Annotated in this window: 44 protein-coding genes; 12 read left to right on the forward strand and 32 right to left on the reverse strand. The window is 68.0% G+C overall.

Annotated features, from left to right (window positions below; genetic code table 11):
* Positions 1 to 1,182: 1,182 nt before the first annotated feature.
* The 7 genes from ACWF4Z_RS35720 to hemL are packed head-to-tail and all read right to left on the reverse strand — an operon-like array spanning position 1,183 to position 7,325.
* Complete coding sequence (locus ACWF4Z_RS35720; protein ID WP_452247645.1) at positions 1,183 to 1,434, reverse strand: DUF4229 domain-containing protein; 252 nt, start codon at positions 1,432 to 1,434, stop codon at positions 1,183 to 1,185.
* Position 1,435: 1 nt separating this feature from the next.
* Entirely contained in the window at positions 1,436 to 2,422 is a 987-nt protein-coding gene (ccsB, locus tag ACWF4Z_RS35725; RefSeq protein WP_452247646.1) for a c-type cytochrome biogenesis protein CcsB, read from the reverse strand.
* On the reverse strand, positions 2,419 to 4,026 hold the full coding sequence (gene resB / locus ACWF4Z_RS35730) for a cytochrome c biogenesis protein ResB (RefSeq protein ID WP_452247647.1): 1,608 nt from the start codon (positions 4,024 to 4,026) through the stop codon (positions 2,419 to 2,421). Before resB ends, ccsB begins: the two co-directional genes overlap by 4 nt.
* A gap of 1 nt (position 4,027) precedes the next feature.
* Positions 4,028 to 4,771 (reverse strand): cytochrome c biogenesis CcdA family protein, encoded by a 744-nt coding sequence (locus ACWF4Z_RS35735; protein WP_452247648.1) that lies wholly within the window; start codon positions 4,769 to 4,771, stop codon positions 4,028 to 4,030.
* 4 nt (positions 4,772 to 4,775) lie between these two features.
* Positions 4,776 to 5,339 carry a TlpA family protein disulfide reductase gene (locus tag ACWF4Z_RS35740; protein WP_452247649.1) on the reverse strand — a complete coding sequence of 188 codons (564 nt, stop codon included), beginning with the start codon at positions 5,337 to 5,339 and terminating at the stop codon, positions 4,776 to 4,778.
* Positions 5,339 to 5,962, reverse strand: coding sequence for a histidine phosphatase family protein (locus ACWF4Z_RS35745; protein ID WP_452247687.1), 624 nt, complete (start codon positions 5,960 to 5,962; stop codon positions 5,339 to 5,341). The genes ACWF4Z_RS35740 and ACWF4Z_RS35745 overlap by 1 nt, the downstream gene beginning before the upstream one ends.
* Before the next feature lie 37 nt (positions 5,963 to 5,999).
* Positions 6,000 to 7,325 (reverse strand): glutamate-1-semialdehyde 2,1-aminomutase, encoded by a 1,326-nt coding sequence (gene hemL, locus ACWF4Z_RS35750; RefSeq protein ID WP_452247650.1) that lies wholly within the window; start codon positions 7,323 to 7,325, stop codon positions 6,000 to 6,002.
* Between the two features lie 264 nt (positions 7,326 to 7,589).
* Here hemL and ACWF4Z_RS35755 point away from each other — a divergent pair, with 264 nt between their 5' ends.
* A complete protein-coding gene (locus ACWF4Z_RS35755; RefSeq protein WP_452247651.1) occupies positions 7,590 to 8,960 on the forward strand; it encodes a lytic transglycosylase domain-containing protein in 1,371 nt (456 codons plus the stop codon).
* Between the two features lie 102 nt (positions 8,961 to 9,062).
* Here the strand turns inward: ACWF4Z_RS35755 and ACWF4Z_RS35760 are convergent, their stop codons facing one another.
* From ACWF4Z_RS35760 to ACWF4Z_RS35770, 3 genes are all read right to left on the reverse strand, one after another.
* Positions 9,063 to 12,659: a S8 family serine peptidase gene (locus tag ACWF4Z_RS35760; RefSeq protein WP_452247652.1), complete on the reverse strand. Its 3,597-nt coding sequence runs from the start codon at positions 12,657 to 12,659 to the stop codon at positions 9,063 to 9,065.
* A 166-nt stretch (positions 12,660 to 12,825) separates the two neighbouring features.
* A complete protein-coding gene (locus ACWF4Z_RS35765) occupies positions 12,826 to 13,788 on the reverse strand; it encodes a TIGR03560 family F420-dependent LLM class oxidoreductase (protein ID WP_452247653.1) in 963 nt (320 codons plus the stop codon).
* A 131-nt stretch (positions 13,789 to 13,919) separates the two neighbouring features.
* The gene (locus ACWF4Z_RS35770) at positions 13,920 to 15,776 is read right to left on the reverse strand and encodes a S8 family serine peptidase (RefSeq protein WP_452247654.1); all 1,857 of its coding nucleotides are present in this window, start codon (positions 15,774 to 15,776) and stop codon (positions 13,920 to 13,922) included.
* Between the two features lie 317 nt (positions 15,777 to 16,093).
* Here ACWF4Z_RS35770 and ACWF4Z_RS35775 point away from each other — a divergent pair, with 317 nt between their 5' ends.
* Positions 16,094 to 19,228: a glycoside hydrolase family 3 N-terminal domain-containing protein gene (locus ACWF4Z_RS35775; RefSeq protein WP_452247655.1), complete on the forward strand. Its 3,135-nt coding sequence runs from the start codon at positions 16,094 to 16,096 to the stop codon at positions 19,226 to 19,228.
* 32 nt (positions 19,229 to 19,260) lie between these two features.
* Here ACWF4Z_RS35775 and ACWF4Z_RS35780 read toward each other — a convergent pair whose 3' ends face one another.
* Both ACWF4Z_RS35780 and ACWF4Z_RS35785 read right to left on the reverse strand, forming a co-directional pair.
* Positions 19,261 to 20,187: a GlxA family transcriptional regulator gene (locus ACWF4Z_RS35780; protein ID WP_452247656.1), complete on the reverse strand. Its 927-nt coding sequence runs from the start codon at positions 20,185 to 20,187 to the stop codon at positions 19,261 to 19,263.
* Positions 20,188 to 20,194: 7 nt separating this feature from the next.
* Entirely contained in the window at positions 20,195 to 20,794 is a 600-nt protein-coding gene (locus tag ACWF4Z_RS35785; RefSeq protein ID WP_452247657.1) for an isochorismatase family protein, read from the reverse strand.
* 225 nt (positions 20,795 to 21,019) lie between these two features.
* Between ACWF4Z_RS35785 and ACWF4Z_RS35790 the strand changes: the two genes are divergently transcribed.
* Positions 21,020 to 22,243: an aldose epimerase family protein gene (locus ACWF4Z_RS35790; RefSeq protein ID WP_452247658.1), complete on the forward strand. Its 1,224-nt coding sequence runs from the start codon at positions 21,020 to 21,022 to the stop codon at positions 22,241 to 22,243.
* A 176-nt stretch (positions 22,244 to 22,419) separates the two neighbouring features.
* Here ACWF4Z_RS35790 and ACWF4Z_RS35795 read toward each other — a convergent pair whose 3' ends face one another.
* Positions 22,420 to 23,013, reverse strand: coding sequence for a TetR/AcrR family transcriptional regulator (locus tag ACWF4Z_RS35795; RefSeq protein ID WP_452247659.1), 594 nt, complete (start codon positions 23,011 to 23,013; stop codon positions 22,420 to 22,422).
* A 104-nt stretch (positions 23,014 to 23,117) separates the two neighbouring features.
* On the opposite strand from ACWF4Z_RS35795, the gene ACWF4Z_RS35800 reads away from it, so the two are divergent.
* Positions 23,118 to 23,900, forward strand: coding sequence for an SDR family NAD(P)-dependent oxidoreductase (locus ACWF4Z_RS35800; protein WP_452247660.1), 783 nt, complete (start codon positions 23,118 to 23,120; stop codon positions 23,898 to 23,900).
* A 146-nt stretch (positions 23,901 to 24,046) separates the two neighbouring features.
* Here the strand turns inward: ACWF4Z_RS35800 and ACWF4Z_RS35805 are convergent, their stop codons facing one another.
* Positions 24,047 to 25,468 (reverse strand): ATP-binding protein, encoded by a 1,422-nt coding sequence (locus tag ACWF4Z_RS35805; protein ID WP_452247661.1) that lies wholly within the window; start codon positions 25,466 to 25,468, stop codon positions 24,047 to 24,049.
* A 370-nt stretch (positions 25,469 to 25,838) separates the two neighbouring features.
* On the opposite strand from ACWF4Z_RS35805, the gene ACWF4Z_RS35810 reads away from it, so the two are divergent.
* On the forward strand, positions 25,839 to 27,287 hold the full coding sequence (locus tag ACWF4Z_RS35810; RefSeq protein WP_452247662.1) for a hypothetical protein: 1,449 nt from the start codon (positions 25,839 to 25,841) through the stop codon (positions 27,285 to 27,287).
* Positions 27,288 to 27,394: 107 nt separating this feature from the next.
* On the opposite strand, the gene ACWF4Z_RS35815 is transcribed toward ACWF4Z_RS35810, so the two are convergent.
* Positions 27,395 to 28,603 (reverse strand): cytochrome P450, encoded by a 1,209-nt coding sequence (locus ACWF4Z_RS35815; RefSeq protein WP_452247663.1) that lies wholly within the window; start codon positions 28,601 to 28,603, stop codon positions 27,395 to 27,397.
* Positions 28,604 to 28,643: 40 nt separating this feature from the next.
* A complete protein-coding gene (locus ACWF4Z_RS35820) occupies positions 28,644 to 29,768 on the reverse strand; it encodes a Gfo/Idh/MocA family protein (protein ID WP_452247664.1) in 1,125 nt (374 codons plus the stop codon).
* 256 nt (positions 29,769 to 30,024) lie between these two features.
* Here ACWF4Z_RS35820 and ACWF4Z_RS35825 point away from each other — a divergent pair, with 256 nt between their 5' ends.
* Together ACWF4Z_RS35825 and ACWF4Z_RS35830 are read left to right on the forward strand one after the other, a co-directional pair.
* Positions 30,025 to 31,047 (forward strand): LacI family DNA-binding transcriptional regulator, encoded by a 1,023-nt coding sequence (locus ACWF4Z_RS35825; RefSeq protein WP_452247665.1) that lies wholly within the window; start codon positions 30,025 to 30,027, stop codon positions 31,045 to 31,047.
* Positions 31,048 to 32,643 (forward strand): FAD-dependent oxidoreductase, encoded by a 1,596-nt coding sequence (locus tag ACWF4Z_RS35830; RefSeq protein WP_452247666.1) that lies wholly within the window; start codon positions 31,048 to 31,050, stop codon positions 32,641 to 32,643.
* Between the two features lie 6 nt (positions 32,644 to 32,649).
* On the opposite strand, the gene ACWF4Z_RS35835 is transcribed toward ACWF4Z_RS35830, so the two are convergent.
* The 6 genes from ACWF4Z_RS35835 to ACWF4Z_RS35860 are packed head-to-tail and all read right to left on the reverse strand — an operon-like array spanning position 32,650 to position 41,411.
* Positions 32,650 to 34,722: a hypothetical protein gene (locus ACWF4Z_RS35835; RefSeq protein WP_452247667.1), complete on the reverse strand. Its 2,073-nt coding sequence runs from the start codon at positions 34,720 to 34,722 to the stop codon at positions 32,650 to 32,652.
* A gap of 25 nt (positions 34,723 to 34,747) precedes the next feature.
* Positions 34,748 to 35,629 (reverse strand): carbohydrate ABC transporter permease, encoded by an 882-nt coding sequence (locus tag ACWF4Z_RS35840; protein ID WP_452247668.1) that lies wholly within the window; start codon positions 35,627 to 35,629, stop codon positions 34,748 to 34,750.
* The gene (locus ACWF4Z_RS35845) at positions 35,623 to 36,633 is read right to left on the reverse strand and encodes an ABC transporter permease (RefSeq protein WP_452247669.1); all 1,011 of its coding nucleotides are present in this window, start codon (positions 36,631 to 36,633) and stop codon (positions 35,623 to 35,625) included. The genes ACWF4Z_RS35840 and ACWF4Z_RS35845 overlap by 7 nt, the downstream gene beginning before the upstream one ends.
* The gene (locus ACWF4Z_RS35850) at positions 36,630 to 38,222 is read right to left on the reverse strand and encodes an extracellular solute-binding protein (protein ID WP_452247670.1); all 1,593 of its coding nucleotides are present in this window, start codon (positions 38,220 to 38,222) and stop codon (positions 36,630 to 36,632) included. The genes ACWF4Z_RS35845 and ACWF4Z_RS35850 overlap by 4 nt, the downstream gene beginning before the upstream one ends.
* Before the next feature lie 16 nt (positions 38,223 to 38,238).
* Positions 38,239 to 39,759 carry an FAD-dependent oxidoreductase gene (locus tag ACWF4Z_RS35855; protein WP_452247671.1) on the reverse strand — a complete coding sequence of 507 codons (1,521 nt, stop codon included), beginning with the start codon at positions 39,757 to 39,759 and terminating at the stop codon, positions 38,239 to 38,241.
* Entirely contained in the window at positions 39,759 to 41,411 is a 1,653-nt protein-coding gene (locus ACWF4Z_RS35860) for an FAD-dependent oxidoreductase (RefSeq protein WP_452247672.1), read from the reverse strand. Before ACWF4Z_RS35860 ends, ACWF4Z_RS35855 begins: the two co-directional genes overlap by 1 nt.
* Before the next feature lie 165 nt (positions 41,412 to 41,576).
* On the opposite strand from ACWF4Z_RS35860, the gene ACWF4Z_RS35865 reads away from it, so the two are divergent.
* Genes ACWF4Z_RS35865 through ACWF4Z_RS35875 form a run of 3 tightly spaced genes read left to right on the forward strand, consistent with a single transcriptional unit; the run spans position 41,577 to position 44,702 of the window.
* Entirely contained in the window at positions 41,577 to 43,130 is a 1,554-nt protein-coding gene (locus ACWF4Z_RS35865; RefSeq protein ID WP_452247673.1) for an FAD-dependent oxidoreductase, read from the forward strand.
* Positions 43,127 to 44,173, forward strand: coding sequence for a LacI family DNA-binding transcriptional regulator (locus ACWF4Z_RS35870; RefSeq protein WP_452247674.1), 1,047 nt, complete (start codon positions 43,127 to 43,129; stop codon positions 44,171 to 44,173). Before ACWF4Z_RS35865 ends, ACWF4Z_RS35870 begins: the two co-directional genes overlap by 4 nt.
* 4 nt (positions 44,174 to 44,177) lie before the next feature.
* Positions 44,178 to 44,702, forward strand: coding sequence for a dihydrofolate reductase family protein (locus ACWF4Z_RS35875; RefSeq protein ID WP_452247675.1), 525 nt, complete (start codon positions 44,178 to 44,180; stop codon positions 44,700 to 44,702).
* Positions 44,703 to 44,713: 11 nt separating this feature from the next.
* Here ACWF4Z_RS35875 and ACWF4Z_RS35880 read toward each other — a convergent pair whose 3' ends face one another.
* The 10 genes from ACWF4Z_RS35880 to ACWF4Z_RS35925 form a co-directional block, all read right to left on the reverse strand.
* Positions 44,714 to 45,490, reverse strand: a complete 777-nt coding sequence (locus tag ACWF4Z_RS35880) for a methyltransferase domain-containing protein (RefSeq protein ID WP_452247676.1) — start codon at positions 45,488 to 45,490, stop codon at positions 44,714 to 44,716.
* A 77-nt stretch (positions 45,491 to 45,567) separates the two neighbouring features.
* A complete protein-coding gene (locus ACWF4Z_RS35885; protein WP_452247677.1) occupies positions 45,568 to 45,840 on the reverse strand; it encodes a hypothetical protein in 273 nt (90 codons plus the stop codon).
* Positions 45,841 to 46,004: 164 nt separating this feature from the next.
* On the reverse strand, positions 46,005 to 46,580 hold the full coding sequence (locus tag ACWF4Z_RS35890) for a GAF domain-containing protein (protein WP_452247678.1): 576 nt from the start codon (positions 46,578 to 46,580) through the stop codon (positions 46,005 to 46,007).
* Positions 46,581 to 46,719: 139 nt separating this feature from the next.
* Positions 46,720 to 47,703, reverse strand: a complete 984-nt coding sequence (gene hemB, locus ACWF4Z_RS35895; protein WP_452247679.1) for a porphobilinogen synthase — start codon at positions 47,701 to 47,703, stop codon at positions 46,720 to 46,722.
* Between the two features lies 1 nt (position 47,704).
* Complete coding sequence (locus ACWF4Z_RS35900) at positions 47,705 to 49,483, reverse strand: uroporphyrinogen-III synthase (protein WP_452247680.1); 1,779 nt, start codon at positions 49,481 to 49,483, stop codon at positions 47,705 to 47,707.
* Positions 49,480 to 50,361: a hydroxymethylbilane synthase gene (hemC, locus tag ACWF4Z_RS35905; protein ID WP_452247681.1), complete on the reverse strand. Its 882-nt coding sequence runs from the start codon at positions 50,359 to 50,361 to the stop codon at positions 49,480 to 49,482. Before hemC ends, ACWF4Z_RS35900 begins: the two co-directional genes overlap by 4 nt.
* The gene (locus tag ACWF4Z_RS35910) at positions 50,358 to 51,641 is read right to left on the reverse strand and encodes a glutamyl-tRNA reductase (RefSeq protein WP_452247682.1); all 1,284 of its coding nucleotides are present in this window, start codon (positions 51,639 to 51,641) and stop codon (positions 50,358 to 50,360) included. The genes hemC and ACWF4Z_RS35910 overlap by 4 nt, the downstream gene beginning before the upstream one ends.
* Complete coding sequence (locus ACWF4Z_RS35915; protein ID WP_452247683.1) at positions 51,638 to 52,393, reverse strand: redox-sensing transcriptional repressor Rex; 756 nt, start codon at positions 52,391 to 52,393, stop codon at positions 51,638 to 51,640. The genes ACWF4Z_RS35910 and ACWF4Z_RS35915 overlap by 4 nt, the downstream gene beginning before the upstream one ends.
* A gap of 143 nt (positions 52,394 to 52,536) precedes the next feature.
* Positions 52,537 to 52,773 carry a glutaredoxin family protein gene (locus ACWF4Z_RS35920; protein WP_452247684.1) on the reverse strand — a complete coding sequence of 79 codons (237 nt, stop codon included), beginning with the start codon at positions 52,771 to 52,773 and terminating at the stop codon, positions 52,537 to 52,539.
* Positions 52,770 to 54,218 (reverse strand): class I adenylate-forming enzyme family protein, encoded by a 1,449-nt coding sequence (locus ACWF4Z_RS35925; RefSeq protein WP_452247685.1) that lies wholly within the window; start codon positions 54,216 to 54,218, stop codon positions 52,770 to 52,772. Before ACWF4Z_RS35925 ends, ACWF4Z_RS35920 begins: the two co-directional genes overlap by 4 nt.
* Positions 54,219 to 54,611: 393 nt before the next feature.
* On the opposite strand from ACWF4Z_RS35925, the gene ACWF4Z_RS35930 reads away from it, so the two are divergent.
* Together ACWF4Z_RS35930 and ACWF4Z_RS35935 are read left to right on the forward strand one after the other, a co-directional pair.
* A complete protein-coding gene (locus tag ACWF4Z_RS35930) occupies positions 54,612 to 55,154 on the forward strand; it encodes a sigma-70 family RNA polymerase sigma factor (protein ID WP_363683870.1) in 543 nt (180 codons plus the stop codon).
* A gap of 208 nt (positions 55,155 to 55,362) precedes the next feature.
* Entirely contained in the window at positions 55,363 to 56,466 is a 1,104-nt protein-coding gene (locus ACWF4Z_RS35935) for a DUF5667 domain-containing protein (RefSeq protein ID WP_452247686.1), read from the forward strand.
* The last annotated feature ends 328 nt before the right edge of the window (positions 56,467 to 56,794 follow it).

The following is a 56,794-nucleotide window of genomic DNA, read 5'->3' on the forward strand; positions in this document are numbered from 1 at the left end:
AGTCGCGGCGGCGTGCCTCAAGGGCGCCTTCGGCGTCGCTGCGCGATCTTCGACCCTTGACCCACACCACCGCGACCAGGGAAATCGGCAGCTATCCCGGAGCCTCTGCCCCGAGTGGTCGCACGTCGGATGTGATCACGGGGGCGGAATCTGGTGAGGCCTTCGGGTCCGGGGGGTGGATATGGTGAGGCTGCCGGGTCGGTCTGGTGGCGCCACGATGTGATCACAGCAGTGGACCGTGGTGAGGCTGACGCTCGGGGTCGGTGTCGGATGCGGTGATCACGGCCGAGGATATCCCCGCGAGTTGCGGGTTCTCTGCTGGTACTAGAGCCGAGAACCCAACACTCACGGGGATATCGCCTCGTGTTAGGTCGGTTCAGAGGTGGGTCGTGGTGGGTGGCGGTCCGGGACGCCGCCGGCCAAACCTCGGGCCGGTCGGCCAACGACGTGGCGGGGCTGCCCCGCCCGGGCGGTCTCAATCTCGTGGGTTCTCCCATGAGTTTGTCCGTTCCCCCACCGGGATCTCACCGAAGAACCGGCCATTTCATGGGAGAACCCTCGAGATGGTCGCCGGGAGGCCGGGTGGATCTCGGGATGTGGCCGGGTTTGTCCGGGTGGCGGGATTGGCCGTGCGGGGTGGAGGTTGGGTTAGATTCTGTGCCCGATACGGGAAGAGATCCTCCCCGCCCCGGCTGTTGCGGGCCGGTGGGTCTGGATCTGCCAGTGCACCGGCCGCTGCGCCAGATCGCACCGAACCAGACCAGCCCGGATCCACGCCGACCGACCGGGTCCACTTCACTTGGCTCACAACTCCCCGCGGGATCCGCGTAGCTGCGTCCTTCCCTGGTCGCGGCGGTGTGGGTCAAGGGTCGAAGATCGCGCAGCGACGCCGAAGGCGCCCTTGACGCACACCACCGCGACCAGCACCATCACGCAGCGGAGACCGCGAACCACAGTCCCTCCGAAGGCCCCGACACCACAGCCCCTCCGCGCACACCACCCGAGCCGCGGATCCGGGATCCGCGCACCCGCTGAAGGCGGCAACAGACAGCCGCCGCGGAGCGGTGTCCGCAGTGGGCACACCATCACATCTCTTGCGCCGACCACATCGGCGGGACGACACGGATCCGCGCCCCCGCCGAAGGCGGCAACAGACAGCCGCCGCGAAGCGGTGTCCGCAGGTTAGTCGTCGTCTTCGGCGCTGCGGGCTTGCTGGATGCGTTGGCTCATGCGGTCGGCTCGGTGCTCGATCTTCAGGGCCAGCCGGTCGCGGGCGGCGCGCAGGACGTAGATCGACAGGATCGACGAGATGATCAGCGCGAGGAGCGCGATCGGCCAGATCGACAGCGTGGTGTGCAGCACGAGCCAGAGCACGCCGAGGCAGATCGCGAACAGGACGGCCCGCAGGCCCGTGTAGATCCCGAACTCCTTCATGTCACACCCCGGCGTAGGAGTGCAGACCGGAGACCAGCAGGTTCACTCCGACGAAGTTGAAGATGAAGACGAACCAGCCGACGATCGCGATCGTCGCGGCCCGGCGACCCCTCCAGCCCGCGGTCGCGCGGGCGTGCAGGTAGGCGGCGTACACCACCCAGGTCACCAGCGACCAGACCTCCTTGGGGTCCCAGCCCCAGTACCGGCCCCAGGCGTACTCGGCCCAGATCGGGCCGGCCACGAGGACGCCGAACGTCCAGAGTGGGAACGCGAACGCCAGGACCTTGTACGCCGTCCCGTCCATCGCCTCAGCACTCGGCAACCGGCGCAGCGACGCGGACATCGTGCCTCCGGCCAGCACCTTGCGCTCGGCGCGGGACTTGACCAGGTAGAGCACCGACACCAGCCCGCCGACGGTGAACGCGCCACCGGAGATCGCGGCCGAGGAGACGTGGATGACCAGCCAGTACGAGTGCAGCGCCGGGACGAGCGGTCCGGCCGGCGTGTAGAGCGCGAGCGTCGCGAGACCCAGTACGGCGGAGATCACGAGCGTGACGCCGAGTCCGAGCCACTGCAGCTTGTACCGCTGCACGAAGATCAGGTACACGATCGCGACCGCCAGCGAGGCCGTGATCGAGAACTCGTACATGTTCCCCCACGGCACGCGGCCCGCGGCCAGGCCACGGGTCACCACACCACCCAGGTGGAACACGAACGCGAGCCAGGTCAGCAACAAGCCGATCCGGCTGGCCGCGTCCATCCGCTCGGTCGACTCAGGCGCCGCGGGCACAACTGCCGCCGGAACAACCTCGGTCACCGGTGTGCCGTCGGAGGCAACCAGAGCCGCCTCCTTCACCGCGGCGGTCTTCGCCACCGCGGAACGGCCAAGCGCCCACTCCATCGCGTGCGAGACCATCGCCAGCGCATAGATCACGGTGGCGGTCGGAACCAGCAGATTGGAGACATGTGCATAGGTCTCCGGACTCATGATGTCTCCGATCGATCTGGTTTGAGTGCCTTACCGATTGCCTGGATCTCGTCGCCGAGTCCGCGCTCGGGCCCGCGGTCCAGCCCCGCGACCTCGACCACGGTACGCCCGTCCTCGGTGCGGACCCGCACCCAGGTACGGCGCGGATGCACGAACAGCGAGCCCATCAGTCCGAGGATGGCCAGCAGGATGCCGCCCAGCGCGAGATTCGTGCCGGGCGTGTGGCTGATCTGCAGCTTCACCCAGCGGCTGTATCCGTTGAACGTGATCGACCCGGCGTTGTTCGGCAGGGTGGCGCTCTGCCCGGGCTGGAGCTGGCGACGCCACTTGTCGCCCTTCTCCTCGAACTGGGTCAGCTTCGACTTGTCCAGCTGGTAGACCGATTCCGGCTTCCCGGTCTCGGGTTGCGGCCGGCCGTAGAACCCGGTGATCACGAGCGCCGGGTTGAGGTCGTCGGGGAAGATCGAGACCGGGCCGCGGGAGTCGATCACCGCGGTCGGCAGGAAGAAGCCCTCGAACCCGAGCGTCTGCGGCCGCGCGTCCGGCGCCTTGATCACGCCGAACGACGAGAAGTTGCTGTCCTGCGGCAGGAACGGCGCCGGCCCGGAGAACGCCACGTTTCCCTGGCCGTCCTTGACGGTCACCCGCGGTGCGTACCCGTGGCCGAGCAGGTAAACGCTGCTGCCGTCGAGCTTCAGCGGGTGGTTCACCTCGAGCAGGTACGACTTCTCGGGCGCGTCCGGCGTCTCCTGGTATTGCAGCTGCGCCTTGAACTCGCGCGCCGCGCCCTTCTGCGGACCGTCCTCCTGGAACTTCACCTCGAAGTCCTTCACCGTCAATGAGAACGGCGGGAGATCCTCGTCGCCACTGAACGCGCGCCCCGGCGAGAAGTCGTCGTACTGCGCGACCGTGTTGGAGAAACCGTTGCCCACGACAACCAAGACGGTCCCGCGGTACCCGAACAGCGCGCCCCAGGCGACCCCGATCAGCGCCAGGATCAACGAGAAGTGGAAGAGCAGGTTGCCGGCCTCGCGCAGGTAACCACGCTCGGCGCCGAGTGCTCCGTCGTACGACTCGATCCGGAACCGCCGGCGCTTCAGCTCGCGGGTCGCGGCGGCGAGCACCTCGTCGGGCGAGCCCGTGGCCTCGAAACGCTCGTACCCGGGCAGGCGGTTGAGGTTGCGCGGTGGCTTCGGCGGGCGCGCGCGGAGCGCCTTCAGGTAAACGCCGAGCCGCGGTACGACGCAGCCGATCAGCGAGATGAACAGCAGCAGGTAGATCGCCGAGAACCACGGCGACTTGTAGACGGCGAAGAGTCCGAGCTTGTCGTAGACAGGGCCGAGTTTGGGGTGCGCGGTGAGGAAGTCCGACACCTTGATCGGGTCGATCGCGGTCTGCGGGACCAGCGACCCCGGCACCGCGCCGAGCGCGAGCAGGAACAGCAGAACCAGCGCGGTCTTCATCGAGGTCAGCTGCCGCCAGGTCCAGCGGGCCCAACCGACCACCCCCAACGGAGGCGGTCCGGACCCGTCGCCCGGCCCGGAGGAGGCGCCGATGCGATCCTTCATCTCGGCCTTGGTCTTCTCGGCCTTGAGTTCGGTCACGTCACACCGCCGATCCGAAGTTGGCGACCCATTGCCTGAGGTCGGCGGTCATCGAGTCCCACACTCCTGTCAGCAGCAGTAGACCCACCGCGATCATCAGTACGCCGCCGATCCGGATCACCAGCAGCTGGTGCCGCCGTACCCATGCCACCGCGGACAGCATCCGCCGGAACGCGAGGGCCGCGACGATGAACGGAATCCCCAGCCCGAGGCTGAACACCAGCGCCAGCGCCGCACCTCGCGCGGTGCTGCCCTCGGTCGTGGCCAACGTCATCACGGTCCCGAGCGTCGGCCCGATGCACGGCGTCCAACCGAATCCGAACAGTACGCCGAGCAACGGCGCCGCCGCGATTCCGACCGCCGGCACCCTGTGCACCCGCAGGTCCTTCTGCAGGAAACCGAACCCACCAAGAAAAACGAGACCCAGTACGACGGTCAGCCCGCCGAGCACCCGGGTGATGGCGGTCTGGTGATCGATCAGCAGGTCACCGGCCTTGCCGAACACCACTCCGGTCAGGATGAACACCGCGGAGAATCCGGCCACGAACAACGCCGTACCGGCGAGCATCCGGCCACGCTTGGCCGATCCGAGCTCAGCAGCGGACAGCCCGGTGACGTACGAAAGATAGCCAGGGAGAAGCGGTACGACGCACGGCGAGAAGAACGAGATCGCACCGGCCAGCACCGCGATCGGCAGTGCTACCAGCATCGAACCCGTCATCGACGAAGCGAACCACTGACCCATCAGCTCAACCGGCGTCCTTCACCATGCCGAGCAAGGTTTCCTTCGTCGTCTCGCCGACGACCCGCGCGGCGACCTTGCCGTTCTTGTCGATCACCAGCGTGGTCGGGATCGCCTTCGGCGAGATCTGACCGCGGAACCGCAGCAGCGCCTTGCCGGCCGGGTCGTAGAGACTCGGGAACGGTACGCCGAACTCCTGCACGAACTTCTTCGCCGGCGCCTTGTCCAGGTCACGCGTGTTCAGGCCGATGAACTGCACCGACGGCCCGAGCTCCTTCGCCGCGGCGATCAGGTCCGGCGCCTCCTTGCGGCAGGGCGGGCACCACGAGCCCCAGACGTTCAGTACGACGACCTTGCCGAGCTGGTCGGACAGCGACCACGTCTTGTCGTCGAGCGTCGTACCGGTCAACTCCGGCGCCGCCTTGCGGTCAGCGGGCGCGAACACGGACACATTGCCCGTACCGCTCACGAATCCCGCCTGCCCTTGCCGATTCTCGGACGCCTGCTGACCGGAGGAACAAGCAGTCAGCCCGAGCACCAAGCAAGCGCCGACCGCCGCCGCACGCCGCATCACGCACCCCCGACAAACTTCTTAGGATTCTTGACCGGCAGTAGGTCCTTTGCAGGTTCTGAATAGCCCACCGAAACGATCGACTCGCCGTGGAAGGTGAACGAGGTCAGGCTGGCCAGGCTGCACTGGCGCTTGCGCGGATCGTGCGGCAGCCGCCGGCCCTCGATCGCGGACCGGACGATCCAGATCGGCAGCTGGTGCGAGACGATCAGCGCCTCGTGCCCGGCGGCCTTCTGGCGCGCGGTCTCGATCGCGTCCCGCATCCGGCGGACGATCTGCTGGTACGGCTCACCCCAGGACGGCTTGATCGGATTCCGCAGCAGCCACCAGGCGCTCGGGTTGCGCAGCGCGCCGTCGCCGACGCCGAACTTCTTGCCCTCGAACAGGTTCGCGGCCTCGATCACCCGCTCGTCGATCTCCGGGGTCAGATCGAGCGCCGCGGCGATCGGCTCCATCGTCTCCTGGGCCCGCTCCAGCGGCGAGCTGACCAGGTACACGATGTCGCGGCCCTTGACGTGCTCGGCGACCCGCTCGGCCATCTTGCGGCCGAGCTCGGACAGGTGGAAGTCGGGGATCCGGCCGTAGAGCACACCGGTCGGGTTGTGCACCTCGCCGTGACGCATCAGGTGCACGACCGTCGTTTCGGTCACCACTGTCCCTTCAGTTCTGCTGTACTGCGGCTGCCGCGCGGGCGGCCGGGGCGAGGGCGGACTCGAGTTCGCTCAGCGCGTCGTCGTCGATGGCGGCGCTGACGAACCACGCCTCGAAGGCGCTCGGCGGCAGGTAGACGCCGGCGTCCAGCATGGCATGGAAGAACGCCGCGAACCGTGGCAGCACCTGTGCGTTCGCACCGGCGAAGTCCCGGATCTCGGCGGGTCCCTCTGTGGACTCCACGAAGAACACACTGAAGAGGTTCCCGGCCGTCTGGATGACGTGCGGCACACCTTCCTTCTCCAGCGCGGTCGCCACCAGCCGCTGCATGGTGAGCGAGGTCTCGTCCAGCTTGGCGTAGACCTCGTCGGTTGCCAGCCGCAACGTCGTCAGGCCGGCCGTCGTCGCGACCGGATTCCCGGACAGCGTTCCGGCCTGGTACACCGACCCCTCCGGCGCAAGCTGAGCCATGATGTCGGCCCGCCCGCCGAACGCCGCGGCCGGGAAGCCACCGCCCATCACCTTGCCGAACGTCATCAGATCCGGTTGTACGCCGTCGACGCCGTACCAACCGGAGCGGGTGACGCGGAAGCCGGTCAGCACCTCGTCGGAGATGAAGAGCGCGCCGTTGTCCTTGCAGGTCATGGCGAGGAAGGCATTGAAGTTGTCGCGCGGCGGGACCACTCCCATGTTGGCGGCGGAGGCCTCGGTGATGACGGCCGCGATCTGGTCGCCGTACTCGGCGAACGCGGCGGAGACGGCGGCCTGGTCGTTGTACGGCAGCACGATCGTGTCGGCAGTGGTCGCCTCGGTGACGCCCGGCGTACCGGGGAGGCCGAGGGTGATGACACCCGAGCCGGCCTGGGCCAGCAGCGCGTCCACATGTCCGTGGTAGCAACCGGCGAACTTGACGATCTTGGCGCGTCCGGTGAACGCGCGGGCCAGCCGGAGCGCGGACATGGTCGCCTCGGTCCCCGACGACACCAGCCGAACCTTGTCCACCGGTGTCCGCGCGACAATCTCTTCGGCGAGCAGGACTTCGGGTTCCGTCGGCGTCCCGTACGACGTACCGCGGCCGACGGCTGCCTGGACGGCGGAGATCACCTCGGGGTGAGCATGGCCGAGCAGCATCGGGCCCCAGGAACAGACCAGATCGAGATAGCGGTTGCCGTCGACGTCGGTGATGTGACATCGGTCACCTGATGCCATGAAGCGCGGCACGCCGCCGACGGCCCGGAACGCACGGACGGGAGAGTTGACCCCTCCCGGGGTGACTGCGGAAGCCCTGGCGAAGAATGCGGCGGAGTGTTCTGTGTGGTCGGGCACGGCCGCCATTCTCCCCGACCGGCCAGGCGGCCAGGCGGGCGGGCATCCCGAATTGTCCCGACGATCTGCCGCGAAGGGGTTCACAGGCGTGTTGTTACGCGCCAGTATGGGTACCCGGTGACCGCACGTGCACGGTCTGCACCCGACGCGTAACCCACGCACGGGGCGGGCGTTAGACCAGTACAACGGGACCGAGACAGCAGCCTGAGAAGGCGAGTGACCTGTCCGCGGCGTGGGGCCGGGCGGGTCAGTGAGTCACGGAGGGGATTTTCGATGGCGAAGGGCAAGCGCCGCGCCACGAGCGGTGGGTGGCGTCAGGTGGCGCCGCTTATCCCGTTGGCGTTGTTCGCGAGCGCGTTCACCGTCAGCGCCACAGATGATCCGGCGGTCGCCACGGCGTCGCTGGAGCAGGGACTGTCCGGGAACGGGGTCGTTGTGCCGAAGAAGCCGATCGCCGAGCCGGCCAACGTGCCGGTGCCGGGCGTGGTCGGTCGAGGTGTCGATCCTGGTGAGGCACCGACGCAGGTCGTGTCCGGACTGTCCAGCAACGGCATTCCGACCGCGGCGCTGAAGGCGTATTCGCGCGCTCAGCAGGTGCTGGCACAGGCCGTCCCGAGCTGTCACCTGCCCTGGACGCTGGTGGCTGCGATCGGGCGCGTCGAGTCGAACCACGGCCGCTTCGGCGGCAACTCGCTGAACGCGCAGGGCGTCGCCGTACCGGGGATCTTCGGACCGCGGCTCGACGGTGTGAACACGGCGCGGATCGTCGACACGGATGCCGGTGCCTTCGACGGTGACGGCGCGTTCGACCGGGCGGTCGGGCCGATGCAGTTCATCCCGGGCACCTGGCGTTCGATGGGCGTCGACGGCGACGGCGACGGCGTTCGGAATCCGCAGGACATCGACGACGCGGCGATGTCGACCGCTGTCTACCTGTGCTCCGGCAGCACCGACCTCTCCAAGGCCGCCGATCTGAATGCGGCCGTCCTGCGGTACAACCACTCGCAGGCGTACGTCGACCTCGTCACCAGCATCGCCAAGGCCTACGCCACCGGCAGCTGGATCGCCGTGGGGAACGGGACCGAGGACGACGAGCAGGGTGTCAACCGGGCAGACGGCAAGACCAACGATCCGAACATCAATGCCCCGGCTGACAACAACCTGCCGCAGGCGACCGATCAGCTGACCTACCCGACGCCGATCGTGCCGACGCCGTCGCTCGTGCAGCAGCAGGGCAAGCCGTCGACGACCGATCCGACCAAGCGGCCGCCGACAACATCCAAGCCGCCGGCCGAGCAGCCCACGAACCCTCCGTCCAAACCGCCGACGACCTCGAAGCCGCCGACGTCCAAGCCGCCCACGACCACCAATCCGCCGGCGCCGGGTGTCGCCACCCTGCAGACCACGGTCGGTCTGATCGTCGGGACGGTCGGGACGACGCTGTCCGAGCTGACGAAGGCCACGACGTACTGCCAGTCCGAGATGGCGAAGGTGACGATCACCAAGCCGACCCAGGACCAGCTGCAGAAGTGCGTGACCGCGTTCCAGACCGGCGGCACGAAGGCCGTCGACCAGGTCATCCGCAACTTGCTGTCCCTGCTCGGACTGCTGGGCGTTCTCGGTGGAGGACTCCTCGGGAGCTGACCCGCACAGACCGGCGCGCCTGCCCCCACCCCTCCCTTGGCGCGCCCCCGGCGACGCCACGGAGCACTCCCCCCCGCTTCGTGGCGTCGCCCTTTTGTATCGTTAACCCTGCCAAGCCTTCTCGATGGTCTGGCTCACGGTATTGCCGAGCAGATCGGCCGCGGTCACGCGAATACTCGCGGAGGCGCCCTGCGGAGCCGGCGGGAGTTTCGCGCGGACGGCGCCGCCGAGTCCACGCACGGAGAGTCGTTGCCAGGTCTTCCCGTCGTACGAGATCTCGGCTGTGGTGCGGAAGATCGGGAGGCCGTGGACTCCGGGTTGGTACGACGGGGTCAGCTCCAGCCAACCGTTGGTGTGCTTGTAGTCGACCTGGACCAGGGGTAGCGGGCCGTTGGCCGGCTTGGACAGGAAGTGCCACTTCGTGTGCGTGGTCGTCGACGTGGTTGCCCAGCTGGTCGGACCGCGCTGCTGGTCGAGCGTGAGGTCGTACCAGGCCGCCTTGGCCGGTACGGCGAACTGGGCGACCGACCAGTCCTTGTGGCCGAGCTCGACCCCATTGCTGCTGAGCTTGAGGCTGGTCACATCGCCTCGGTCTCCCCAGCCGTAGATGGTGCGGTCGCCGTTCACGTACTGCGGGATCGCGATCCGCAGCGCGTTCTCGAACCGTGCCGGCGGCCAGCCCTGGGCCTCGTCACCCGATGCGGCCGGAATCGCAGGACGCATCAGCGACTCCCACCAACCCCGGGTGACCTTCTCGTTCGGGCGGTAGCCGCGGGCGATGGTCGACTCGAAGCCGGTCTCGTTCCACTCCCCCGCCGAGGTCGTCTCGTCCCAGGTGAGACCGGTGAGATCGCTCGCCAGGTAATCCGTGCGCGTGACCGGTCCGGTGACGGCTCGGGTCGAGGTCAGACCGGTGGATATCCCCGGCAGGTGCGCGATCCGCTGGTCGGTGTGCAGGACCCACGCGTCATTGCGCTGGAAGTCCGTGGTCACCGCGGCGGGGTGCATCTTGGCGATGTCGTAGGTCAGCGGCCCCTTGACTGTCGACGGTCCGACGGCCAAGTCGTAGCGGTAGGTGCTGTCGCGCAAACCCTTCATTTGCAGGGATACCGAGCCCTTGGCCAACAGGTCGAGCAGCTGCTTGCCCTGTTCGGCGCGCAGCAGGTAGAAAGGAACCTCCTGGTCGCTCCCGGTCGCCCAGAAGCCGGGCGCTTCGTTGTACAAGAACAGCGCCTTGACCCCGGCGTCCTTGGCCGCCTTCACCTGCGTCTCTGTCTCGTCATACCCGAGCCAGCGGACCAGGGCCACCTTGTCCTTGGCTCCGGCCAACTCCGCCGCCGTACCGTCACCGCCGTTGTACAGCGGAAGCTTCTCGGAGCCCACGTACGGCGTCAGCAGCGAGCCCTCCTTCAGGGTCGGGAGGCGGATGCCGTTGGCGTCGACCGTCAGCTTCGGCTGCGCGAGGTCCCAGCGCTGCACGACCTGGAAGGTGCCGTTGGCAACCTTTCCGAAGTCTTGGACGTAGATGCCGTCGGCAACTCGTTCGTCGAACCCCCAGCCGGTCACGGCATCCCGGTCACCGACCTTGCGGTGCCAGGCGATGCCAACACTGTGCGCATCGGCCGGTCGCGGCGTCTTCACGGTCACCTTGTGCGCCTTACGGGCATCGAAGGTGTACGTACGGTCGCCGTCGATCCACTCGTCCGGGTCACCCAGCAAGGTGACCGAGTTCGTCCAGTCCGCCTCGTCGCCACCCATCGCGTAGGCCATCACGCTGTACCGGCCGGTCGGGACCTCGAGGGTCCGGCTACCGGTCGAGTCGAACGCGACGGCGTTGACGTCGCCCGTGTCCTGGTTCCACAGCTGTACGCCGCTGGCGCCCGCCTCCGTGGTGGCCGGCCGGCCGTCACGGCCGATCGCCTTCACGGTCACCTGGTTCAGCCGTCCGCCCGCCGCAAACCCCAGGCCGGTCCGGTACGACGTGTTTCCTTCCCTTGCCGTCAGAACGCCGGAGTACTTGGCCGGTTGGGTCTTCGCGAGATCGAGAGTGACCGTGGCGGACGCCGTACCGCCGGCTGGGATGGTCAGGCGTGCTGGGCTGACCGTGACGGCGGCCTTGACCTTGGCCGGCGATTGGGCCTGGACGGTCAGGTCGAGTGTCACCGGCCGGTCGGAGTTGTTGCGGTAGGAAACAGCGCGGGTGACAGGCGCCGGGGCTGTCGGTCCGGTCCAGGAGAGGTCGCCGAAGAAGAGGTTCGCGGTGTCGGGCAGGACCTTCGGGTCGAGCGCCTTCGGGATGTCGATCCGGCCGAGGCCTTGCTGATCCGTCCGGGCCGCTGCGGACGGGACTGCGGTTGCGGCGAGTGCGGCCTTGAGTTGCTGGCCGGTCCAGTTGGGGTGACGCTGGGCGAGGATCGCGGCGGCACCGGCGACGTGCGGCGTCGCCATCGACGTGCCGGTCATGGCTGTGTAGTACTGGCCGAGGACGTGACCTTCCTCGGTACCGGCGGCGCGGGCGGCCGCGATCTCCACGCCGGGCGCGGTTACCTCGGGCTTCAGCGCGCCGTCGCCGAGGCGCGGTCCGCGACTGGAGAACGCGGCGAGCTTGTCATCCCGGTCGACGGCACCCACAGTGAGTGCCTCGGCCGCAGAGCCTGGTGAGCCGATCGATTCCTCCACGCCCGAGTTGCCGGCGGCAACGACGAACAGGGTGCCGCTGGACTTCGACAACCGGTCGACGGCCTCGCTCATCGGGTCGGTGCCGTCGGACGGCCAGCCACCGAGGCTCATGCTGACGACCTTCGCGCCTTGCTGGACGGCCCACTCCATCCCGGCGATCGCTTCGGAGTCGAGGCCGGAGCCGCTGTTGTCGAGCACCTTGCCGATCAGCAGGTCGGCGCCTGGCGCGACGCCCTTCCGCTGGCCGGCCGACGCCGTACCGAGGCCCGCGACGATCGAGGCGGTGTGGGTGCCGTGGCCGTGCCGGTCCTGGATCGTCTCGTCGGGGATGAAGCTCTCGGATCCGACGACCTGGTGGGCGAGGTCGGGATGGCCGGCGTCGTACCCGGTGTCGAGGACGGCGACTTTGACGCCGCTTCCGTCGTACCCGGCCTTCCAGGCGGTCGGGGCGCCGATCTGTTTCGTCGATTGGTCGAGGGTTGCGTGGGTGCGGCCGTCGAGCCAGATCTTGGTGACCTGGCTGGTCTTGAAGGTGGTCGGGCCGCTGACGCTGTCCCAGAAGGTCTTGGCGTCGGACTTTTGCACCGTGACCGCGGTGCTGCCGACGCTGGGGAGCGTACGGCGAAGGGTCGCCGCCGCCGGTGTGGACGGCACGCTGCGCAGGGTCGAGGGCGCGGTCAGCAGGAGGGGTAGTTGCGCACTGCTCGCATCGTCGTAACCCTGCGCAGCGAGTTCGGTGAGGTTGAAGAGCCGCTGGTCGAGGCGGCCCTCGGTGAGGAGCGGGTAGGCGTCGGCGGGGACCAGGCTCAGTTCTCCGTCGAAGGTGCCGAAGTAGTAGGGCTCGTCGGTGGTCAGGTGAGCGGAGGCCTGACCGTTGGCGCTCGTGGTCAGCTCGGCGACATCACCCGTCACCAGCGTGATGCGCTGGATCTTCGTGCCCGGTGTGACTTGGGTGGTTGCGGGTGGGGTTCCGGCGTTCGCCGGGGTGGCCGTCAGTGTCAGGGGGCTGACGACCACCACCGCGAGCAGGCTTCTCGTGAACCGGGACCATCGGGAAAACACAGCGGGACACCTCCCGACGCCCCGACCCACGCGAGGCCATCGGTCCGAGCCTCACAGTTGCCGCAGGCCCCGGTCCACCACTACCCCTGACAAACACCCGCCATGACCACTTCCGGCCATCTCGTTACGCGAAGCGCTTGGCGACCTGCTCCACGCGGTCGACCAGGTCGACGTCGTACGCAACGCCGGGCACGTAGAAGATGACGTAGTCGGCGCCGGCCTCGAGGGCGGCCTCGACCTTGTCGGCGATCTCGTCCTCGGTGCCGATCAGGTTGTCGTTGTCGAAGCGCTCCCGGTCCATCGGGCCGAGCGCCTTCTCGGTCGCCTTGGTCGGGTCGTCGCCCTTGTCGATCGGGAAGACGTTGAAGCTGGTCGACTTGATGATCTCGTCGTAGTCGCGGCCGAGCTTGTCGCAGTGACCCTTCAGGATCGCGGCCTTCTCCTTGATCACCTCGGGGTTACCCCCACCGATGTTCGCGGCGTCGGCGTACTGCGCGACCAGCTTCAGCGTCACCTGCGGTCCCCCACCGCCGATCCAGAAGTTGGGGCGCTTGTTGCCGGCACCCTTCGGCAGGTTGATCGGGCCGTCGATCGAGTAGTGCTTGCCCTGGTAGACCGGCCGGTCCTCGGTCCACATCTTGTAGATGATCTCGGTGGCCTCACGGAACGCCGCCATCCGCGGCTTCACGTCGGGCCACTCGTAGCCGTAGGCCTTCCACTCGTGCTCGTACCAGCCCGCGCCGATTCCGGCGTACAGGCGGCCGTGGCTGGCGACGTCGACGGTGGACGCGATCTTCGCGTACAGCGCGGGGTTGCGGTAGCCGTTGCAGCCGACCATCTGGCCGATGTTGACCCGCGAGGTGTCCCGGGCCAGCGCGGCCGTCGCGGACCAGCACTCGAACGTCGTGTTGTCGCTCGGCTCCGGCACGGTGTGGAAGTGGTCGAACAGCCAGATGGAGTCCCAGGACTGCTCGTCGGCCCGCTTGGCGACGGCCGTCATCGCTTCCCACTGCTCAACCGGATCGGCGATCTCCGCCAGATCCATCTTCCAGCCCTGTGGCACGAAAATCCCGAAGCGTGTAGTCATGGCCCCATCCTTTCCGCCTGCGCGGGTCCGGGTCCATGACTCTGGCTACTGGATTCGTTCTCAATTCAACCACTGAAACTTCTGAATGCCCCGGGTGCAGCCGTACGTCGGCCGCACCCGGGGCACCTGTCTCAGCGGGCGCTCAGGACTCCCGCGCCGACACCGACGCCGGTTCGGTGCGTGGCCCGGAGTGCCATGATCGCGTTCAGGGCAACCGGCGCGATCCGGCCTCCGAACTCCTGCCGGGTCAGCGCCGCGACACCGGCCGCGCTGGGCGCAGCGGCCGACGTACCGAAGAAGCGGCAAGCGCCTTGGACCGTCGTCGGGCAGGTCCCGGCGCCGAAGGGGCCGACTCCGCTGACCGAGACGCCGTCGGCGGCGAGCCAGTACGGCGCGATGAAGCTCCGCGACGAACCGCCGGAGACGCCCTGACACGGACCGGGCTTCCCGCCCGGGCACCGCGTCGTGGTGACGATCTGCGTCGGACCTGCCGCGCTGAAGGGCTCTTGGGCGATGGTCGCCGGGTCGACCGACGTACTCGCGTTGACGGCACCGGCGCTGGTCGCGAAGCCCAGGTAGTTCGAGTCCGGGTTCATCGAACCGGCCCGCTCCGGCGGGTCGATCGTCTGGACGCCGGCCGACAGCGCGCGCCAGCGCAGATCCAGGATCGGCGACTTCTTGGCCGACGAGGTGCCCTGGACATCGACGACGAGCTTGACCGGCTGGGCCACGCCGGTCGTGTTCTGGTAGGTCAGCTGCTCGATCGTGTCGCCGACCCCGTTGGCCTGGACGTTGGTGCTGGACGCGAGGCACGTCGTACCGGTGGCGTCCATCACGTACAGGTTGAGGTCGGTGAATCCGCCCTGTCCCGCGGTCGGGAAGACCGCGCGGGGCTCACTCCACTGCAGGGTCGGCATGAACGCCGCACCGGGCAGCAGGTTGAGGTCGTACGTCGTGTCCGCGCCACGGAGCGCGACCACGTTGTCGGGAGCGTTCGGGCAGCCGTTGAACGGGCCGGTCACGCCGTCCGGTCCCTTGCCGGTGCCGGTCGCGGTGACTCGCGGCGCGTGCCGGTTACCGAGGTTGCCGGCCGAGGAGCTGATCCAGATCCCGTGCTTGGCCAGGCTCTCCGCGGTGGCGGCGCCGATACCCTGCTGGAACGCCGGCTCGTCGTCGAGCGCGATGTCCTCGGCGATCATCGAGACGCCGGCCGCGGCCAGGTCGTGGAAGGCCTGGACGTACTGCGCGGTGGTGTCCTGCGTACTCGCGAACGCGAGCTTCGCACCCGGCGCGATGTCGTGGATGATCTCCATCATCGCCGTACCCTCGTCATCGTCGTACGACGACGCCCGCTGCACCACCTGGACATCCGCCGGCAGCTCGCCCGCGGCGATCGAGTCCGCCAGGTGGTCGACATCGCCGGAGATCGCGCCGACCTTCTGGCCGCGACCGGTGATCCCGCGCGCCTGCGCCTGGTCGGCCTTGTGCAGTTGCACGCTCTCCGCGGTCGTCGGACCAACGTCGACTGCCGGCCGCAGCGACGGCCGCAGCGCGGTCACCCAGCCGAGCGCCGCAAGCGCGTCCAGCTTGTCGTAGGGCACCGAAGCCGAGACCAGACCCGTGCTCGGCATCGTTGCGCCAGGCACCGCGGCGAAGTCGACCGAGTTGTTCAGCACCGACACTCCGAGCTTGGCCAGGTCACTCTCCTGCGCCGTGGTCACCGGCGCAGAGGCATAGACCTGAACCCCCAGCCGCCCGGCCGCGCCAACTCCCAGCGCACGAGCCTCGGGACCGGCCGCCTTCGCCTTGTTCGACGCCGCCGCCTTGGCCAACTCGGCGCTCTGTCTCAACAACGACGGGACCTTCGACGGCTGGGCAACCGCCTCGGCCTTGGCCGTGGGCGCCGCGGTGGCCGGCTGGATCGCAGCCACCACCCCCAGCGGCACAACCAACGCCACGCCACCCAGCAAATAGGCGAACTTCCTCACAGTTCCTCCCTAGACCTGAAGAACAGCAGACACACCGAAGTCGCCCCCAAGACCCGACCCCGAGCCTCACCCTCACCCACCATCCCCGCCCTGTCCAGCCCTAACCGAACCGCAAGCGTCGTACCCACCCAACAACGAGGGAGAACCTTTTGCCGAACTCCGACGAAGCCTTGGACCACGTTTCCGGCCGGCCCGGGCAGCAAGCTGTGAGAGCGCTCTAGTTTCGGAACCGGCGAGGGGTTGACCGGGGGGTGGGAGTGATTGAGAGTCGGGGCCGACGTGGGTGTGAGGCGCTCGCGCGGAAGTGGGGAGCGGTCATGCGTGGATTTCGGCGGACGGCTTGGGTGGCGGCAGCGGCTTTGATCGTGGGGTTGTTGCCTGTGCAGGCGCAGGCCGACGATCCGGCGCCGCTCGTACTGGCGGCGTTCGAAGGGGGCGAGCCGTTCGCGTCGCCGCCGAACGCGGGGATCTTCGGATGGGGCAGTGATGCCGACGACCCGCCGACGATGTCGCTGCAGACCCGGGCCGACGCGCCGTCGGGTGAGAAGGTGCTGCACGGCACCTACAACATCAGCGGGTACGGCGGTTTCAGCCACGACGTCACGTACGACGTGAACCCCGGCGACTGGTCGGCGCACAAGGGGATCCGGTTCTGGTGGTACGGGCAGAACACCGCGCCGCTGCCACCCGGCTCAGGGAAGCGGATCTTCTTCGAGATCAAGGACGGCGGCGCGAACGCCGAGGCCTCCGAGCTGTGGAACACGAGCTTCACCGACGACTGGCAGGGCTGGCACCTGGTCGAGATCCCGTTCAGCGACCTGGTCTACCGCAGCGACTACCAACCGGTTGGTGGCATCGACCAGGTCCTCAACCTGACCCACATGTGGGGTTACGCGATCACGATGCCGGTGGGTTCGCCGGGTGAGTTCGACATCGACCAGGTCGAGGTCTACGGCAAGGCCGACCCGGCGCTGAAGGCGAGCGTCGTCACCGATGCCGGGGTCTACCCGGTCAAGGAGGGCGGCACCGCCCAGGTCAAGGTCTCCGTCGCGACCACCGGCAGCACTCCGCTCGAGGAGCCCGTCACCGTCGACTACAAGACCGGTACCGGAAGTGCGAGCGCCGACGACTACACACCCGTCTCCGGCACGATCACCTTCCCAGCCGGTACGGCGTCCGGGACCTCACAGACTGTGGCCGTCACCACGCGCAAGGACCACACCGCCGAGGCCGCGGAGACCATCCCGCTCGAACTCACGGTGACCGGCGCCAAAGCGCCTTCGACCCAGCCGCTCGTGGTGATCAACGCACACGACCTTCCGTACCTGAACCCGAAGCTCCCGATCAAGAAGCGCGTCGACGACCTGGTCGCGCGGATGACGACGGCCGAGAAGGTCGGCCAGATGACGCAGGCCGAGCGGAACGCACTCCGGTCCAAGACCGACATCGCGTCGTACGCGCTCGGCTCGCTGCTCTCCGGCGGCGGCTCGGTGCCGACGCCGAACACCCCGGCCGCCTGGGCCGCGATGATCGACAACTTCCAGCTGAACGCCCAGGCGACCCGGCTGCAGATCCCACTCATCTACGGTGTCGACGCAGTACACGGCCACAACAACGTGGTCGGCGCGACGATCCTCCCGCACAACATCGGCATGGGCGCCACCCGCGACCCGGACCTGTCCAAGCGGGCCGGCGAGCTGACGGCGACCGAGGTGCGGGCGACCGGCATCCCCTGGGACTTCTCGCCGTGCGTCTGCGTGATTCGGGACGACCGCTGGGGACGCTCGTACGAAGGATTCGGTGAAGACCCCGCGCTCGTCCAGTCGATGGCGACCGTGATCACCGGCATGCAGGGCAAGGCCGACGGTGGCCAGCTCGCCCAGAACAACCACGTGCTGGCCACCGCGAAACACTTCGTCGGCGACGGCGGTACGACGTACGGCAGCTCGACCACCGGTTCGTACAAGATCGACCAGGGCATCACGCAGGTCACGCGAGCCCAGCTGGAGGCGCTGCACCTGCCGCCGTTCCAGACCGCTGTGGATCTCGGGGTCGGCACCGTGATGCCGTCGTACTCGAGTATGTCGATCGACGGCGCGACGCCGGTGAAGATGCACGGTGACGCCGAGCTGATCAACGGCGTGCTGAAGCAGCGGATGGGCTTCGACGGATTCGTGATCAGCGACTGGCAGGCGATCGACCAGCTGCCGGGTGACTACGCGAGCGACATTCGTACGTCGATCAACGCCGGCCTCGACATGATCATGGTGCCGACGAACTACCAGGGCTTCACGCAGGGGCTGACCGACGAGATCACGGCCGGTCGGGTCCCGATCGCCAGGGTGAACGACGCGGTCAAGCGGATCCTCACCGAGAAGGTCAAGCTGGGCCTGTTCGAGCACCCGTACGCCGACACCTCGAACCTCGCCGACATCGGATCGGCAGCCCACCGCACGGTCGCCCGTGAGGCGGCAGCCAAGTCTCAGGTGCTGTTGAAGAACGACGGCAACCTGTTGCCCTTGGCACCCACGTCGAAGGTCTACGTTGCCGGGAGCAACGCCAACGACCTGGGTAACCAGATGGGCGGCTGGAGCATCAGCTGGCAGGGCGGTTCGGGCGCGACCACCACCGGTACGACGATCCTCGACGGGATCAAGCAGGTGGTGCCGACGGCAACCTTCAGCGCGGACGCATCCGCACCGCTCGAGGGTCACGACGTCGGCGTGGTCGTCGTGGGTGAGCGCCCGTACGCCGAGGGAATCGGTGACGTGGGCAACGGTCACGACCTGTCCCTCTCGGCCGCCGACAAGGCTGCTGTGGACAAGGTCTGCGCCGCGATGAAGTGCGTCGTGCTGATCGTGTCCGGTCGGCCGCAGGTCATCGCGGACCAGCTCGGCGAGATGAACGCGGTCGTGGCGTCATGGCTGCCGGGCACCGAGGGTGAGGGTGTGGCCGACGTACTGTTCGGCAAGAGGCCCTTTACCGGAAGGCTTCCGGTCAGCTGGCCGCGGACCGAGGCTCAGGAACCCTTGAACGTCGGGGACGCGGCCTACGACCCGCAGTATCCGTACGGATGGGGTCTGACCACCCAGGCGACGGCCCGGCAGAAGCTGACCGATGCTCGGAACACCCTGCTGCGTAAGCACGACGCGTACGCACTGGCTGCCGGTATCGCTGCCAGCGTGGCGTTGTCGGTCAAGGACTGGTCGGGGCCGCAGGCAACCATCGCGCAGGCCGCGTTGGCCCAATCGGCCAAGTACCTGGAGCACACGAAGGTGGACACGTTCGCCGATGACGACGCGGTTGTCGGAGCGGTTCGGTGGATGGCGCAGAACAAGATCGGGCCGAACCAGACCGAGCCGACGTCGAAGCTCACCTCCGATGCCGAACACCTGCTGTTGACCGGCCAGCTGAGTGCCGCCACCACCAAGCTGATTGCAGCGGCGCGGTAACGAGCTGAGGGGGTGGGCCAAGGCCCACCCCCTCAACCGGCTACAGACTCAGGGGTTCGGGCGCGGAGGCGGCGGAGCATGCGGGCGTCTTCGAAGCCGACGGCGCGGGCGGCGGCTTCGATCGTGGCGCCGTGGCCGATCAGGTGTTCGGCACGTTCCAGCCGGAGCAACTGCTGGTACCGCAGCGGGGTCAGACCCGTCGCCGTCGTGAACATTCGGGTCAGCGTGCGTTCGCTGACACCAACGACCTGGGCGAGATCGCTGAGCAGCAGGCGATCGGCGTACCGGGCGTCGATGAGGTCCTGCACGCGATGAGCGAGATCGCTCAGGTGACCGCGGTGCCGCAGCATCGCGCTCTCCTGCAGCTCCTCGCCGTTGCGGCGCGCGTACACGACCATCTGCCGCGCGACCCGCGCCGCCGCCTCGGCACCTCGCTCGACCGCGACCAGATGGAGCGCGAGGTCGATCCCGCTCGCGATCCCGGCGGAGGTGATGATGCGGTCGTCCACGACGTACAGAACATCCCGCACGATCGTCGCCTTCGGGTACCGGGCCGCCAGCTCATCGGTCAGGTCGTGGTGCGTGGTGTAGCGACGTCCGTCCAGCAGACCGGCCGCACCGAGCGCGTCGGCGCCGGAGCACACGCTCGCCACCGATCCCCCGGCCGCGTGATGACTCCGCAACCGTTGCCGCATCTCCGGCCCGATCGGCGGCACCGGAGACAGCCGCGGCGACCGCCAGCCGGGTACGACGACCAGGTCGTCCGGACCCAGCTCAGGCCACTCCAGCCGGGCCTTCACCGGCACCCCTTGGGCGGTGACAATCTCGTCGACCTCGCCCACATAGCTCAAGTCGTAGCCGTAACCGAGGTCGTTCGCGGTCGAGAACACCTGGGCCGGCCCGGCCAGATCCAGCAGGTGCAGTTTCGGCACCAACAGGAAGACGACCCGGGTAGTCATGATCCGGTCAGGATGACACAGGTACGGCGGTCAGTTCGTCCAGCGTCCGGATGGTGGCGAAGCGGCCGGCCAGAGCGTATTCGGTCCGCTCGACCACGGCCTCGACGCTCAAGGTCCGCGGATCGGCCATGACCTCGTCGACACCTGCGTCCGCCGACAGCGACCAGTGCGGCAGTGGCATCGTCGCGGTCGCCTCGGTGACGAACACGACCTCGTACCCGAAGTCGGATGCGACCCGGGTCGTGGTCTCGCAGCACTGCTCGGTGCGGATGCCGCTGATCACGAGGTTGGTGACGCCGTGCTGGGTCAGGATCTGCTGCAGATTCGTTGTGGTGAAGGCATTGTGAGAGGTCTTGGTGATGACCGGTTCGCCATCGATCGGCTCGAGTCCTTCGATCAACCGGACATGGTCTCCCGCCGGGTCGAAGACGGTTCCGGTGCCCGGCTCGGTGTGCAGGACCCAGACGACCAGGTCGCCCTGATCCCGGGCCGCGCGGACGAGGCGACCGACCCGGTCGGCGATATCTGGGTGGTTCACCAGCTGCCAGTTCGGGCGGGCGCGGAACGATTCCTGGACGTCGATCACGATCAGTGCGGTTCGGCTCATAGGGTGATCCTCGCGGCGGAGCGCCGTACCGCGGCAGACCCGATCGAGGCCGGTACCGGACCGATCTGGTCAACCGGCCGCGAGGCTTTCCAGGCTCGCTCAGTCATCGGACGAATTCACACCGTTCCGAACTATTCCAAACACTGGACTGGCGTGCTTATCGTGCCCAGGTCGGTTGGTGGGAGCGTTCTCGCCGACTAATTTCCAACGATTGAGGGGATTGCGATGCCCGATCACCTGCCCCGCCGCCAAGTCCTGCGGACGGCCGGCGCCCTGGGTCTGGGTGCCGCCGCCGCGGGCGCTCTGAGCAGCACCGCGGACGCCGCCACCCACGCCGCAGCCGGTCCGGATAAGTTGGCCGCCATGGGCGAACAGCACGGAAAGCTCGAGATCCGCAAGGACCCGTTCGGTACGACGCCGGACGGCCAGAAGGTGGACGTGTACACGTTCACCAACGGCCGGGTGACGATCTCGATGCTGACCTGGGGTGCGACCATCCAGCGGGTCGAGACGCCGGACCGGCGCGGCCGGACCGCCAACATCAGCCTCGGCTTCGACAACCTGCCCGACTACGCCGCCCTCAGCCCGTACTTCGGCGCCACCATCGGCCGGTACGGCAACCGGATCGCCAAGGGCAAGTTCTCCATCGACGGGACGTCGTACCAGATCCCGATCAACAACGGCGAGAACGCCCTGCACGGCGGCACTCTCGGCTTCGACAAGAAGGTCTGGAAGGCGGTGGTCGTCCGCACCGACAAGGCCGTCGGCGTCGCCTTCACCTACGTCAGCCCGGACGGCGAGATGGGCTTCCCCGGTGAGCTCACCAGCACCGTCACGTACACGCTGGACAAGCGGGACAACCTGCGGATCGACTACCACGCCACGGTCGCCGGCAAGCCGACCATCGTGAACCTGACCAACCACGTCTACTTCAACCTGCTCGGCGAGGGCAACGGGACGATCTACGACCACGTCCTGGAGCTGAACGCCGCGAAGTACACGCCGGTCGACGTGACCCTGATCCCGACCGGCGAGATCGCTCCGGTCGCGGGGACGCCGTTCGACTTCACCAAGCCGACCGCGATCGGCGCCCGCCTGCGCGGTGACCACCAGCAGCTGATCTTCGGCCGCGGGTACGACCACAACTTCGTGATCGCCGGCAAGCCCGACCACAACGGCCTGCGTCTGGCCGGTCGCTTCTCCGAGCCCGAGCACGGCCGCACGATCGAGGTCCACACCGACCAGCCGGGCGTGCAGTTCTACAGCGGCAACTTCCTCGACGGCACGTTCCTCGGGATCGGCAACAAGGCCTACCGCCAAGGTGACGCCTTCGCCTTCGAGACCCAGCACTTCCCGGACTCGCCCAACCACGCCAACTTCCCGTCGACGGTCCTGCGGCCGGGCCAGACCTACAAGTCGACCACCATCTACAGCTTCGGCACGAAGTAGCCGTTCGAAGGCCGACTTTGTGCACCAGATCCGTACGCCGCAGCGCGCAAAACGCGGATCTGGTGCACAAAGTCGGGTCTAGCGAGGCGAGGAAGCCGCTGCCCGGTGGTCGGGGCCGGTGGTCTGTGGTCGGGTCGGTGGGCGGGCCGGTGGGCGGTGGGCGGGCCGGTGGTCGGTCAGAGCTGGATGTTGGGGGCGCCGACGCCGCGGAGGAGGGTGTCGACCAGTTGGGTTGCCAGCTCCTGGGTGGATTGGGGGTCCGGCTCGGCGTTGCGGCTCTCGCAGACTTCATGCAGGAGCGCGTAGTAGACCCGGCGGGCCCAGATCGGGTCGACGGCGGGACGCAGGATGCCGGCGTCGTGCAGCCGGACGAAGAGTTGGTCGCAGCGGTCGACCAGCTCCTTCTTGAGCCGGTCGGCTTCGTTGCCTGGGGCAAGTGTCACGTTGATCGCGAATCCCCAGGACAGCTTGACCTCGAGGACGTTCTCGGTCGCTATGTAGAGCGCGATCAGCGGCGGGGTCGCATCCGGCTTCGCCGCCTCGACGGCATCCCGCATCTGCTGCGCCGCCCAGACCGCCATGGCGGTGACCAGCGCGTCCCGGGTGGCGAACCGGCGGTGCACGGTCGTACGCGCCACCCCGGCCTCGGCCGCGATCTCTTCCATCGTCGCGTTCGGCTTGCGGTTCAGCGTGAACTCGGCCGCCTCGAGGATCGCCTGCACGGTCCGGGCGGCATCGGCACGCAACGGGCGTTCTGCGACGTCACTCATGACTCCAATACTACTCCGCGGACACCTTTTTCACACTACTTGCGTCATACGTGTTGCAAGTAGTACCTTCGTCGCATCACCTTCGATGCGAATCGGGAGTCCTCATGGACCTGCAGTTGAAAGCCAAGACCGCACTCGTGACCGGTGCCAGCCGGGGCATCGGCCTGGCCGTCGTCCAGCAGCTCATCGACGAAGGGGTCCGCGTGGTCGCGGTCGCCCGGACGAATCCGCCGGAGCTGCAGGCGACCGGGGCCTTCGTCGTACAGGCTGATCTCTCCGCGCCCGACGGGCCGCAGCAGGCGGTCGAGGCGGCACTGGCGGAGGTCGGCGAGCTCGATCTCCTGGTGAACAACGCCGGCGGTGGAGACGGCGAGGTCGCCAACGGCTTCCTGGGGTTCGACGACGCCAGCTGGCAGACGCTGTTCGACCTCAACTACTTCGCGGTCGTGCGAATCACGCGCGCGGCCCTGCCCAGCCTGATCCGGCAACGCGGTGCGATCGTCAACGTCTCGTCGAACAGCGCCCGTCTCCCCTCGACCGGTCCTGTTCCTTATGCGACCGCGAAGGCCGCGGTGACCGCGCTCGGCAAGGCCCTCGCGGAAGAGTTCGGCCCGCAAGGTGTCCGGGTCAACACCGTGTCTCCGGGTCCCGTGGCTACGGCCCTCTGGCTGAATCCAGACGGCTACGGCGGCCAGCTCGCCCGCCAGTTCGGCATGTCCCACGAAGACCTGCTGGCCGCGCTTCCCCAGCAGACCGGCATGGTCACCGGCCGCCTGATCGAGCCGGCGGAGGTTGCCGCCCTCATCGTCCAGCTCTGCTCACCGGTGACCGCCAGCATCACCGGCGCCGACCACCTCATCGACGGCGGCATGGTCAAAACCGCCTAGCTTCAACGACCTCCACCCCACCGGCCCGATTTCCTGGGTAGGCCACTGAAATTGATGGGTCTGCCACTGAAATCGGGGGTTCCCCACTCGTATGCAGGGTCCGCAACCCCGCATTTCAGGGGCCAACCCACGAAATAGCTCAGCTCTCAGTGGGGTAGGGCCAGGGTGACGTTGGTGTCGCCGGGGGTTGAGGTGAGGGTGAGGGTGCCTTGATGGGCCTGGGCGATGGATTGAGCCAGAGAGAGACCTAGACCCGCGCCGCCGGAGTCCCGGGTGCGGGAGGAATCGGCTCGGGTGAAGCGGCGGAAGACGTCGGGCTGCAGGTCGGCGGGGATGCCGGGGCCGTTGTCGTGGATCGTGAGTACGGCGGAGTGGTCCTCCAGTGCGATGGCCACCTGCACGGTGGTGCCGGACGGGGTGTGCCGGCGCGCGTTGCTCAGGATGTTGGCGACGACCTGGTGAAGGCGTTGCTCGTCGCCGATGACGACGACGGGCTCGGTGGGCAGGCTGAGTTCCCACTGGTGGCTGGGGGCAACGATCCGGGCATCGGTGACCGCGTCGTGGGCGAGGCGGCTCAGATCGACCGGCCGGCGATCGAGTGGCCGGCCCGCGTCGAGCCTGGCCAGCAGGAGGAGGTCCTCGACGAGCGATGCCATCCGGGTCGTTTCGACCATCACCTTGCCCATCGCATAGGTGAACAACTCGGGATCCTGCTGACGGAGACTTAGCTGCGCATACCCATGGATCGTGGTGAGCGGCGTACGCAGCTCATGCGAAGCGTCGGCGACGAACTGCCGGACCTGCACCTCACTGCGATGCCGGGCGTCGAGTGCCTTCTCCATATGCCCCAGCATCGTGTTGAGCGCGACCGCGACCTGACCAACCTCGGTCCGTTCGTCGGTGAGTTGTTCCGGTACGCGCGCGGTCATCCCGATCTCACCGGTGTCCAACGGCAGGCTCGCCACCTCGCGCGCGGTCTGCGCGACGCGACGCAGCGGACGCAACTGCCGGCGCGCGACGAGCACGGCAACTCCGCCCGCGGTCAGTACGCCGACGCTGCCGAAGAGCACCTCCCACCCGATCAAGCTGTCGATCGTGTCGTCGATGTCCTTGGTCGGCAGCCCGGTGATCACCGTGAACGATTGGGCCTGCGTCGCGTGTACGCGGTACTGCCCGAGCCCCGGAAGGTCGACGCTGCTGTTGGCCGCATCGACAGGCACGTCCTTGAGTACGGCGAGGACCTGGTCGGAGAGATCGGTGACCGCCCCGTCTGCCGTGATGACGTTACCGGCGACAGCCGACGACGTCGGCTCGGCAAGAGCGGTGATCGTACCCGCGTCCTGGCCTCGGGGGCCGTCGCCCAGGATGGGACCACCATGGTCCACCGCGCCGACCGCCCGGCCCTGCGTCGCTGCCACCTTGGCGTCCAGCTGCTTGGTCAGATACGAACTGATGGCGGCTGTCGTCAGGACGCTGATCAGGATGCCCACCACAGCGACCAGGACCACCATCGCCGCGGCGACCCGCACACTCAACGAGCGCGTCGCCAACCCCCACTTCCACCTCATATTCCCCAGCATCCGGAACCAGCCCTGGGTCTGCCTCCACTTTCCCTGGGGACTTCCTGTGAACTTCTCGCCCGACGTTCTCGCCCGGACGAGTACTGCGCAACGTCGTTCCGTACAGCGGCTGTCGATGCCCGAGCAGGTTTCCCTTCACGCGATCACGATTCATCAACTCTGCACGCATTCAGCAGGTGTGAACCGGGATCGGAGTGGGGAGGTTCGAGACGTTTCCGGATTCGCCTCCCCTATCGGGGCCGGGAACCGGTAGCCTCATGCAGCGCCCTCTTGGGACTGTGTCCTTTCGGGGGTTGGGGCCGCCGTACCACAAGCCCGCGAACTGCCGGAGAGCCCAAACCGGTCAGGAGACGACGTCTTGCAGGAGAACACCAGCAACACCAGTACTGGCGAATTGGCGAACGTACCGCTTACCGGTGCTGACAAGGTCGCCTACGCCTTCTACGCCACTGCGGCCGCTGCCGCACTTGTCGGCCAGGTCTGGGCCGGCGTGACCCACATCCCCTGGCCGGAGACCGGCTTCTCGCCGCTCCTCAAGATCATCCTCGTCACCCCTGCGGTCGCCGTGCTCGAGCTCGGTGGTGTTGCCACCGCCGCTCTGGCCGACCTGCGCCGGCGCAAGGGTGAGCAGGCCTACGCCTACCGCGCGATGTCGTTCTTCGCAGCGTTGGTCGCGGTCGTCTTCAACGTGATCGGCCACTGGCGGCCGGAGGAGCGGTTCCTCGCCTTCGGCTTCGGTGGTCTGTCCGCGTTCGCCTATGTGCTCTGGCTGATCCACAGCTCGGCCCGTCGTCGTGACTCGTTGCGTCGCGCCGGGCAGATGCGCGAGACCGGCCCGGTGTACGGCGTGATCCAGTGGGCCTGCGAGCCGCGGGTCACCTGGCTGGCGCGGTCGCTGGCGATCGAGCACGGGTACGGCCTGTACGAGAGCCTGCGTGCGGCCCACCACCAGATCCGGAACAAGTCGCGGCGCGAAGCCATCGCCGGGACCGTTGCCGAGTACATCCGTTCCGAGCACCAGGACGAGCGGTTGGCCAAGATCGCCGAGACGACGTACGACCCGGACCGGTTGGCCGGGATGCTCGAGGAGCGGATCAACTACGAGGTCATCACGAACAAGCTGACCAAGGCGATCTCGCCGCCGCCGGAGCCGTCGGAAGAAGACGACCGTGGCGATCTGCGGGCAGCCGTCTGGGTGCTCGAAGGTGATCAGCGCACGCCGCGCCAGATCCGTGTCGACAGTGGCGTGTCACTGCGCGACGAGGACGCCTGGACCGGCGAACTGATGGCGGTCGACTACCTGCCCTACGACCGCAACCCCGACGAATCCGTCGCCGAGGCGGTCGTGGTCGAGGACGAGGGCGAAGCGCAGCACGTCGTCCAGAACGGCGCCCAGGGCAACGGGTCGGCCAAGGCGCCGAAGCTGCGGCCGTTGGCGCCGCAGCCGAAGGCCGAGCCGCTGGTGCAGAAGCCGCAGGCTCCGTCGCCGTTCGCCGAGCCGGTCGACTCCGAGCCGCCGGCGCTCATCACGACCCCGAAGCCCGAACCGCGCAAGTCGGTCGTGGACGAGTCGGTCGTCGAGAAGCCGGTGATGGAGTCGGTCAAGGTCGAAGAGCCGGCCGCCGAGCCCACCGCCCTCGAAAAGAAGCGAGCCCGAGCCTGGGCCCTCCTCTCCGATTGGCCCGAAGGCCACGAACGCACCGCAAAGAGGCTGGCCGACGCCATCGCCTCCAGCGAGCCCATGGCCGCCCGCTTCATAGAACAGTACGAAGCCGAACACGGCCTGGCCTTCACCTCCCAAAACTGAACGAAGGCCGGGCTCCAGGCCATCACAATCTCCGTGCAGCGGCGGACTCACGCCTGACCTGCACCGGGGGTCCGGATTGTGATGGCCTGGAGATCGGCCCACCCACCTCAGTCGTCGAGCCCGAGGTTCACCGGTAGTTCGGCGAGTCCGCTGACCAGGACGCGCCGCCATGCGAGCTCCTCGGCCGGTTTGGCCAGGCTCATGTGCGGAAAACGGCGTACTAGGGCCAGTAGGGACTCTTGGAGTTCTATTCGGGCCAGTTGGGCGCCTAGGCAGAAGTGGGGGCCGAAGCCGAAGGAGAGGTGTTTGTTGTCTGGGCGGTCCAGCCGCAGCTCGTCGGGGGCGTCGTACGCGCGGGGGTCGCGGTTCGCGGAGTTGAGGGCGGCCATGACGCCTTCGCCGGCTTTGATGTGGATGCCGTGGAGCTCCAGGTCCTCCACGGCGACCCGGAGTTGGCCGACCTCGCTGAAGCGGTTGAACCGTAAGAGCTCTTCGACTGCGGATGGCACCAACGACGGATCGGCGACCAGCTTCGCCCAGTTCTCCGGCCAGCGCAGCAGGGTTGCCACGCAGCTCGAGATCTGATTCGCCGACGTCTCGTGGCCGGCGACCAGCAGGTTCACCCCGAACGAGATCAGCTCGTCCTGGCTGAGCCGATCACCCTCCTCGCGCGCACGGACGAGCTCGTCGAGCAGGTCCTCGGCCGCGCGGTCGCTGTTCGCCAGCTTCTTCGTGACCAGGTCCTCGATGTACGCGATCAGACTGGTCATCGCGTCCTCGACCAGATCCTTCTCGGCCATCTTCATGCTGTACCCGAGCTCGGTCCACTCCCGGAACCGCTCGCGGTCCGCATACGGTACGCCGAGGAGCTGGCAGATCACCTGGATCGGCAACGGCAACGCCACCAACTGCCGGATGTCCGCACCGTCCCCGGCGGCCGCGACATCCGCCGCGAGCTGCGCCGACAACTGCGCGACCCACGGCCGGGTCCGCTCGATCCGCCGGTGCGCGAACGTCGTCGACACCAGCTTGCGCAGCCGGGTGTGCTCCGGCGGGTCGGTCGTGGTCAGGCTGTTCGGCATCGGCTTGGCCAACGCGACCCGCGGCGCTCCCTGCTTGACCACCGCCGCCCGGGAGAACCGCGGGTCCGCGAGCACCATCCGCACGTCGTCGTACCGGGTCACCAACCAGACCTCGGCACCGGCCAACGTCCGCACCCGCGCGACCGGCCGGTTCTCCCGCAACTCGGCGAAGGTCGGCGAAGGATCGAACCGAAACGCGTCCTCGAACGGAATCTGCAACACCGGCTCCGACATACCCCGACCCTAAGCGACTTAGGGCACCCTTCGCTTCACCTCAGCGAGTCGTCGGGACGGCCCACGGCGCGCCGAGCTCGCTGAACAGTGAGAGCGAGTCCGAGGCCCGATCGATCCAGTCTTCGACGTCGAGGACCACCGGATGGCGGTCGGGGCCTTCGCCTTCCCAGCGGATCAGGTCGGACGGAATGACGCGAGGGTCGGGTGCCGTGCGGATCGCTTCGACGACGCGGGTGAAGCCGCCGGTGGCCGCGAGCGGCACATACAGAGGTACGGCGGGATCCGCGCGATGCGCGAGTAGATTCTCCAACAGGTCATGGCGCTCGAGCGTGTGCGAGGTCATGCAGCCACCTTGATGGATCTCGAAGGTGTCCGTCAGGTAGCGCAGCTCCGCGCGCCCCTCGGACCCGTGCACGATCACGACCGGGTCGAGGTGCTCGCTCGCGCACAACGTGACCGCGATCAAGATCGTCGTACCACGAGCCGTGACGATCCGGACGGTCGACGTGTCGTCGGACTCGATGTCGTTGGCGCGGTAGAGCTCGGTCTCGACCGACCGTACGTCGTCAACCCCCGACGACCCATCGAGCAGCAACGCGGCCGCGGTCGAGTGCGCCAACGGGTTCGTCACCGCGCCGTCGACCACGGGCACGCCGTCGAGCACCCGGTGGCCGGCCCACGGCGCGCGCTGGAAGTACTGCGCCGTGCGCACCCACTTGCCCGTCGTACTGATGCCGCGAATCTCACCGAGCCGGCCATCCGCGACCATCGAGGCGAGTTGCAACGTGGCCAACGACGCCTGGGCCTGAAACCCAACCTGACAAGCGCGTCCGGTCTCCGCAGCCACAGCCGACAGCTGCGAGAACTCGGCCAACGACGCCGTCGGTGGCTTCTCCAGCAGTACGTCGGCCCCCGCGCGCATCGCCAACTCCGCCAGCGGCACGTGCGTCTGGATCGGCGTACTGATGATCACCACGTCGACCTTGGTTGCCGCCAGCAGCTCCTCCAGACCGGCGAAAACCTCCACCCCGGCCGGCAGGTCCGACGCCGGTCGAGGATCGGCGACGGCGACCAGCTCGGCCCGACCGCCCAGCCGGAGCACGTTCCGAACGTGGGTGGAGCCGTGCCCGTGGATCCCCACCACGGCCACGCGCGCACCCGTCATCGGCAATCAGTTGCCATCAGCAACATCCTGTGGGCTCCCCGTACTCGGCGTCAGGTACCTGCAGAGGTTCCGGAAACCGTTTCCCTCGGCCGGTCAAGTTAACCTGGGATGCCGGCCGGCCGCAAGAGCCGCTCCGGCGATCAGGATGTCGGTAATAGTAATTCGAATTATCAGCACGAGTCAGAGGCTTGACGACGCTTGCCGAGGCGTTCTACGGTTCCCGGCAATGCGTATTACCGCGCGGAGGATTGGTTCCATGCCGGAGAAGGCGACCACCCGACTCACCCAGCGTGACATCGCGCGGCTGGCGCAGGTCAGCCAGACCACCGTCTCGCTGGTGCTGAACAACCGCAGCGACGCGACGGCACGGATTCCGGCCGAGACCCGCGACCGGGTGCTCAAGGTGATTCGCGAGACCGGCTACCAGGCCGATCCGCTCGCGCGCCGGATGCTCAAGCAGCGCAATCAGATCCTCGGGGTCTTCACGTACGAGTCCGTCTTCCCGAGCGCCAGCGCGGACTTCTATCACCCGTTCCTGGCCGGGATCGAGGATTGCGCCGAGCGGCTCGGGCTCGACCTGCTGTTGTTCACGAGTGCGCCGGTGACGTCCGGTCAACGGCGGATCTTCCATGAGAACAACCGACTCCGGATCGCCGACGGCTGTCTGCTCCTCGGTCGCCACGTCCCGTCCGACGAGTTGGCCCGCCTGATCGCCGAGGGGTATCCGTTCGTCTCGGTCGGCCGTCGCGACGACGCCGGCGGACCCGTCCCGTACGTCGGCGCCGACTACACCACCGCGACCCGGACAGTCGTCGAGCGAGCCCAGTCCCTCGGCCACCGCGCGCTCGCCTTCGCCGGCCCCGGTGTCGGCGCCGAGTCCTCGGCCGACCGGCTCCAGGGGTTCCGTGCGGCCGCCGGCTCACGCGCGGTGCAGCTGCCGGGCAGCGATCCGGCGGCGCTTCTCGACGAGCTGGTCGCGCGGAAGATCACCGCCGTCTTCGTCGAAGAGCGAGCTGACGCCATCGCCCTGCTTGCGGCCGCGGCGGCGCGCGGTATCGACGTACCGACTGAGCTGTCGGTGGTGGCGCTCGGGGATTCGACCCGGCCGGTTGCCAGTGATCGTGAGTTCAGTGGATTCCATGTGCCGCGGCGAGCGATGGGGTTGCGGGCGGTGGAGCTGCTCGAGGCGATCTTGAGCGGCACCGCGACCGAGCGGCAGCTGTTGCTTCCGTGCGAACTGACTGAGGGAACCACACTTACTACGCCCAAAGGTGGCTAAATGCATACAGATGTTCTCGTCGTCGGCGGTGGCCTCGGTGGAGTCGCCGCGGCGCTGGCCGCGTTGCGTGCCGGCCGGTCGGTGATCCTGACCGAGGAGTTCGACTGGCTCGGCGGACAGCTCACCAGCCAGGCGGTCCCGCCGGATGAGCACACCTGGGTCGAGCAGTTCGGCGTCACCGCGTCGTACCGGGCGTTGCGCGACGGGATCCGTGAGTACTACCGCCGCCACTACCCACTGACCGCAGCATCGCGAGCCCAACCACATCTCAACCCGGGCGCTGGCTACGTCTCCAAGCTTTGTCACGAACCGCGCGTGGCCTTGGCTGTGCTTGAAGCGATGCTCGCGCCGTACCGGGCCGGCGGTCGACTGCGGATCCTCCAGCCGTACGTGCCCATTGCTGCGGAGACCGATGGCGATCGGGTGACCGCCGTGACGGTCCGGCACCGCGATACCGACGAGCAGCTGACGGTGTCCGCGCCGTACGTCCTCGATGCGACCGAGACCGGCGAGCTGCTGCCGCTGACAGGCACGGAGTACGTCACCGGCTTCGAGGCGCAGAGTGAGACCGGTGAGCCGAGCGGACCGACCCAGGCGCAACCGATGAACATGCAGGCGGTCTCGTACTGCTTCACGGTCGATCACGTGGACGGCGACCACGTCGGGGACAAGCCGGCCAACTACGCCTTCTGGCGGAACTACCAGCCCTCGTTCTGGGGTGATCGGCTGCTCTCGTGGACAGCACCGAATCCGCGCACGCTGGAGAGTTCGCACCGCTCGTTCACCCCGAACCCTGACGACGATCCGCTCGAGGTGGTCGCGGACCAGCGGCAGAGCGGCGGCGACACGAACCTGTGGACCTTCCGCCGGATCGCGGCCCGTCGGCACTTCCGGCCGGGCGCGTACGCCAGCGACATCTGCCTGGTGAACTGGCCGATGATCGACTACTTCGAGGGCGCGGTCATCGACGTACCGGATGCCGCGAAGCAGCTGGCCGCGGCCAAGGAGTTGGCGCAGTCGGTCTTCTACTGGCTGCAAACCGAAGCGCCTCGCGAGGACGGCGGCGCGGGCTTCCCCGGGCTGCGGTTGCGCGGCGATCTGCTCGGATCCACCGATGGTCTGGCGCAGGCGCCGTACATCCGGGAGTCCAGGCGGATCAAGGCGGAGTACACGATCGTCGAGCAGGACCTCTCGGTCGCGGTGCGCGGTGACCGAGGCGCGGTCGAGTACGACGACAGCGTCGGCATCGGCATGTATCGCATCGACCTGCACCCGTCGACCGGCGGCGACAACTACATCGACGTGGCCAGCAGCCCGTTCCGGATCCCGCTCGGCGCGCTGATCCCGCAACGCGTCGAGAACCTGCTGCCCGCGAACAAGAACCTCGGCACCACCCACATCACCAACGGCTGCTACCGCTTGCACCCGGTCGAGTGGAATGTGGGCGAGGCCGCCGGTGCGCTCGCAGCCTTCTGCCTGGACCGCGGTGTCAGCCCGCGCGCGGTCCGCAACACGGCCGGACTGCTCGCGGAGTTCCAGGCGCGCCTGGTAGCCGATGGCGTCGAGCTCAGCTGGCCCGACGTCACCGGCTACTGAGGCTGATCAGGCCTGGATCTGATAGCCGAACTGGACTGACAGGCCAGACGCGGCTGCGGCTTCGCTGACGCGGACCTGCAGCCGCACGGGCGCGGCCGTCCCGTCGATACCGATCGGCGCGGCCAGCTTGGTCGCTTGCGCCGCGGTGGCGACGGCGATGGCCGTGCCCCCGATCGGGGTGCCGTTCGCCTCGAGCCGGACCTTGCAGGACCCGGCGCCGACCGATCGCGCGATCCGGGTGACGAGAATCGGCCGACCGTCGACGTACAGGAGATCGCTGAAGTCGTACGCGCCGTCGGTCACCGCAGCCGGGAGGCGCAGGGTGAGCCAGCCGTCGGTCTGCTCGACGCCCTTGTTGTTGGTGAAGCGGGCGGGCACGTAGGTCAGGTACGGACCGGTGATGTTGCCGGTGAGTTCGTTGCTAGCGGCAAGTACGTCGGAACTGCGGTTGACGATGCCGTACTCCTGCCGGTTGGTGCCCTCGGAGAGTCCACCGATCGCGTTCCCGGTGATCACCAGCCGGCTGGCCGTCGGGCGGATGTTGATCCCGGAGCCGTTGCGGAAGACCAGACCGCCCGACGTCCACGGATGCGCGAGCGACGCCCCCACCAGGTCGAACGACGTCGCATTCACCACCGCGATCGGCCAGGCCGCGTTGAGCTCAACGGCTCCCCCGACCCCCTGCAGCGTGACGCGATCGTCCGTCTCCCACGTGTGCGGGGCCGCGGTCGTGATCCGCACTCCCGCCGCGGAGGACGCGACTGCGGTGATCGGCTGCGAGAACGACGGATGCGCCAGCCGGCCGTTGTTGCCGATCAGGCAGCCGGTGACCGTGATCCGGGTCGAGCCGATGTCGATCCCGTGCCGGCCGCAGCCGCGGATCACCGAGTTCGCGAACGTCGCCGTACCGATGAAGCCCGAGCTCACCCGGATCGCGTCCGACTCGTTGTCGGCCGAGATGTAGGTGTTGATGAACTGGGCCTGCGCACCGGCTTCCAGCAACACCGGTACGCCGTGACCGTTCTCGAAGCCGCCACCCTCGAAGTAGAGGAACTTCGGGCCGGCGGCTCCGGTGGTGTTGCGCATCCAGATCCCGTGATGACCGAACAGGATCGCGGTCGCGATGAACTTGATCGACCCGCCCTGGCCGTCGATCACCACGTTGTCGACCGTGGGGTTCGCCGTACCGGCGGCGACCGCGCACTGGACGAACTCGACGGGATCGGCCCGGGACACGTCGTTCTGGCCGTTGAGCAGGATCACCTGCTGGCCGGTGAATCCGTTCCAGACGCAGTTGCGGAAGCGGACGGTGTTGGCGCTGCGCAGGATCACGCCGTTGTAGCCGTCCATGAACCGGCAGTCGGAGAAGGACAGCAGATAGTTGTTGATGGCCCCTTCCAACTGGGTCCGGATCATCGCGCCGCCGGTCAGGCTCTCGCCGTGCATCTGCAGGTCGCGGAACCCGCCGCCGTGCACCCCCGAGAGGACGAATCCGTCGAGTGATCCGGTCGCCAGCAGGATCTGCGTACCCGACGTGAACTCGTCGCTCGCGCCGGCGCCTTTGAAGGTCACCGGGACGCGCGTGACGGTAATGGTGTGCTCGAGACGTACGACGCCTGGGCCGATCGTGATCGTCCCGCCGCGGGTGAGCGCGTTGACCGCGCGCTGCAGGGCGGGTGAGTCGTCCACAGTGCCCGCGCCGGTGACGCCGTACCAGGAGAGGTCGATCTCGTTCGCGTACGGGCGTTTCCAGCGTCCGGTCGTCGTACCGGCGACGGCGAAGACCAGGCCGCCGTCGTCGGGCTCGGTGGCGTCGGCGTCCCAGTAGACGACGCCGGCGCCGAGACCCGGGGTGTCGGCGAAGTAGCCGAGCAGCAGGAGCTGCTCGCCGTCGGTGCTGCCAGGGGTGGCGCGGAGGGTCGCAACGGTCGCGGTAGCCGTACTGGCGGTGTGTTTCGTGGCGGCGGCGTGAGCCGGCTGGGTAGCGACGGCGGTGGCGAGGCCGGTGACGCCGAGGACGGACAGGGTACGGCGGCTCACCAGACCGCGACGGGTTGCTGGGGATTCCTCGGAAGGCATTGGCGGACCTTTCTCTCTGAGGAGGTCAGCCCTTCACGGCGCCCAGCACGATGCCCTTGGCGAAGTGCCGTTGCAGGAAGGGGTAGACCAGGCAGATCGGAACGAGCGAGACGACGAGGATCGCCATCTGCAGCGACTGCTGCGGCGGCATCACCTCGCCGGGGAGATCGCCGCCGACGGAGGTGTTGTCGACGACATATGTACGCAGGACCAGCTGGAGCGGCCACTTCTCGGGGGAGTTGATGTAGAGGATCGCGTTGAAGTACGCGTTCCAGTAGCCGACCGCGCTGAACAGGCCGACGACGGCGACGACCGCCTTCGACAAGGGCAGCATCACCCGGGTGAGGATCTGCAGCTCGTTCGCGCCGTCGATCCGCGCGGCGTCGATGATCTCGGCCGGTACGTCGAGGAAGAAGGCGCGGACGATGATGATCTGGAACGCACTGGTCAGGCCGGGCAGGATCAACGCCCAGTAGGAGTCGATCAGCCCGAGCTCCTTGATCAGCAGGTAGTTCGGGATGATGCCCGCGCTGAACAACAACGTGAACAGCACCAGGAAGAGCAACGGACGCTGACCCCACGAACCAGGCCGGGACAGCGAGTAGGCGATCGACACCACCACGACGATCGAGAGCCCGGACCCGATCACGGTGAGCAGGATCGACACGATCGTCGCGCGGGTGACCACGCCACCCCGGAAGATCGCCTCGTACGCCGCGATCGACGGATCATGCGGGAACAGGACGTATCCCCCGGAGCTGGTGATCTGCTGCTGGTCGGCCAACGAGGTCGAGATGACGGCGAGGAACGGCACGATCACGAGCGCACAGGCGAAGATCAGTACGACGCCCTTCGCGCCACGCATCGGTTTGCTGGGCGGCGCCGTACCGCTGATCAGGGCTACCACTTCGCGTACACCCCTCTTTCGCCGAACAGATGGGCGACTTTGTTGGCGCCGAGCACGAGGATCGTGCCGATCAGGCCCTTCACCAGGCCGACCGCGGCGGCCACACCCCATGCGCCACCGACGATGCCGTGGTTGTAGACGTACGTATCGAGCACTTCCGATGCATCGAGTCCGACTGGGCCTTGTTGCAGGAAGATCTGCTCGAAGCCGACCGACAGGACGTCGCCGAGCCGAAGGATCAGCAGCAGGACGATCACCGGCCGGATCGCCGGCAGGGTGACGTGCCAGAGCTGCCGCAGCCGGCCGCCGCCGTCGACGGCAACGGATTCGTAGAGCTGGGTGTCGACGCGAGACATCGCGGCCAGGAAGATGATCGTGCTCCAGCCGGCGTCCTTCCAGATCACCTGCGCGGTGATGAGCGGGATGAACAGGTTCGGGTTCCCGATGATGCTCAGGATCGGCAGGTCGTGGACGCGGGCCCAGGTGTTGTAGAGACCGGCGTTCCCGAGCATGTGCTGGAAGATCGCGACGACGATCACCCAGGACATGAAGTGCGGCAGGTACAGGATCGACTGCGCGATCCGCTTGAGCCGCTCACTCAGCAGCGAGTTGAGCAGCAGCGCGAGCGCGATCGGCACCGGGAAGACGAGGACGAGCTGCACGCACGAGATCACCAGCGTGTTGACGAGGGCGTTGACGAAATCCGGATCGCCGTCGATCACCACTCGGAAGTTGTCCAGACCCACCCACGGCGCTTCCGTGATGCCGAGATAGGGCTGGTAGTCCTTGAACGCGATCACGTTCCCCAGCAGTGGGATGTAGTGGAACAGGACCAGCAGCACGATCCCGGGCAGGCCGATCAGCAGAAGAAACCGATCGCGCCGGAATCTCTGCCACCCCGACAGCGTGTTCTTCTTCGGGGGTTTGCTGGTGTCGTAGACCTGTGCGCCCGCCTGGTTGTAGGTGGGCGACAGGTCGACTTTGGGTCGTTCCCGGGTGCTCACTGGTTCGCGTACTCTTCGCGGATCTTGTCGCCGCCGCGCTTCTTCCAGGTGGCGACGGCGTCGTCCCACGAGCTCAGGGGTTTGCGGCCGGAGATGATGTCGAGCTCGGCGGCGTTGATGAGCTTGTCGAGCTCGTCGGACTTGCTGATCGAGGTCGCGGAGTAGAGCGCGGCACCGGGATTCGCGAGCAGGTTCGGGACGATCTTCTCCTGGTACGCACGTTGCACGCGCACGCGCTGTTCGTTCGACGGGCCGAGGATGTGCGGCGCGTCCGCGACGTACTCGAGCGGGAGGCTGACCTGGGTCTTGCCGACCGACGTCCGTTCGGGCTTGTCGTCCTTCCAGGTGTAGTGGACGCCCTCGACACCGAACCGGCGGAACATGTACTCGCTCGTCCCGAGCGGCGCGGCCAGCCAGTCGCAGATCCTCAGCATCTGCTTGACCCGGTCGTCGCCCGCCTTCTTGAACGCGGTCAGCGCGAAGATCGCGGCGCCCTCGCGCTGCACGGGCTTGCCACCGTCGAAGCCGGGCACGGGCATTCCGCCGACGTCGACGCCGTACGTGTCGGCCATCAGGTCCCAGGCGGCGTACCCGTCGGCGTTCAGGGCGACCGTGCCGTTGCCGAAGAGGTCACGCAGGTTCAGCTTGCCGCCGAGCGAGTCGGGGTGGAAGACGCCGGCCTTGTAGAGCTCGGCCGTCCGGGCGACGGCCTCCTTGCGCTCCGGGACCTCCAGCTCGGAGACGAACTTGCCGCCGTCGAGCTTCCAGACATTCGGTACGCCGAGCATGTTGCCGATGAACGTGCTCACACCCTTGTTGGCCCCGAACGCCCAGTGGTTGCCCTTGGCATCGGTCAGGCCCTTCGCCACCTCGACGAACTCGGCGTAGCTGGCCGGCTCCGGGTTCAGCGAGCGCGCCTTGATCAGGTCGACGCGGCTGAACAGGATCGTGCCGATCACCGACCGCGCGATCGGAATCGCGTGGATTCCGCCCTTGTACATGGTCGGGAACCACGACTCGGTCGGCAGGTTCGCCAGGAACTGATAGTCCTTGATCGCTGCCCCGGACAGGTGCGAGGTCAGATCGGCGCAGAGCTTGCTCAGCATCTCGCCGCGGTTGGGGAACTTCGACGCGATCATCATGATGTCCGGCAGGTCACCACCGGCGACCACCGTCGACAGCTTGCTGACGTAGTCCGCGGCCGGGGTCATCGTGATGTCGAGGTTCGCGCCGACGCGGTCGTTCAGCGCTTTCCAGTACGCGTTGCTGCCGACACCGGGCGGGGCCGGATTGAACATGTTGGTGAGGATCTTGACGTCGCCGGCGCCAGCGCCGGGCTTGTCCTGGTACGCGTCGACCAGCTTCCGCGGGTACTTGAAGAACGCGGGCATGACGCCCTTCGCCGTCCCCGCAAGATCCGGCTTGACCAGGCCGTAGGGCACATACTCGGGCGGCGTCGCCTTCGCGGCCGCCTGCGCCGCCGAGCCCGGGTCGTCGGATCCACCGCAGCCCGCCAGCACGGTCCCGGAGGTTGCCGCGAGCAACGAGACGCCGCTCAGCGTGAGGAACTGCCGCCTGTTGGACTGCATGGCTTTTCTCCTAGGGTCAGTCGAGCTCGGGCAGGCTCAGGACGCTGCCGTGCTCGGTCAGGGCGGCGGCGAGCGCCGGGTAGTCGTAGTCCTGGACGGCCTGATCGGTCCGCAGCGACTGAGCCAGCAGCTCCCCCGCGGCCTCGCCGAGCATCCCGTAGTTCGGCTCCATCCGCGCGGACAGGTAGCCGACGTGACTGGCCGAGAAGCAGATCGGTACGACGAGGTTCCCGATCCCGCCGCGGGCCGGGAAGAGCACCTCGGCCGGCAGTTGGTAGAGGTCGACCGGGCCGTTCTTCTCGGTACCGGTGACGGTTCCCTCGCCCACGATCGTGTCGTCGCCTTCGGGGTAGTACTGGACGATGTGGCAGTCGATGCCGTAGTTCCAGCAGCAGACCGGAGTCGCCTTGGTGTTGCCGGGTTTCCGCAGATCGTGCTGGGTGAGCACGGTCTGACCGATCATCCGGCGCGCCTCCCGGATGTAGAGCGCATGCGGAAACCCTTGTCCATAAGGGCTGTCGATGAATTCGTCCGGTGGGAGCCCGAACCTCTGGGTATCCGCCCGAAACGTCTCCGGCAGCGAAGGATCATTGGCCAGCCAGTAGAGCATTCCGCGGTGCCAGCGGACATGCTTCGCGATCACCTCGTCCCGGCGCTGCCAGGTGCCATCCGGGTAGTCCCACGACGCACCCGGGAGATCGAAGCCGATGTACTGCGCTTGGTTGGTTTGGTACTTGTGGTTCGGCAGCAGAGCGGTGTGCGTGACGATGTCCGACAGCCCGTGGAAGCCACGCTGCTCGAGCAACTGACCGAGGTACGTGTAGAGCTTCGCGTCGTAGTCGTCCGGCTGCTCGAACGGCATCCGGTCCGGGCCGGTGTCGAGCACGCCACGGAAGTTGTACGCCTGCGTCTTGTCGTCGCCGGCACCGGCCTTCTCGGTCGGCACGGATTTGACCGGATACAAGGTGTTCGGCCGGAAGGACTGCCGACGATAGGCCCGGTCGGGCAGGAATCCGCCGAGGGGTTCGTCGTACTGGCTGGCCGGTTCGCGACCGACCGCGTACGGGACGCCGGCGGCAGCGAGCAGGTCGCCCTCGTACGACGCGTCCACGAAGGCGCGAGCCCGTCGCCAGCCTTCGCTGGTGCGGACGGCCTGGATCCGGTCGCCGCGGACCTCGACGTCGTCCTTGCCGTGGATGCGTTCGTTGACCAGGACAACGGCTTTCGCATCGTCGAGGAGTTGTTGGGCGATGCCTTCGGCAACCTTCGGCTCGAAGCGGTACTGCGGGCCGTCCGGTCCGCCATCGGCGTCGTACGCGGCTCCGATGCCTTGGAAGAAGCGGCTGTGGGTCAGGCCGGCGAGCGCGGCCAGCGTGTTCGGGGTGTCGCTCTTCACCAGGCCGCCGGCGATGATGCCGCCGACGTGCCCGGTCGGCTCCAGCACCAGGCTGCGGTAGCCCCTGAGCTGGAGTCTGGTGGCAGCCATGATCCCGGCGAGCGATGCGCCGTAGATGATGACGTCGTAGTCGTGATCCATCAGCTGGCTTTCACGCGGCGTTCCGGTGCGGCGTGCACCGGGGTCGGGTTGGATGCCTGCGACGGGCGGGTGCGGGCGATGTCGTCCGGCCATTTCACTGGCACGCCGAGAGTACCGGTGAGGGTGCGTTGCAGATCTTCGGTCTGCTTCACGGCGTCGGCGATCGCGTGCGGCTCGGAGTTGGTGCGCAGGCATTGGGCCGCGAGCGCACCGACGGCCTCGCCGATGCTCCACTCGACCGGATGGAGCCGATAGCAACCATTCGTCAGGTGGGTGGTGCCGATGTTCTTATTCGCCGGCAGGAGGTTGCGGACCCGCTGCGGGATCAGCGCACCCAATGGGATCTGGAACGGGTACACCTCGAGGTTGACGTAGTTCACGCCGGCCGTGCTCGGGTGCAGGTCGATGTTGTAGTGGCCGACACCGACGCCATCGGCGAAGAACTCGGCGCCTTCACCTTCGGGCCGGTCCACGACGGCGACGTGCTGCTCGAGGATCGTCTTCCGCGCGCGGATCCGGCGGGATTCGCGGATGTACGGCGCCATCGCCAGGCCGTCTGCCGTACCTGTGAGATCCGGACGCAGCTTGAGGCCCGGGTATCCCTGGCCGCCTTCGTGGTTCGGCGCCTCGGTCTGCATCCAGTGCAGGTACGACAGGGACAGCTCGCGACAGCGCTGAAGCGCGCGGTCCTTGTCGGTGCCCGGCCCGATCAGGGCGGACTCCCAGTAGTCGACGTTCGGCCAGTTGACCAGGGAGATGTCGGTATCGATCACGGACCGGTCGAACTGACTGCGAGCGCGGATCCGGCGGAAGTGCCACAGGTCGGCGGCATGCGGGAGATCCAGGTCGACCTCGAAGATCCGGTTGTCCCGGCCCTCCATCGTGCGGATGTCGATCTTGCGCCACGACAGCTGCGGACTCGGCCAGAACGGGTCGACGTGGGTCTTCCAGTGGCCGTACGACGCCGGCCGGTCGATGGTGTGGTCCTCGCCGGGGCGGTACTCCAGCGGGAAACACCAGGTGATCGCCTGCTGGTCCATCGGGTCCGCGGTCTCGGCGGCGAACTGCTCGCCGGTCTCGCTCTGCGCCTCGGCGCCGAGCACGTGCTCGACGCCGGCCAGCTCGAGCAGATCGCCCAGCTCGGTCGCGTCGACGATCAGCGGCGCGGTCACGGTGACTCGGTTGCCGTTGCTGTCCAGCGTGACCGAGGTGACGTGGTCGCCGTCGATGGTCGCTGCGATCGGGACGTGGTTGTAGAGGACCGTGATCCGGCCGGCGGAGATGTACGGCATGAGGAGCTCGTCGATCACGGCGACACCGACGCGGGGCTCGTGGCAGAGGCGGCTGACGTTGCCGAGGCCGGGATTGAGCCTCGGCTCGGCCGCGGCGGCCGGAGTCAGCGGGTAGTTGCGGCGGTAATAGTCGCGGATCCGGGTGCGCAGGTCGCGGTAGCCGGACGAGATGTGCCGGCTCTCGATCCACGGGTGCTCGTCGGACGGCACCGCCTGGGACGTCAGCTGGCCACCCAGCCAGCTCGTCTCCTCGGTCAGCAGCACCTGGTGCCCGAGCTTGGCCGCGGTCAGGGCTGCCGCGACACCACCCAGACCGCCGCCCACCACGAGCAGGCTGGTGCTCAGCTCACGATCGCTCACAACACGTCCTCATATCTGCTAATAGTTCAGCATCTTCAGTCTTGGGGAGTTGCGGATCACCGTACGCTCGGACTGCCGCCTCGTGTCAATACCTTGTTGCAGGCGCATTTCGGCGTCGTGAAGTATTTGCTGATTATCAGCAGATCGAGTGATACAACGGTTCGCATGACGCCAGCTCTCGAAGGTCTCCACTACCACCGGCTGCCGCCCGCGTCCGAGCCGACCGACCAGTTGGACGCCGACGTCGTCGTGTACGGCGCGACCTCCGGCGGAGTCACCGCCGCGGTCCGGGCCGCCCGGGCCGGTCTGAGTGTCGTTCTGCTCGCGTTCGACGACCGGGTCGGCGGCATGACCGCGTCCGGCCTGGGTGAGACCGACGTCGGTAATCCGGCGGCCATCGGCGGGTTGGCGCGCTCGTTCTATGCGGAGGTCGCTGCCGCGTACAAGGCGCCGAGTCCGCACTGGAAGGTCGAGGCCGGTGTGGCCGAGGAGATCTTCCTGCACTGGTTGGTCGATGCGGGGGTCGTGCTTCGCCGCCGACGTCACCTGGCAAAGGTGAGTCGGCCGGGTGGACGCATCACGGAGCTCCGCACCGACGACGGATCGACGTACCGCGGGAAGGTCTACATCGACGCGTCGTACGAAGGGGATCTGCTCGCCGCTGCTGGGGTTTCGTACGCCGTCGGTCGGGAGGCGACCGATGTGTACGGCGAACCACTGGCAGGAGTGCAGCGGAGCATCAACCACCAATTCGAGCGACCGGTCGATCCTTACCTCGTACCGGGGCAGCCGTCGAGTGGACTGCTGCCTGGGATCTCAGCCGAGCCGCACGGGCCGATCGGGTCCGGCGATCGGCATGTGCAGGCGTACAACTTCCGCTTGCACGTGACGGATGGGCCGGGACGGCTGCCGTTCCCCCGGCCCGAGGGGTACGACGCGTCCCGGTATGAGCTGTTGCGTCGGTATATCGAGGCCGGCGTCTACGAGTTGTTCGGACGGACCACGCGGGTGCATGGCACTGTGTTCGACATGAACAACCACGGCGCGTTCTCCTCCGACCACATCGGGGCGAGCGACGGATGGCCCGAGGGCGATTACGTACGCCGGGAAGCGCTGTTCCAGGACCATGTCCGTTACCAGGCTGGCCTGCTGCACTATCTCTCGACCTCGCTTGACCTGCCGGCGAAGGTTCGGGAGGCGACGGGCGCGTTCGGGTTGGCACCGGGTGAGTTCGAGACGACGTCGCATTGGCCGCATCAGCTCTACATCCGGGAGGGTCGGCGGATGGTGGCTGGGCATGTGATCACCCAGCACGAGGCGACCGGGCGGACCGTCGTACCCGATCCGATCGCGGTCGCGTCGTACGTGATGGACTCGCACAACGCGAAGCGGGTGCTCGTCGACGGGCATCCGCGCAACGAGGGCAACGTGCAGACACCGCTGGCGAGGCCGTTCGGAGTGTCGTATCGCGCGATCGTTCCGCGTGCTGAAGAGTGCACGAATCTGCTCGTCGCGGCGGCCGTTTCGGCGTCGCATGTGGCGTTCTCCTCGGTGCGGATGGAGCCTGTGTTCATGACCGTCGGTGAGGCGGCCGGGTGCGCGGCAGCGGCCGCGGCCGCCACGGGCGTCGCCGTCCAAGAGGTTGCGTACGACGACCTCCGGCGCGAACTGACCGGGGCAGGTGGCATCGTTGGGTGGCCCAGAGGGGAGGCGGCATGAAGCGCTCGGCTTCACGGCAGGCGGACGTGGCGAAGGCGGCCGGCGTGTCACAGTCGACCGTCTCGATGGTGATGAACGGGACCGCCGACCTGGGTCGGATCTCCGCGGGGACGCAGCGCCGGGTGATGGATGCGGCGCGGCGACTGCAGTACGCGCCGACCGGGCCGCGGCGGCCGGTCGCCCGGACGAGCCCGCATCTGCTCGGGGTGCACACGTTCGAGCCGATCTTCCCGACGAGTTCGCGCGACTACTACTTCGAGTTCCTGCGCGGGATCGAGGAGCAGGCGGCGGTCGACGGGTGCAACCTCGTCCTGTTCACGGCCGCTCCCGACGAGGCCGGCGTACGACGGATCTTCGCGGACGACACGAATCGGCTCCGGCAGGCGTCCGGGAGTCTGCTGCTGGGTCATCATGCCGATCGGGAGGATCTCGCCCGGCTCGCGTTCGAGGGGTATCCGTTCGTGTACGTCGGTCATCGGGAGGTGCCGGGCGCGTCGATCAGTTATGTGGGTGGCGATTATCGGACCGCGACCGGGGAGATCGTCGACGATCTGGTCGCGTTGGGGCATCGGGCGTTCGCCTACCTCGGCGAGGCCGAGCGGGACGAGCCGCAGGTCGATCGGTGGTCTGGGTTCGCCGGGGCGTTGGAGCGGTTCGATCTGCCGGTGCCGTCACCGGTGTTCGACCAGCCGTCCGGGGTGACCACCGCCTGGTTGGATCAGGCGTTGGCGGCCGGGACGACCGCGATCCTGGTCGAGTCGGTCAGCCTGCTCCGGGTGCTCGCGGCGATGATCAGCCTGCGGGGATTGAGTGTGCCCGGCGACCTGTCCGTCGTACTGCTGGTCGACGACGAGAACGAGATCAGCTCGATGCCGTGGGCAACCCTCCAGATCCCCCGCAACGCGATGGGGCGCCGGGCCGTGCGGTTGTTGACGACACTGCTGACCGATCCGGACGGGGATTACGACCGGCAGATTCTGTTGCCGTGCGCCCACTCACTGGAGGGAACCGCCGGTCCGCCGCCACGCTCCGTGGAAAGATAGGTGGGTGAGTTTCCATGCGGCGGTCTTCATTGCGGTCAGTCTCGACGGGTACATCGCTCGCCCCGACGGTTCGATCGACTGGCTTACCGAGCGTGCCGCCCACGCCGGTGACACCGGGTACGACGAGTTCATGGCGTCGATCGACACCGTCGTACTGGGCCGCAACACCTACGAAACCGCACTCACCTTCGACGTCTGGCCGTACGACGGCAAGCACGTAGAGGTCCTCAGCACCACCCTCGCCCCTGACGCGGACGAACGCATCCTGGTCCACCGCACCCTGGACGCCCTGGTGGAAACCCTCAACGATCGAGGCGCCCAACGCGTCTACGCCGACGGCGCCACCGTCATCCACACCTTCCTCGAGGCCAACCTCCTCAACGAGCTGACCATCACCACCGCCCCCGTCCTCCTGGGCGCCGGCATCCCCCTCTTCACCACCCTCCGCGCCGAAATCCCCCTGACCCACAACGCCACCAGAACCCTCAAAGCCGGCTTCACCCAATCCGACTACACCATCCAGCGCTAGCGTGGAGCTGATCAGGGCTTGCGGCCGGCGACGGTGAAGTTGACGCCGCCGGAGCAGAGCCAGCCCTCACGTTCGCCTTGTTCCAGCTCGTCCCAGAAGGCGTTGGCCTCCAGCTCGCCGGCGATCTTGCCGAGACGGTTCGCGAAGAGCAGGCGCATGAAGGCGACCGAGTTCTGGATCACCGTGGTGACCAGGCGGATGTCTTCCAGGCCGGCCGCCATCAGCATGCGCTGGAGGCGGCGGCCCGCGTCCGGGGTCGGCAGGTCGTCGGTGAATCCGCGGACCAACCGGCGTACCAACTCCTTGTCCGAGCTGTTGATGAAGATGGTGCCTGCGTCCATCTCGGAGAGCACGACCACCCCACCGGGTCGTGTCACCCGAACCATCTCGCGGACGGCGTTCTCCGGCTCGGGCATCGCCATCAGTACCCGTTCCGCGCGGGTCCGGTCGAACGTCGCGTCGTCGAACGCCAAGTTGCCCGCATCACCCTGAAGGAACTCCACAGGCGTTTCCGCCGCACGACTCCGAGCCTCGTCGACCATCGCCGTACTGAGATCGACCCCCACCGCACGACCGTCGGTCCCCACCACCCCGGCGATCGCCGTGATGTCGTCGCCCGTACCCGACCCCACGTCCAGGACGCTCATCCCCGGTGCCACATTCAGCAACCCGGCGATCACCGCCTTGGTGTCCAGCTCCCCCGCGATCTCCCGCCGAGCGTCCAGGAACCGCACGAAGTAGTCCCCCGACACCGCATCCACGGCCTTGAATCCCGCCGGATCCTCCACCAGGCACCTCCCCAATCAGCTCTCCCCTGTGCCACCAGAGTGCGCTGACTACATCTCACCCCCGTATCACCCAGATCTCACCCGCGGCCGCGCGGATCCCGAATGTCCGTGCGCGCGTCCCGAAGGCCGCGATCAGTGGCCTCGAGGTTCGCCGTCAGGGTCGTGTGCAGCTCCTCGAGCATCGCCACCTGCTCCTGCCGCGACGTCGCCACCTCTGCATCAGCGTCGGAGAGCTCGAGTTCGGCCTTGAGCGTTGCCAGTTGCCTGCCGGCGTCAGCTACGAGACTGCGGAGAGCCTGAACCTTCTCCGCGACGCCGATCAGCTCCTCGTTCGACGGATGCTCCGGCACGACCGCACTCCCTCTCCACACCGCACGCAGCAGCGGCCACACGCCGCCCCTGGCGAACCGGTCGTCTCCGCGGTCGCACGCAGGAGCCTAAGCCCCCGCCGGATACGGCAGGAGGGCGCCATACCCGGCCGGGGCGGTCGGCACCGCTCCCCCGGCAGACCCCGTCAGCGACGGATTCTGCCGTCAACGTCGCGGAGCGGAGACAGGAGATCGCGATGGAGCCGGCCGATCACGCCGCGCGACTCCATCACCCGGCGAAGCCGCGACTCCTGGCGTCTGGCCGCGATCGCCACCGACGCATGCCGCGCGACCGCGACCGCCGTGCACTGCTCGGTGGGGCCGAACCAGCCCGGGTCCGGCGCGTAGAGCACCAACGCGCCCAGTCCGGCGCTGCGCGCGGACAGCTCAAGGCTGAGCATGCTTCGCAGACCAAGGGCTGCGAGCTCGCGCCCCCAGCCCGGCCAGCGCGCATCGCTGGCGCTGTCCGCAATACACACGACGGCGTCCGTACCGGATGGCAGCAGCCGCGGACCTTCACCGTACTGTTTCTGCAGCCGATCGGCCTCTTCGACGACCCGATCAGACACAACCACCATGCCGCCACCAGCTCCGGCCCCGGCGAGGCCGGCGAAGGCACAGGGAACAACCCGGATCGCCAACTCCAGTACGCCGGTCTCGACAGCGAGGAGATCAGGGGCGGAGCACAACTCGAGGACGCCGTCGCCGCGATAGGAAGACATTGACCCAGCCCCAAGCACAAACCCGCCGCGTGTGGGAGCCGCCAGGTCTGGGGCAGACCGCCAGCGCCGTAATCTACGGCGCGCACATCCCGAATGTACGCCGCCCCGCCCCAAACCGGAACCAGGCGGCGAAGACCGTCTACCCGCGGTCTAGGAGGTGGACGGCCTCGGCGGCCCAGTAGGTGAGGATGGTGTCGGCGCCGGCGCGGCGGATCGAGGTGAGGGTCTCCAGGATCGCCTTGTCGCGGTCGATCCAGCCGTTCGCGGCCGCGGCCTCGACCATCGCGTACTCGCCGGAGATGTTGTACGCCGCAACCGGCACGTTCACGTGGTCCCGGACCTGCCGGATGATGTCGAGGTAGGCCAGCGCAGGCTTCACCATCACGATGTCGGCGCCCTCGGCGACGTCGAGGTCGACCTCGCGCAGGGCGTCGCGAGCATTCGCGCCGTCCTGCTGGTAGGTCTTCCGATCGCCTTGCAGGGAAGAGCCCACGGCCTCGCGGAACGGTCCGAAGAAGGCCGACGCGTACTTCACGGCGTACGCCAGAATGACCGTGTCCACGAACCCGGCCGCGTCCAGCGCCGTACGAACGACTCCGACCTGACCGTCCATCATCCCGGACGGGCCGACCACATGCGCACCGGCGGACGCCTGCGCGACGCCCATCTCGGCATAGATCTTCAGCGTCGCGTCGTTGTCGACCCGGCCCTCGGAGTCGAGCACGCCGCAGTGCCCGTGCGAGGTGAACTCGTCCAGGCACAGATCCGACATGACCAGCAAGGAGTCGCCGACCTCGGCGACCGCGTCCCGGATCGCGACGTTCAGAATCCCGTCCGGATCCAGCGCCCCGGACCCGACCTCGTCCTTGGTCGTGGGTACGCCGAACAGCATCACGCCACCGAGCCCGAGCTGGGCCGCTTCGAGCACGGCCTTCCGCGCGGTGTCGCGGGTGTGTTGCACGACTCCCGGCATCGACGAGATCTCGATCGGCTCGCGCGCGTCTTCCCGGACGAACATCGGCAGGATCAGCTGCCGGGGCTCGATCGTGGTCTCACTGACCAGTCGACGGATCGCGGCCGACTGCCGGAGCCGCCGCGGCCTCACTTCCGGGAATCCGGGCATGTCAGCTCTTCCTACGAGATCCCGAGCGGCGCTCGGACGGACGGGTGACCGGTTCACCGGCCTCTACCATCGTGTCACGCCGGTCCGCACCGAACCGGGCCAGCGCGTCGGCCAGCTCCTCGGCCGACGGCGACTCGGCCATCGCGTCGACGCGCAGCCCGTGCTCCTCGGCCGTCTTCAGCGTGGCCGGGCCGATCACTGCGATCACCGTGGACGCGTGCGGCTTGCCCGCGATGCCGACCAGGTTCCGCACCGTGGACGACGAGGTGAACACGACCGCGTCGAACTTGCCGGACTTGATCGCCTCGCGCGTCGGCGCGGGCGGCGGAGCGGCCCGCACGGTCCGGTACGCCGTGACGTCGTCGACCTCCCAGCCGAGATCGGTCAGACCCGCGACCAGCGTCTCGGTGGCGATGTCGGCCCGCGGCAGGAACACCCGGTTGATCGGGTCCAGCACCTCGTCGAACGGCGGCCAATCCTCGACCAGACCGGCGGCGGACTGCTCACCGGTCGGGGTCAGGTCGGGACGGATGCCCCAGGCACCGATCGCCTCGGCGGTCTTGTCGCCGACCGCGGCGATCTTCAGCCCGGAGAAGGCCCGCGCATCCAGCCCGTACTCGTCGAACTTCTCGCGGACCGCCTTGACCGCGTTGACCGAGGTGAACGCGACCCACTCGTACCGGCCCTCGACCAGACCGCGGATCGCCTTGTCCATCTGCTGCGGGTTGCGCGGCGGCTCGACCGAGATGGTCGGGACCTCTTCCGGCATCGCGCCGTACCGGCGCAGGCGGTCCATCAGCGGACCGGCCTGGTCCTTGGTGCGCGGCACCAGGATCCGCCAGCCGAACAACGGCTTGGTCTCGAACCAGGACAGCGACTCACGCTGCTCGACCACGGCACCGACCACGATCACGGCCTCGCCGGTCACCTTGGCCGCGCGCAGGTCCGCGACGATCGTCTCCAGCGTGCCGACGACGCTGGTCTGGGCGGTCGTCGTACCGCCGACCGTCGCGGCGACCGGTGTGGTGGCGTCGAAGCCGGCCTCGACCAGTGCGGCGACGGTGTCCTTCAGAACGTCGGTCGCGTTCAGGAGAACCAGGGTCTGCTTGCAGTGCAGCCGGGTCAGGTCGAGCTTGGCCTCGGCCAGATCGACGACGGTGACCTCACGGTCGGCCTTCATGGTCAGCGGGATTCCGGCGTACGTCGGAACCGCGCTCACCTCGCTGACACCCGGCACGACGTTGAACCCGATGCCGGCCTTCTTGCATGCGGCCGCCTCCTCGGCGCCGCTGGAGAAGGTGAACGGGTCACCGGTCAGCAGGCGTACGACGTTCGCCGCGGTCTTGGCCGTCTTCACCACCAGGCGGGCGCGGGCGGCGACCTTCAGCGCCCGGCTGCCCTCGGTCCCGGAGCCGTCGACGATCTCGACACCCGGCTTGCAGTACGCCAGGAACGGGTTGTGCTCGGGCCCTTCGACCACGACGGCGTCGGCGTTGGCCAACACGTCGCGGCCGGCCAGGGTCAGCAGGGCCGGGTCTCCGGGCCCGACGCCGACGAACGTGACGTGGCCGAGCGGTCTGGTCTGTTTCACCGTGCTGGTGGCGGCCGCCTTCGCCGGCACGGTCTGAGGTGTCGTGGATGCCGCGGTGGCTGTCTTAGCGCTGCTCACGTCTGCCTTCGCCCTCGTCCTCGTACTGCTCGTCTTGTGCTCGTGCCCGGAAGTGTGGCCAGAATTGTGCCCCGAGTTGTGCGCTGCCGTCGTACCCCGTACCGGTGTCATGTCCGCTCCAGCAACTCGTTCGCCAGCCGCTTGCCCAGGGACACCGGGTCGTCCACCGGCCCGTTCGCGGAGAGCCGCCGTACGCCGTCGTCCTGGCCGAGCGCGCCCCGGAGCCACAGCTCGGGGCCGTCCTCACCGTCGACCACCTCGGCGAGCGCACCGACCGGAGCCGTGCACCCTGCCTCCAGGGTGGCCATCAGTTGCCGTTCCGCTGTCACCGCCGCGCGCGTGGCCGGGTCGTCCAGCTGCGCCAGGGCGGCCAGTACCTCGGTGTCGTCCGCGCGGCACTCGATGCCCAGGGCACCTTGTCCCGGCGCCGGCAGAACCTGGATCGGATCCAGGGTCTCCGTCACCTCGGCGAGTCGTCCCAACCGGGACAACCCTGCCCTCGCAAGCACCACCGCGTCCAATTTGCCGTCGACCACCAACGAGATCCTGGTGTCAACGTTGCCGCGGATCCCGGTCAGCTCCAGGCCCAGGCCGAGAGCCTCGAGCTGCGCGACCCGCCGGGCCGAACCGGTGCCGACCACGGCGCCCGGCGGCAGCTCACCGAGGGTGAGGCCGTCGCGGGCCACGAGTACGTCGCGCGGGTCCTCGCGGAGCGGGGTCGCGCCGACGACCAGCCCGTCGACGGGCTCGGTCGGCAGGTCCTTCAGCGAGTGGACCGCGATGTCGATCTCGTTGGCCAGCAGGGCGTCGCGCAATGCGCTGACGAAGATTCCGGTGCCGCCGATCTGCTCGACCGGCGCCCGGTTCACGTCACCGGTCGTCGTGATCAGGACGAGCTCGACCTCGTGACCCAGCTTCCGCAGTGTGTCGGCGACCAAGGTCGACTGCGCGGTTGCAAGGGCGGAGCGGCGCGTTCCGAGCCGGATCATGCCTGCTCACCTCGGCTCTTCTTCGGAGTGGTCACGGCGTCCACGGTCGCCTGGTCGAGGGCGAACAGTTGCCTGAGTGCATCGGCGTACGTCGGTCCGCCCGGATCGGCCGCGAGTTCTTTCACCCGGACTGTCGGGTTGTGCAGGACCTTGTCCACCACCCGCTGGATGGTCCGCGCGACCTCGTGCCGCTGGGTCTCGTCGAGTCCCGGCAGCCGGCGCTCCAACCGGGCCAGCTCGGAGTCGACCAGTTCGGTCGCCATCGCGCGCAGCGCAACCACGGTCGGTGCCACTGATGCGGCCCGCCGGGTGGCTTCGAACGCTCCGGTCTCCTCGCCGACGATCCGTCGTACCTCGTCGATGTCGTGCTCACTGCCGCCTGCCGTCCCGGCCAGGTCGGCAAGGGTCACCAGCGTGACGCCGGGAATGCGGGCCGCCTCGGGCGCAACATCCCGTGGCAGGGCAACATCCAGCACACCGAACGGTCGCCCGTCCGCCGCGTTCCGGATCATCTCTTCGGTCAGTACGACGCCCCGCGCGCCGGTGCACGACACGACCAGATCCGCGTCGGCCAAGGCCACCGGGACCTCCGCGAGCTGGATCGCCGTACCGCCGATGCGATCGGTCAGCGCGACCGCGCGCTCATAGTTGCGGTTGGCAATGACCACGCTCTGCGCGCCGCCGTTGAGCAAGGTCTGCGCGGCCAACGACGCCATCGAGCCGGCGCCGACGATCAGGGCGCGGCGGCCCTCGAAGCCGCCCACCGCCTCGAGTCCGGCCGAGACGACCGAGCGGCCGGCCGAGTCGATCCCGGTCTCGGCGCGAGCCCGCTTGCCGACCCGCAACGCGTGCTGGAACAGGGCATTGAGGTCGGTGCCGATCGTCTCCAGGTCCTGCCCGAAGCGCAGCGATTCCTTCACCTGGCCGAGGATCTGGCTCTCGCCGACGATCATCGAGTCGAGCCCGACCGCGACCTGGAACAGGTGCGCGACGGCACCTTCCTCGAAGTGCACGTAGAGGTGCTCGGCCAGATCCAGCAGCGGTACGCCGGTGACGTCGGCGAGGATCGCGGTGACCTCGTCCATGCCGGCATGGAAGCGATCGACGGTCGCGTACACCTCGGTCCGGTTGCAGGTCGCCACCACGGCGGACTCCGCGACAGCCGGACTCTGCTTGACGGTCAGGGCCAGCTTGGTCGCCGCGTCCGGATCGAGCGCCACCCGCTCGAGGACGTTGATGTCCGCGCTGCGGTGGGAGATGCCGACGACCAGGTAGCTCATGCGCCGACACCCCCGCCAACGCTCGGCAGATCGGTCAGACCGTTCATCGCTGGTAGTTCGGGCACCTGGGGGAGCGCCGCCTCTCCGGACTTTCGTTGTTCGTGGTACGCCAGGATCTGCAACTCGATCGAGAGGTCCACCTTGCGGATGTCGACGCCGTCGGGCACGGACAGCACCACCGGCGCGAAGTTCAGGATGCTGGTCACCCCGGCCGCGACCAGCCGGTCGCAGACCTCCTGGGCCGGACCGGCGGGCGTGGTGATGACCCCGATCGAGACCCGGTCGGCCTCGACGATCGCCTCGAGCTCGGCGAAGTCGCGCACCTCCATGTCGCCGATCCGCTCGCCGACCAACTTCGGGTCGGCGTCGAGCAGGGCGACGATGCGGAATCCGCGAGTACCGAAGCCGGAGTAGTTCGCCAGCGCGTGACCGAGGTTTCCGATCCCCACGATGACCACGGCCCAGTCCTGGGTGACGCCGATCTCACGGGCGATCTGGTAGCGCAGGTACTCCACGTCGTACCCGACGCCGCGGGTGCCGTAGGAGCCGAGGTAGGACAGGTCCTTGCGCAGCTTGGCCGAGTTGACCCCCGCCGCGGTGGCCAGGTCCTCGCTCGACGCGGTGGCGATGCCACTGTCCGAGAGCGCGGTCAGAGCCCGCAGGTACACCGGCAAGCGCGCGACAGTCGCCTCGGGGATCCCGCGTTCGGTTCTCGTCGGCGGGCCGGGGCGACGGCTGCTGGCACGCGTCACAATTCTCCTGGGAACGGTAGTTCATGCCGCGGTCTGACGGCCGGCGGCGTTCCTTACTCTAGGAGCTTGTGAACGTGAGAACAAAATCGGCACCCGGGCGCGATGAGCTGCCCAAGTGTGCACTGTGATGTGGGAGACACGCACTACCCGATGAGCGCCTTTCGGAGGCGGGCGGCGTCCACTCGCCAGAAGTCGTGCTGCTTGCCGTCGACGAAGGTGACCGGGATCTGCTCGCCGTACTCGGTGAACAGCCGGTCGTCCTGGGTGATGTCGACCTCGGTCCACTCCACGCCGACCTCGGCGCAGACCTGCTCGACGATCGTCCGGGCGTCGTCGCAGAGGTGACAGCCCGGCTTCCCGTACAGCGTGACGCGACTCATCGAGGCGTCGCCCGCAGCCGGCCCTTCGCCACCTTGCCGGTGACCGAGTGCGGCAGGTGGTCGACGACCTCGATCTCGACCGGGCACTTGAACCGGGCCAACCGGGTCCCGGCGTACGCGAGCAGCTCGCCGGGATCGAGCGTCGCATCCGCCTGCGGTACGACGAACGCCTTCACGGCCTCGCCCGTCTCCTCGGACGGTACGCCGATGACCGCGACCTCCCGTACGCCGGAAGCACCCACGAGCACGTCCTCGACCTCGCTCGGGAAGACGTTGAAGCCGGACACGATGATCAGCTCGCGCAACCGGTCGACCAGGAACAGATCCCCGTCGGCGTCGAGGTAGCCGACGTCACCGGTGCGGTACCAACCGTCGCCGTTCGGGCCGTCGACCCCGTCCGGCCAGTAGCCGGAGAAGAGGTTCTCGCCGCGGATCACGATCTCGCCGGCGTCGTCGCCTTCGACGTCCTCGCCCTGCTCGTCGGCGATCCGGAGCTCGACGTTCGGCAGCGGGCGACCGACCGAGCCGGGCTTCGGCTCGGTCTCGCCCAGGGTGGTGGTGACGCCTGGGGAGGCCTCGGTCAGGCCGTAGCCCTGGTGCACGAACAGGCCGCTGGCCTGCTCGAAGCGGTCCGCGAGCCCTCGATCCAGCGTCGACGCGCCGGTGAGGACGACCTTGACCGTCTTCAGCTTGTCCCGCAGGTCCGGGCGGGTCATCAGCGCGAACAGTGCGGGCGGGGCGAGTGGCAGCCGCGTCACGCCGTACCTGCCGACCTGGTCGATGGTGTGCCCGGGCTCGAACCGCTGGTCGATGATCAGGGCCGCGCCGGTGGCGACGGTCCAGCCGAGGACGGCGTTCAGCCCGAAGGCGTGAAACATCGGGAGGACGCCGAGGACGACGTCGTCGGGCCCCATCCGGTCCTCGCCGAGCTCGGAGAGATTCTTCACGTTTGCCATCAGGGCCCGATGGCTCAACATTGCGGCGCGCGGATCTCCACTGGTCCCGGACGTGTAGAGCAGGACGGCAAGCGTCTCGGGGTCGCGCTGCGAAAATAACGGAGCGTTACCTTCGAGCTCGCCGGGCCCGACCGTTCGCAGCCCCTCGATCTTCTCCGCGAGGTCGGCGTCGGCGACCGCGAGACGGGCGCCGGAGTGCTTCACGACGGTCCCGATCTCGGGCTTGGTCAGCCCGGTGTTCAGCGGCACGGCAACGAGTCCGGCCCGAAGAACGCCCAGGTAGGACGTGACGAACTCGATGCTGTTGGCAAGCAACAGCACGACCCGGTACCCCGGCACCAGACCGGCCGCGGCGAACCCCTGTGCGGTCTGGTCGACGGCCTGGTCGAGCTCGCTCCAGGTCAGCCGCCGATCCCCGTCGACCAGGGCGGGACGTTCGCCGTGACGTTGCGCTGTGTCACGAAGAAGGTCCGCGAAATTGACGTTCACCAGGCGAGTCTGTCATGCGTCCGGAGGCGGCCGAGAGGGACCGGCTTGCCCGGAACGGTTGCAGCGGAGCGTGACGACAGATATACAGGTGAACTCGTGGGCGCACTTCTGCTGAACCTCACACTGCAGAAACCGTCCGCGCCGGGGTACCCATGCGCGATGACAACCACCCCGAACAGCAGACTGCGCCGCCGTGCGGCCGCGGTCCGCTGGCGCATTCGTGACGATCGGGACCGGACGGAAGGACGGCACGCCTCGCGCTGTTGACAGCGAGTGGTTCTCACGTAACGCTCGGTGCTGTCTCAGCCGCTGTGGCCAAGCGCGGATGTGTCAGACGACGTGTCAGTTGAACGGGGAGAAACCTTGACGACGCCGGAGCCAAGCCCGGACGGGATGAGACGTGCAGAGCTCGTCGATCGCGCCCAGGCCGGGGACGTCGGTGCCTTCGGTGAGCTGTACGACGAGTACTCGCTCACCGTCTATCGCTACATCTACGCGCGGGTGTCGTCATCGGCACTCGCGGAGGACCTGACCAGCGAGACCTTCGTCCGCGCGCTCCGCGCGCTGGACTCCTTCCGCTGGCAGGGCCGGGATTTCGGAGCCTGGCTGGTCACCATCGCCAGGAACCTGATTACCGACCACTACAAGTCCGGGCGGGTCCGCCTGGAAGTGGTCACGGACGAGATCGAGACGCACGACCGGCAGACCGAGGGACCGGAGGTCGACGTACTGGCCGCCGCCACCGCCGAGGTACTGCGGGACGCCGTCGCGGGCTTGCCCGACGAACAGCGCGACTGTCTGACGATGAGGTTCTTCGCCGGTTTGTCGATCGCGGAAACGGCCAAGGCGCTGGAGAAGTCCGAAGGCGCCGTCAAGCAACTGCAACTGAGGGCCGTACGGCACTTGGCGAAGGTTATCCCCAAGGACTTGAGGTGAGGAGGATGACAACGAATGTCTTTCGTAACCCGTCAGCGAGTTTCCTCGTTCTCCTACGTGAGGACCTGTCGGTAATCCCGGCTGGCCATTGAGGAGAACGAACAACATGAGTGACCTACACAGGGCTCGAGCGCGCGCGGAGCAATTCGCGCACGCCGTCGATCACGGGCCCCGTCACTCTTCGCGACACAGCGATGACCCGGAGCTAGTGGAGGCTGTAGAGCTCGTCGGACGGCTGAGGACCGCCGGCGCAGTTGCCCCACGGCCGGAGTTCAGTGCCGAGCTACGGCACCGCCTGCTGGAACAGGCGGCGGCCCGCGCGGCGACGACGACTCCGACCATGGTGCGCAGCACTCCGGACAGCTCCGACGACCCGCCGAGTGGCGAGGACGTCGACGCGTCCGTGACAGATATCCGCCATCGTCACGGCCGGCGCATCCGGCTCGTGGCCAGTACGGCCGCGCTGGTCCTGCTCGGAGGTGGCATCGGTTCCGCCGCTGCCGCACAGCAGGCGATGCCCGGCGACACCTTGTACGGGATGAAGCGCAGCATCGAGAACGTCTCGACCAATGTGAGCGTCGGCGACGACTCTCGCGGCCGGCGCGATCTCGAGCACGCGATGACCCGTCTGACCGAGGTCCGGCAGCTGGCCGATTCCGGCGGCGATGTCGGCACGATCAACACCACTCTCGACGCGTTCTCGGCGCAGGCCCGCAAGGGTGTGTCCCGACTGGTCGCGTCGTACCAGCAGGACGGCGACAAGACGTCGATCACGGCGATCACGAGCTTCATCACCAGCGCCCGCCAGGCCCTTGGTGAGCTCGCGCCGAAACTCCCGCCGGAGTCGCTGAAGTCCGCCGTGGAGGCGCTGGCCACGATCGAGCAGCTCGCCCAGCACACCACGGTCGCCTGTCCCAAGTGCGACGCTCCGAAGCCGGTCAAGGGCGGCGGCACCCAGCCGAACCGTCCCGGCACCAACCCCGAGCAGACCGAACCGAGCAACCCGGCCAACGGTGGCCCGACGACGAAGCCGTCCACGGTTCCGACGCCGGGAGCAACCACCACGGTGGTGCCGAGCGCACCACCGTCGTCCAAGCTGCCGGATCCGTCGATCGTGCAGGAGTCCAACACTCCACCCACGTCCTTGAAGACACCGCCGAAACCCTCGTCGTCCCACTCGCCGACGACGACCCCGACGGTGCTCCCCTCCGTCCCGAACCCCAGTACGCCGGCATGGCCCTGGCCGTTCCCGAGCACACCACTCATCAACATCCCCGGCCTCCTCCAGACCCTGCTCCCTCCCTGGAACTAGGCCCCCGACCACGAGAAGCCCGGCACACACCCCGTGCCGGGCTTCTCGCCGTTCCCACCCCCCATCAACACCGCCGCTGTTTTGTCGCCGCCTTCGACGGGGGCGCGAGCTGTCGCTCATCTGATGTCGCGCAGAAGATGTGGCGTCGCGAGTCCTACAGACGTCGCGCGGGCGGTCCGCGCGGGGCGGCGCGCTGCGGACGGTCCTACTGCCGCCTTCGGCGGGGCCCGAATGATGGATCCGCCACTCATGCGGTCTGCGCACAGAACGACTGCGGTGCTGCCGGGCCTCGCGGAGGGACCGTGGTCGGGTCAGGCCCTGCGGAGGG

The sequence above is a fragment of the Kribbella sp. NPDC055071 genome, from assembly GCF_053608045.1.

Bases quoted from the DNA above. Each gene is read 5' to 3' on its own strand.
- ACWF4Z_RS35720 (WP_452247645.1), bottom strand. From the start codon at position 1,434: ATGAAGGAGTTCGGGATCTACACGGGCCTGCGGGCCGTCCTGTTCGCG.
- ccsB (WP_452247646.1), bottom strand. From the start codon at position 2,422: ATGAGTCCGGAGACCTATGCACATGTCTCCAATCTGCTGGTTCCGACC.
- ACWF4Z_RS35735 (WP_452247648.1), bottom strand. From the start codon at position 4,771: ATGGGTCAGTGGTTCGCTTCGTCGATGACGGGTTCGATGCTGGTAGCA.
- ACWF4Z_RS35740 (WP_452247649.1), bottom strand. From the start codon at position 5,339: ATGCGGCGTGCGGCGGCGGTCGGCGCTTGCTTGGTGCTCGGGCTGACT.
- ACWF4Z_RS35745 (WP_452247687.1), bottom strand. From the start codon at position 5,962: ATGCGTCACGGCGAGGTGCACAACCCGACCGGTGTGCTCTACGGCCGG.
- hemL (WP_452247650.1), bottom strand. From the start codon at position 7,325: ATGGCGGCCGTGCCCGACCACACAGAACACTCCGCCGCATTCTTCGCC.
- ACWF4Z_RS35755 (WP_452247651.1), top strand. From the start codon at position 7,590: ATGGCGAAGGGCAAGCGCCGCGCCACGAGCGGTGGGTGGCGTCAGGTG.
- ACWF4Z_RS35765 (WP_452247653.1), bottom strand. From the start codon at position 13,788: ATGACTACACGCTTCGGGATTTTCGTGCCACAGGGCTGGAAGATGGAT.
- ACWF4Z_RS35775 (WP_452247655.1), top strand. From the start codon at position 16,094: ATGCGTGGATTTCGGCGGACGGCTTGGGTGGCGGCAGCGGCTTTGATC.
- ACWF4Z_RS35780 (WP_452247656.1), bottom strand. From the start codon at position 20,187: ATGACTACCCGGGTCGTCTTCCTGTTGGTGCCGAAACTGCACCTGCTG.
- ACWF4Z_RS35785 (WP_452247657.1), bottom strand. From the start codon at position 20,794: ATGAGCCGAACCGCACTGATCGTGATCGACGTCCAGGAATCGTTCCGC.
- ACWF4Z_RS35790 (WP_452247658.1), top strand. From the start codon at position 21,020: ATGCCCGATCACCTGCCCCGCCGCCAAGTCCTGCGGACGGCCGGCGCC.
- ACWF4Z_RS35795 (WP_452247659.1), bottom strand. From the start codon at position 23,013: ATGAGTGACGTCGCAGAACGCCCGTTGCGTGCCGATGCCGCCCGGACC.
- ACWF4Z_RS35800 (WP_452247660.1), top strand. From the start codon at position 23,118: ATGGACCTGCAGTTGAAAGCCAAGACCGCACTCGTGACCGGTGCCAGC.
- ACWF4Z_RS35805 (WP_452247661.1), bottom strand. From the start codon at position 25,468: ATGAGGTGGAAGTGGGGGTTGGCGACGCGCTCGTTGAGTGTGCGGGTC.
- ACWF4Z_RS35815 (WP_452247663.1), bottom strand. From the start codon at position 28,603: ATGTCGGAGCCGGTGTTGCAGATTCCGTTCGAGGACGCGTTTCGGTTC.
- ACWF4Z_RS35820 (WP_452247664.1), bottom strand. From the start codon at position 29,768: ATGACGGGTGCGCGCGTGGCCGTGGTGGGGATCCACGGGCACGGCTCC.
- ACWF4Z_RS35825 (WP_452247665.1), top strand. From the start codon at position 30,025: ATGCCGGAGAAGGCGACCACCCGACTCACCCAGCGTGACATCGCGCGG.
- ACWF4Z_RS35830 (WP_452247666.1), top strand. From the start codon at position 31,048: ATGCATACAGATGTTCTCGTCGTCGGCGGTGGCCTCGGTGGAGTCGCC.
- ACWF4Z_RS35835 (WP_452247667.1), bottom strand. From the start codon at position 34,722: ATGCCTTCCGAGGAATCCCCAGCAACCCGTCGCGGTCTGGTGAGCCGC.
- ACWF4Z_RS35850 (WP_452247670.1), bottom strand. From the start codon at position 38,222: ATGCAGTCCAACAGGCGGCAGTTCCTCACGCTGAGCGGCGTCTCGTTG.
- ACWF4Z_RS35855 (WP_452247671.1), bottom strand. From the start codon at position 39,759: ATGGATCACGACTACGACGTCATCATCTACGGCGCATCGCTCGCCGGG.
- ACWF4Z_RS35865 (WP_452247673.1), top strand. From the start codon at position 41,577: ATGACGCCAGCTCTCGAAGGTCTCCACTACCACCGGCTGCCGCCCGCG.
- ACWF4Z_RS35870 (WP_452247674.1), top strand. From the start codon at position 43,127: ATGAAGCGCTCGGCTTCACGGCAGGCGGACGTGGCGAAGGCGGCCGGC.
- ACWF4Z_RS35890 (WP_452247678.1), bottom strand. From the start codon at position 46,580: ATGTCTTCCTATCGCGGCGACGGCGTCCTCGAGTTGTGCTCCGCCCCT.
- hemB (WP_452247679.1), bottom strand. From the start codon at position 47,703: ATGCCCGGATTCCCGGAAGTGAGGCCGCGGCGGCTCCGGCAGTCGGCC.
- ACWF4Z_RS35900 (WP_452247680.1), bottom strand. From the start codon at position 49,483: ATGACACCGGTACGGGGTACGACGGCAGCGCACAACTCGGGGCACAAT.
- hemC (WP_452247681.1), bottom strand. From the start codon at position 50,361: ATGATCCGGCTCGGAACGCGCCGCTCCGCCCTTGCAACCGCGCAGTCG.
- ACWF4Z_RS35910 (WP_452247682.1), bottom strand. From the start codon at position 51,641: ATGAGCTACCTGGTCGTCGGCATCTCCCACCGCAGCGCGGACATCAAC.
- ACWF4Z_RS35920 (WP_452247684.1), bottom strand. From the start codon at position 52,773: ATGAGTCGCGTCACGCTGTACGGGAAGCCGGGCTGTCACCTCTGCGAC.
- ACWF4Z_RS35930 (WP_363683870.1), top strand. From the start codon at position 54,612: ATGAGACGTGCAGAGCTCGTCGATCGCGCCCAGGCCGGGGACGTCGGT.